At 59.1% G+C, this 57234-nt stretch carries 53 protein-coding genes and 1 tRNA gene (2 of these 54 running past the window's edge); 23 read left to right on the top strand and 31 right to left on the bottom strand.

The genetic code is table 11. The features are described from left to right. On the bottom strand, window positions 1-325 hold the 5' portion of the coding sequence (locus ASD50_RS21425) for a GFA family protein (protein WP_056246402.1). Its footprint begins 95 nt before the window's first position; 325 of the gene's 420 nt are visible here — the first part of the coding sequence; the start codon lies at window positions 323-325; its stop codon lies off the left edge, out of view. A 298-nt stretch (window positions 326-623) separates the two neighbouring features. On the opposite strand from ASD50_RS21425, the gene ASD50_RS21420 reads away from it, so the two are divergent. Beyond that, complete coding sequence (locus tag ASD50_RS21420; RefSeq protein ID WP_056246156.1) at window positions 624-1694, top strand: sensor domain-containing diguanylate cyclase; 1071 nt, start codon at window positions 624-626, stop codon at window positions 1692-1694. A 149-nt stretch (window positions 1695-1843) separates the two neighbouring features. Here the strand turns inward: ASD50_RS21420 and ASD50_RS21415 are convergent, their stop codons facing one another. Further along, window positions 1844-3217, bottom strand: a complete 1374-nt coding sequence (locus ASD50_RS21415) for a class II 3-deoxy-7-phosphoheptulonate synthase (protein ID WP_056246398.1) — start codon at window positions 3215-3217, stop codon at window positions 1844-1846. A gap of 1585 nt (window positions 3218-4802) precedes the next feature. On the opposite strand from ASD50_RS21415, the gene ASD50_RS21410 reads away from it, so the two are divergent. Continuing rightward, window positions 4803-6686, top strand: coding sequence for an ABC transporter ATP-binding protein/permease (locus ASD50_RS21410; RefSeq protein ID WP_056246394.1), 1884 nt, complete (start codon window positions 4803-4805; stop codon window positions 6684-6686). Window positions 6687-6718: 32 nt separating this feature from the next. Here ASD50_RS21410 and ASD50_RS21405 read toward each other — a convergent pair whose 3' ends face one another. The 4 genes from ASD50_RS21405 to rpiA form a co-directional block, all read right to left on the bottom strand. After that, complete coding sequence (locus tag ASD50_RS21405) at window positions 6719-7162, bottom strand: MarR family winged helix-turn-helix transcriptional regulator (RefSeq protein ID WP_056246153.1); 444 nt, start codon at window positions 7160-7162, stop codon at window positions 6719-6721. A 193-nt stretch (window positions 7163-7355) separates the two neighbouring features. Beyond that, a complete protein-coding gene (gor, locus tag ASD50_RS21400; protein ID WP_056246150.1) occupies window positions 7356-8747 on the bottom strand; it encodes a glutathione-disulfide reductase in 1392 nt (463 codons plus the stop codon). A gap of 112 nt (window positions 8748-8859) precedes the next feature. Continuing rightward, a complete protein-coding gene (locus tag ASD50_RS21395; protein ID WP_056246147.1) occupies window positions 8860-9432 on the bottom strand; it encodes a DUF2059 domain-containing protein in 573 nt (190 codons plus the stop codon). Window positions 9433-9452: 20 nt separating this feature from the next. After that, window positions 9453-10151, bottom strand: coding sequence for a ribose-5-phosphate isomerase RpiA (gene rpiA / locus ASD50_RS21390; RefSeq protein ID WP_056246143.1), 699 nt, complete (start codon window positions 10149-10151; stop codon window positions 9453-9455). Between the two features lie 152 nt (window positions 10152-10303). Between rpiA and ASD50_RS21385 the strand changes: the two genes are divergently transcribed. From ASD50_RS21385 to ASD50_RS21360, 6 genes are all read left to right on the top strand, one after another. Then, on the top strand, window positions 10304-10984 hold the full coding sequence (locus tag ASD50_RS21385; RefSeq protein WP_056246389.1) for a phosphoglycolate phosphatase: 681 nt from the start codon (window positions 10304-10306) through the stop codon (window positions 10982-10984). 109 nt (window positions 10985-11093) lie between these two features. Then, window positions 11094-11168: transfer RNA gene (locus ASD50_RS21380), tRNA-Val, on the top strand. 212 nt (window positions 11169-11380) lie between these two features. Next, window positions 11381-11764, top strand: coding sequence for a hypothetical protein (locus ASD50_RS21375; protein ID WP_056246140.1), 384 nt, complete (start codon window positions 11381-11383; stop codon window positions 11762-11764). A gap of 251 nt (window positions 11765-12015) precedes the next feature. After that, window positions 12016-13902, top strand: coding sequence for an acyltransferase family protein (locus ASD50_RS21370; RefSeq protein WP_056246137.1), 1887 nt, complete (start codon window positions 12016-12018; stop codon window positions 13900-13902). A 147-nt stretch (window positions 13903-14049) separates the two neighbouring features. Further along, window positions 14050-14340: a hypothetical protein gene (locus tag ASD50_RS21365; RefSeq protein ID WP_156465211.1), complete on the top strand. Its 291-nt coding sequence runs from the start codon at window positions 14050-14052 to the stop codon at window positions 14338-14340. A 371-nt stretch (window positions 14341-14711) separates the two neighbouring features. Continuing rightward, window positions 14712-14909, top strand: a complete 198-nt coding sequence (locus tag ASD50_RS21360; protein ID WP_056246129.1) for a hypothetical protein — start codon at window positions 14712-14714, stop codon at window positions 14907-14909. Window positions 14910-14951: 42 nt separating this feature from the next. Here ASD50_RS21360 and ASD50_RS21355 read toward each other — a convergent pair whose 3' ends face one another. Then, window positions 14952-16808, bottom strand: coding sequence for a L,D-transpeptidase family protein (locus ASD50_RS21355; protein WP_056246126.1), 1857 nt, complete (start codon window positions 16806-16808; stop codon window positions 14952-14954). 250 nt (window positions 16809-17058) lie between these two features. Here ASD50_RS21355 and ASD50_RS21350 point away from each other — a divergent pair, with 250 nt between their 5' ends. After that, entirely contained in the window at window positions 17059-17451 is a 393-nt protein-coding gene (locus ASD50_RS21350) for a rhodanese-like domain-containing protein (protein ID WP_056246124.1), read from the top strand. A gap of 12 nt (window positions 17452-17463) precedes the next feature. Here the strand turns inward: ASD50_RS21350 and ASD50_RS21345 are convergent, their stop codons facing one another. Beyond that, a complete protein-coding gene (locus tag ASD50_RS21345; RefSeq protein ID WP_056246121.1) occupies window positions 17464-18372 on the bottom strand; it encodes an alpha/beta fold hydrolase in 909 nt (302 codons plus the stop codon). A 48-nt stretch (window positions 18373-18420) separates the two neighbouring features. On the opposite strand from ASD50_RS21345, the gene ASD50_RS21340 reads away from it, so the two are divergent. After that, a complete protein-coding gene (locus tag ASD50_RS21340; protein WP_056246119.1) occupies window positions 18421-18873 on the top strand; it encodes a MarR family winged helix-turn-helix transcriptional regulator in 453 nt (150 codons plus the stop codon). A 70-nt stretch (window positions 18874-18943) separates the two neighbouring features. Here ASD50_RS21340 and ASD50_RS21335 read toward each other — a convergent pair whose 3' ends face one another. Further along, window positions 18944-19297, bottom strand: a complete 354-nt coding sequence (locus ASD50_RS21335) for a gamma-butyrobetaine hydroxylase-like domain-containing protein (protein ID WP_056246115.1) — start codon at window positions 19295-19297, stop codon at window positions 18944-18946. Window positions 19298-19508: 211 nt separating this feature from the next. Between ASD50_RS21335 and moaA the strand changes: the two genes are divergently transcribed. From moaA to ASD50_RS21295, 8 genes are all read left to right on the top strand, one after another. After that, entirely contained in the window at window positions 19509-20504 is a 996-nt protein-coding gene (gene moaA / locus ASD50_RS21330; protein ID WP_056246384.1) for a GTP 3',8-cyclase MoaA, read from the top strand. A gap of 58 nt (window positions 20505-20562) precedes the next feature. After that, window positions 20563-21033 (top strand): hypothetical protein, encoded by a 471-nt coding sequence (locus tag ASD50_RS21325; protein ID WP_156465210.1) that lies wholly within the window; start codon window positions 20563-20565, stop codon window positions 21031-21033. Between the two features lie 169 nt (window positions 21034-21202). Beyond that, window positions 21203-22123, top strand: coding sequence for a DMT family transporter (locus ASD50_RS21320; protein WP_056246112.1), 921 nt, complete (start codon window positions 21203-21205; stop codon window positions 22121-22123). 33 nt (window positions 22124-22156) lie between these two features. Then, complete coding sequence (mobB, locus tag ASD50_RS21315) at window positions 22157-22678, top strand: molybdopterin-guanine dinucleotide biosynthesis protein B (protein ID WP_056246109.1); 522 nt, start codon at window positions 22157-22159, stop codon at window positions 22676-22678. Between the two features lie 203 nt (window positions 22679-22881). Continuing rightward, the gene (locus ASD50_RS21310; protein WP_056246105.1) at window positions 22882-23664 is read left to right on the top strand and encodes an ABC transporter substrate-binding protein; all 783 of its coding nucleotides are present in this window, start codon (window positions 22882-22884) and stop codon (window positions 23662-23664) included. 130 nt (window positions 23665-23794) lie between these two features. Next, a complete protein-coding gene (locus tag ASD50_RS21305) occupies window positions 23795-24508 on the top strand; it encodes an ABC transporter permease (protein ID WP_056246102.1) in 714 nt (237 codons plus the stop codon). Beyond that, window positions 24505-25335 carry an ABC transporter permease gene (locus ASD50_RS21300; protein WP_056246099.1) on the top strand — a complete coding sequence of 277 codons (831 nt, stop codon included), beginning with the start codon at window positions 24505-24507 and terminating at the stop codon, window positions 25333-25335. The genes ASD50_RS21305 and ASD50_RS21300 overlap by 4 nt, the downstream gene beginning before the upstream one ends. A gap of 119 nt (window positions 25336-25454) precedes the next feature. Continuing rightward, entirely contained in the window at window positions 25455-26324 is an 870-nt protein-coding gene (locus ASD50_RS21295; RefSeq protein WP_056246096.1) for an NAD(P)-dependent oxidoreductase, read from the top strand. A gap of 54 nt (window positions 26325-26378) precedes the next feature. Here the strand turns inward: ASD50_RS21295 and dusA are convergent, their stop codons facing one another. Further along, complete coding sequence (gene dusA, locus ASD50_RS21290; protein ID WP_056246093.1) at window positions 26379-27410, bottom strand: tRNA dihydrouridine(20/20a) synthase DusA; 1032 nt, start codon at window positions 27408-27410, stop codon at window positions 26379-26381. Between the two features lie 162 nt (window positions 27411-27572). Between dusA and ASD50_RS21285 the strand changes: the two genes are divergently transcribed. Together ASD50_RS21285 and ASD50_RS21280 are read left to right on the top strand one after the other, a co-directional pair. Continuing rightward, window positions 27573-28331 carry a copper homeostasis protein CutC gene (locus tag ASD50_RS21285; protein WP_156465209.1) on the top strand — a complete coding sequence of 253 codons (759 nt, stop codon included), beginning with the start codon at window positions 27573-27575 and terminating at the stop codon, window positions 28329-28331. Beyond that, on the top strand, window positions 28328-28825 hold the full coding sequence (locus ASD50_RS21280; RefSeq protein WP_056246090.1) for a GNAT family N-acetyltransferase: 498 nt from the start codon (window positions 28328-28330) through the stop codon (window positions 28823-28825). Before ASD50_RS21285 ends, ASD50_RS21280 begins: the two co-directional genes overlap by 4 nt. A 376-nt stretch (window positions 28826-29201) precedes the next feature. Here the strand turns inward: ASD50_RS21280 and ASD50_RS21275 are convergent, their stop codons facing one another. The 16 genes from ASD50_RS21275 to ASD50_RS21205 all read right to left on the bottom strand — a co-directional run bounded on the left by ASD50_RS21275 (window position 29202) and on the right by ASD50_RS21205 (window position 47307). Beyond that, window positions 29202-29522, bottom strand: coding sequence for a DMT family transporter (locus tag ASD50_RS21275; RefSeq protein ID WP_056246087.1), 321 nt, complete (start codon window positions 29520-29522; stop codon window positions 29202-29204). A 158-nt stretch (window positions 29523-29680) separates the two neighbouring features. Further along, window positions 29681-30430 (bottom strand): F0F1 ATP synthase subunit A, encoded by a 750-nt coding sequence (locus ASD50_RS21270; RefSeq protein ID WP_056246084.1) that lies wholly within the window; start codon window positions 30428-30430, stop codon window positions 29681-29683. Window positions 30431-30631: 201 nt separating this feature from the next. Next, entirely contained in the window at window positions 30632-30754 is a 123-nt protein-coding gene (locus ASD50_RS24155) for an MFS transporter small subunit (protein WP_274533342.1), read from the bottom strand. A 19-nt stretch (window positions 30755-30773) separates the two neighbouring features. Beyond that, window positions 30774-32156, bottom strand: coding sequence for an OFA family MFS transporter (locus ASD50_RS21265; RefSeq protein ID WP_056246080.1), 1383 nt, complete (start codon window positions 32154-32156; stop codon window positions 30774-30776). Between the two features lie 227 nt (window positions 32157-32383). Beyond that, window positions 32384-33178, bottom strand: a complete 795-nt coding sequence (locus tag ASD50_RS21260) for an FAD binding domain-containing protein (protein WP_056246077.1) — start codon at window positions 33176-33178, stop codon at window positions 32384-32386. 12 nt (window positions 33179-33190) lie between these two features. Further along, on the bottom strand, window positions 33191-35539 hold the full coding sequence (locus ASD50_RS21255; protein WP_056246075.1) for a xanthine dehydrogenase family protein molybdopterin-binding subunit: 2349 nt from the start codon (window positions 35537-35539) through the stop codon (window positions 33191-33193). A 117-nt stretch (window positions 35540-35656) separates the two neighbouring features. Next, window positions 35657-36157 (bottom strand): (2Fe-2S)-binding protein, encoded by a 501-nt coding sequence (locus ASD50_RS21250; RefSeq protein ID WP_056246072.1) that lies wholly within the window; start codon window positions 36155-36157, stop codon window positions 35657-35659. A gap of 179 nt (window positions 36158-36336) precedes the next feature. Further along, window positions 36337-37185: a twin-arginine translocase subunit TatC gene (gene tatC, locus ASD50_RS21245; RefSeq protein ID WP_056246069.1), complete on the bottom strand. Its 849-nt coding sequence runs from the start codon at window positions 37183-37185 to the stop codon at window positions 36337-36339. Next, window positions 37182-37934, bottom strand: coding sequence for a Sec-independent protein translocase protein TatB (gene tatB, locus ASD50_RS21240; RefSeq protein ID WP_056246065.1), 753 nt, complete (start codon window positions 37932-37934; stop codon window positions 37182-37184). Before tatB ends, tatC begins: the two co-directional genes overlap by 4 nt. A 32-nt stretch (window positions 37935-37966) precedes the next feature. Beyond that, window positions 37967-38188, bottom strand: a complete 222-nt coding sequence (locus tag ASD50_RS21235) for a twin-arginine translocase TatA/TatE family subunit (RefSeq protein WP_056246062.1) — start codon at window positions 38186-38188, stop codon at window positions 37967-37969. A gap of 167 nt (window positions 38189-38355) precedes the next feature. Next, window positions 38356-39099, bottom strand: coding sequence for an SMC-Scp complex subunit ScpB (gene scpB / locus ASD50_RS21230; protein ID WP_056246059.1), 744 nt, complete (start codon window positions 39097-39099; stop codon window positions 38356-38358). After that, a complete protein-coding gene (locus ASD50_RS21225) occupies window positions 39099-39896 on the bottom strand; it encodes a segregation and condensation protein A (RefSeq protein ID WP_056246373.1) in 798 nt (265 codons plus the stop codon). The genes scpB and ASD50_RS21225 overlap by 1 nt, the downstream gene beginning before the upstream one ends. 69 nt (window positions 39897-39965) lie before the next feature. Then, window positions 39966-40985 (bottom strand): beta-N-acetylhexosaminidase, encoded by a 1020-nt coding sequence (gene nagZ / locus ASD50_RS21220; RefSeq protein WP_056246055.1) that lies wholly within the window; start codon window positions 40983-40985, stop codon window positions 39966-39968. Window positions 40986-41107: 122 nt separating this feature from the next. Then, window positions 41108-44155, bottom strand: a complete 3048-nt coding sequence (locus tag ASD50_RS21215; RefSeq protein ID WP_082549782.1) for an SPOR domain-containing protein — start codon at window positions 44153-44155, stop codon at window positions 41108-41110. A gap of 103 nt (window positions 44156-44258) precedes the next feature. Then, a complete protein-coding gene (argS, locus tag ASD50_RS21210; protein ID WP_056246049.1) occupies window positions 44259-46016 on the bottom strand; it encodes an arginine--tRNA ligase in 1758 nt (585 codons plus the stop codon). Window positions 46017-46077: 61 nt separating this feature from the next. Continuing rightward, window positions 46078-47307 (bottom strand): deoxyguanosinetriphosphate triphosphohydrolase, encoded by a 1230-nt coding sequence (locus ASD50_RS21205; RefSeq protein WP_056246370.1) that lies wholly within the window; start codon window positions 47305-47307, stop codon window positions 46078-46080. Window positions 47308-47402: 95 nt separating this feature from the next. On the opposite strand from ASD50_RS21205, the gene erpA reads away from it, so the two are divergent. Both erpA and ASD50_RS21195 read left to right on the top strand, forming a co-directional pair. Continuing rightward, entirely contained in the window at window positions 47403-47750 is a 348-nt protein-coding gene (gene erpA, locus ASD50_RS21200; RefSeq protein WP_056246045.1) for an iron-sulfur cluster insertion protein ErpA, read from the top strand. A gap of 2 nt (window positions 47751-47752) precedes the next feature. Next, window positions 47753-48136, top strand: coding sequence for a VOC family protein (locus ASD50_RS21195; protein WP_056246041.1), 384 nt, complete (start codon window positions 47753-47755; stop codon window positions 48134-48136). Window positions 48137-48182: 46 nt separating this feature from the next. Here ASD50_RS21195 and ASD50_RS21190 read toward each other — a convergent pair whose 3' ends face one another. After that, complete coding sequence (locus ASD50_RS21190) at window positions 48183-49667, bottom strand: nucleobase:cation symporter-2 family protein (protein WP_056246367.1); 1485 nt, start codon at window positions 49665-49667, stop codon at window positions 48183-48185. Window positions 49668-49792: 125 nt separating this feature from the next. Here ASD50_RS21190 and xth point away from each other — a divergent pair, with 125 nt between their 5' ends. Continuing rightward, a complete protein-coding gene (xth, locus tag ASD50_RS21185) occupies window positions 49793-50587 on the top strand; it encodes an exodeoxyribonuclease III (protein WP_056246038.1) in 795 nt (264 codons plus the stop codon). 71 nt (window positions 50588-50658) lie between these two features. Here the strand turns inward: xth and nirK are convergent, their stop codons facing one another. The 4 genes from nirK to ASD50_RS21165 form a co-directional block, all read right to left on the bottom strand. Continuing rightward, window positions 50659-52125, bottom strand: a complete 1467-nt coding sequence (gene nirK / locus ASD50_RS21180) for a copper-containing nitrite reductase (RefSeq protein ID WP_056246035.1) — start codon at window positions 52123-52125, stop codon at window positions 50659-50661. 325 nt (window positions 52126-52450) lie between these two features. After that, complete coding sequence (locus ASD50_RS21175) at window positions 52451-53227, bottom strand: tetratricopeptide repeat protein (protein WP_056246364.1); 777 nt, start codon at window positions 53225-53227, stop codon at window positions 52451-52453. A 426-nt stretch (window positions 53228-53653) separates the two neighbouring features. Next, the gene (locus tag ASD50_RS21170; RefSeq protein WP_056246032.1) at window positions 53654-54910 is read right to left on the bottom strand and encodes an OmpP1/FadL family transporter; all 1257 of its coding nucleotides are present in this window, start codon (window positions 54908-54910) and stop codon (window positions 53654-53656) included. A gap of 361 nt (window positions 54911-55271) precedes the next feature. After that, window positions 55272-57234 carry the 3' portion of a valine--tRNA ligase gene (locus tag ASD50_RS21165; RefSeq protein WP_056246030.1) on the bottom strand. Its footprint extends 944 nt past the window's final position, so the window shows 1963 of its 2907 coding nt (coding positions 945-2907); the start codon falls outside the window, past its right edge; its stop codon occupies window positions 55272-55274.

Genomic DNA, 57234 nt, shown 5'->3' with positions numbered 1-57234 from the left:
TGTGGCATTCCGCCTTCAGCCCCGTCGGCATGTCGAACGATCCGGCCATCACTGAAACCTCGTCGAGGTCGTTGTGCTTCCAGAACATCACCGACCCACACGAGCCGCAAAATCCGCGCCTGGCGAAGCGGGATGCCGCGTACCAGACAAGGGCATCCGAGCCCTCGATATCTATATCCGCGTCATTGACGTTGGTTGCCGCAAGGTAGTGCCCCGTCTGCCGGCGACATTGCGAGCAATGGCAATAGGCAACGCCCCGCAATGGACCGCGCGCTTTGAACCGCACCTTGCCGCACAAGCATGATCCGGTGTGTGTCGTTGCCATCATCTTGCCCCTGCCAATTGACATGCCGTTATCCGATACATCTGTTTATCAGCAAATACATTTATGGTTGTCCTGACTGCGACCAGTAACGATCTACATCTTCAGGTAGAAGAAAGACCCTTCACTTTCGCGGAATTAAGGAAACTTTAGCCAAGGCAAATTATAGGTATGGTTGTGAAGATCGATCTTTGGGGGCACGTATCTTCGCAATGTTTATTGAAATTTCGGGATGCGCTCCCCGACCGGTGATCATGCCATTGCAGAGGCCCACCGGCTCTGAGGGAGTGGGGGTCGTTTCATGCAGCCGGCAGCAGTTTCGCAAGACCGAAACTCCGACTTGGCCACCACGGTCGTGGCCACAATGCGCCAGCTTGGCGTGGTCGGTGCTCCTCGAAACTATGAAATCTTCTACGAGGCGCTCGCCGGCACCAATCCGGAACTCAGCCTCGCCGTCGTGGCGCTGAGCAGCCGCCCGACACAGGACGACCTCGACCGCATCGGTCGCCAGTTCTTCGCACAAAACCACGGGCAAGGCATTGTCGACCAGGCCCGCGACGTGCTGGCCAAGGAACTCGAAGACATCGCCTCCCTTCTGCGCAACGAACGCACGCAGGTCGAGAAATACGGCAAGATCCTGCACGAGACGTCCGGCGGCCTGGCCAACCGGGCCACGATCTCGCGCGACCTCCTGCAAAAGATCGTCAGCGCCGTTTCGGTGGCCACCGCCTCGACCATCGACCGCGGCAAGCAGGTGGCGAACACGCTGAACGACAAGACGGCGGAACTGGAGAGCGTCAAGTCCAAGCTTGAGGAATACAAGCGCCTTGCCGACACCGATCCGCTGACGCAGGTCTGGAACCGGCGCGCCTTCGACAAGGAAATCGCCCGCATCTACAACAGCAACAAGGGCATCCTGTTCAACGCCCTGGTCCTCGTCGACATCGACCGCTTCAAGGACATCAACGACAAGTTCGGCCACCCCGTCGGCGACAAGATCATCCGCACCGTTGCCGATATCCTGCAATCCAGCGTCAGGCGCGGCGTTTTCGTTGCCCGCACCGGCGGCGAGGAATTTGCCCTGATCGTCGAGGGTACCAGCGAAGACATCACCTGCGACATCGCCGAGCGCCTGCGCAAGCTGATCGAGCAGACGCAGTTCTCCAGCAGCCAGACCGCCACCAACTACGGCACCGTTACCGTCTCGATGGGCGTGTGCATGGCCTCCGAAGCGGAAAATCCGGAAGACCTTTACGTGAAGGCCGACCAGGCGCTCTACCGCTCCAAGGTCGGCGGCCGCAACAAGGTGACGCGGCACTCCTCGATGGTGGGGCAAGGCAGCAAGAACTGGATGCTCTACAAGAAGGACTAGGGTCAGGACGTTCGCCACCTGCCACCGCCGCAGTTCCAGTCTTTCCCATTGCCCCGGCCCCGGCCATAGCCGGCGTTGACAGGGCCGACATGAAAAAGGCGCCCGCTGTTGCGGACGCCTTTTTCGATACGGGTGCCTTATCCAGCCAATCAGCCGTTGACGGCGTGCTTGTGCTGGATCGGATTGTTCTTCTTCAAAAGGTCCGAGACCAGGAACGCAAGCTCGATGGCCTGATCGGCGTTGAGGCGCGGATCGCAATGGGTGTGATAGCGGTCCTGCAACTCCTCTGCCGTGATGGCGCGGGCGCCGCCGGTGCATTCGGTGACGTTCTTGCCGGTCATCTCGACGTGGATGCCGCCCGGATGCGTGCCCTCGGCCCGATGGACATCGAAGAAGGACTGCACTTCCTTCAGGATGCGGTCGAACGGACGGGTCTTGTAGCCGGCTGCCGTGATGGTGTTGCCGTGCATCGGATCGCAGGACCAGACCACCGAGCGGCCTTCCTTCTTCACCGCGCGCACCAGCTTGGGCAGGTGATCGCCGACCTTGTCGGCGCCGAAGCGCGCAATCAGGGTAAGGCGGCCGGGCTCGTTTTCCGGGTTCAACTGGTCGATCAGCTCCAGCAGGCCATCGGGCGTCAGCGACGGGCCGCACTTCAGGCCGAGCGGGTTCTTGATGCCCCGGCAATATTCGAGGTGGGCATGGTCGGGCTGGCGCGTACGGTCGCCGATCCAGATCATGTGGCCGGAGGTCGCGTACCAGTCGCCCGAGGTGGAATCGACGCGGGTCAACGCTTCCTCATAGCCGAGCAGCAGAGCCTCATGGCTGGTGTAGAAATCGGTCTCGCGCAGCGCATGGTTGGTTTCCGAGGTGATGCCGACGGCCTTCATGAAGTCCATCGTCTCGGTGATGCGGCGGGCAAGGGATTCGTACTTCTCACCCTGCGGGCTGTCGGACACGAAGCCCAGCATCCAGCGGTGAACGTTCTCGAGGCTGGCATAGCCGCCCTGCGCGAAGGCGCGCAGCAGGTTGAGCGTGGCCGCCGACTGGCGGTAGGCCATGACCTGGCGGCGCGGATCGGGAACGCGTGCCTTGGTATCGAACTCGATGCCGTTGATGATGTCGCCGCGATAGCTCGGCAGCGTGATCTCGCCCTTGGTCTCGTTGTCGGACGAACGCGGCTTTGCGAACTGGCCGGCAACGCGGCCAACCTTCACCACCGGCTGGGAGCCGGCGAAGGTCAGCACGACCGACATCTGCAGGAATACGCGGAAGAAGTCGCGAATGTTGTCCGCGCCATGCTCGGCGAAGCTCTCGGCGCAATCGCCGCCCTGCAAGAGAAACGCGTCGCCGGCCGCGACGGAGGCAAGTTGCTTCTTCAGCTTGCGTGCCTCGCCTGCAAAAACGAGCGGCGGAAAACTGGCAAGCTGGGCCTCGACGGCGTTCAATTCATTCATGTCCGGATAAGCCGGAACCTGTTGAATTGGCTTTGCTCTCCAGGAGTTCGGGGACCACTTCGTCATTGTCGTACCAACACTCGTTTCGGCAGGCACAATTGCCCGCAGTTCTCCCATATGGGAATTCCGGCTCAATACATGAAGGCTGTTTTCCATACTAGCCCGGAATTGCCACGCCCGCGAGCACATGTTGCATCGTTGCCACGCTGGGTATTGGTGCTTGGCATCCCGGAATTCGCTTTCGAGCGAAGCGTAGCTGCCTTCATCTGTCTCGGCTTCGCCTCGACCGTTGCGCAGCCCTTCGCTATGGCTCCGGGCGGTGGCCGAGCGAAGCGAGGTCGGATGAGGGGTGTCCAGCACCGACGTAAACGTCTCCTCTCCCCGCCTGCTGGGGTGAGCAGCCGGTTCGCGAAGCGAATTCATCGTGCCGGTGGCACGATGAAAGGCCAGCGAACGCCGGGTCGCTGCGTAAGCGGTGGGCACCCGGCCGGTAGGTAAGGGTGAGGGGCAGCATCAACTTCGGCAAATGTGGATGAGACGCGAGCCACGCTCCCGCCAACCCCTTGATCCCACTCACTTCCCACAAAATCTCTCGCTCCACTTATCCCCACCGCCTGCATCTCCCCCATAATCCTGCCATCGCCCTTGCGGGAGACCTGGTGCGCACCGGGTATCAGGGAAGGGCGTCGGTGCCGGATTGGTCGCATGACGGTGTGCGGTTGGGTGATGAACCCCTAAGTTCGGCCCTCGAACCGGGCGCAGTGTTGCCCGCGGTTGTCGGCCATTGAGGCTGGAGCTGCGGCATGGCCGGTGCACTGGTTGAGGGAAGCCACCGGACGGGCGGCCGCAAGGCCGCACTACTTACCTAAACGAGCGACCGAACGGCCGCCCGTCCTCCCGACCTCTCAACCGGGGTCAGTTCTTTGACAATGGTCAGACGCGAAAGCGGGCGTGGCAATGAATAAGTGTGCGGCGACCTGCCTTCTCCCCTTGTGGGAGAAGGTGGCCGAGCGCCAGCAAGGTCGGATGAGGGGTGTTGGACGGAGCGCTGAAACCCCTCATCCGCCTTCACTCCGTTCAGGCATCTTCTCCCACAAGGGGAGAAGGCAAGGCGCGCAGGCGAGGCGCAGGCCCAAACCCAAGCGAGGTGCCCCGGCACCGATCACGTCGCAAGACAGCTGGAGGCAATTTTGGCCGATGACGCGCCGGACGTGGCGTTAGACGGGGGCCGCGGGATGAGTTTCGCCGAATCATATATGTGCGCGATTCGAAAGAAAGCTGCTTTCGAAGTCGAAAAACGAAGCCTCATCCGAAAGATAGGCGAAAGCGGCCACCGCAACAGTTAACCTTACGTTAACCAGAATTTTTACCGATCCCCTCCTCCCAATTGATTGAATCCATTCGACGATCCGCCGCAGGGGTAGGCCCGGCCTACTCCAATCGGCCTGTTGCAGCACCGCAACGTAGGAACCTTTGCGCGCCTCGCGGCGTCAATAAAGTAATTGAAAATGATCAATTGGTGTTACCCTTCGTAACAATAGAAAAGAGGTTTGGGCGGAACGTGATTCGGGTCGGCAGACCACGGCACTCAATATCGGGGAAATCGCAAAGCGGCGCAGTGAGGCCGACTTACCCGACGCCGGTCTCGTCGATGCGGAACTTCTGGGGCCTGATGCGGGCCTACTGGTTCTCCGACAGGTGGACCGAAGCCTGGACCCTGACGCTGGTCGTGGCATTCTTCACCGCCCTGTCGAGCAAGGCCGGTGTCTGGTTCGCGGAAGCTTCGGGCGAGCTCATCAACTCCATCGCCTACTATCATGACGCCGCCAATGAATCGCCGCTTGAGACTTTGCTCACGAACGCAGCGATCCTTGTTGCGATCGTCATCTTCAAGGATGCCGGCATTACCGGCACCAAGAGCTTTGTCTCGGCCACCCTGCACCGGCGCTGGCGCGGCTGGCTGAACGGCCGGTTCAACGAGGCCCTGCTCGACGACAACCACACCCATTTCCATGCGCAACACGGCTCGGACAAGGTGCCCGACAATATCGACCAGCGCGTGCAGGAATCGATCAAGGGCATGACCGGAGGCGCAATCGGCCTTGCCATGGGCGTCATCGCGGTTGCCTCGTCGCTGTTCTTCGTCGGGCAGAAGCTGCTCGAAACCTCGACCGAGGTTTACGGGTTGGAATTCCTCGGCGCCTACGGCAGCGCCACTTTGGCCTTCGTGGCAGTCGTCGCCTACGTGCCGGTCAACACCTATATCGCGATCAAGCTGGGTGGGCTGCTGGAGCGGCTGTCGATCCGCATGCAGAAGGCCGAAGGCAGCTACCGCGGCGAACTGACGACCTTCCTGCGCCGCAGCTTCCACGTCGCGGCATCGCGTGGCGAAGGCGTTCAGAAAGCCATGCACGACCGGCTTTACGTCGATATCGACCGCACCTGGGGCAAGCTCAACTGGATAAATGCAAGCTACGATTCCTTCGAGCGCATCTACAATTTCGTCGGCGCAAGGGTCGTGGCCTACGGGCCGGGCCTGCTCCCCTTCATCCACAGCCGCATCGACCTCAAAGGCTACATCACCGGGGCCGAGCTGGTGAATTCACTGATCAGCCAGTGTTCGTGGTTCATCCACGTCATGCCGGCGATTGCCACGCTGCGCGCCAACAGCCGCCGCGTAATGGATCTGGCCGATGCCATCGAGAACGTGCAGAAGCCGGCGGAATTCTATCGCCAGACGGGCCTGTCGGAATTCCGCTACACGGTTCAGAACCCGGTATTCGGGCTGACCATACAAAACCTGCAACTCAACCATCAGGGCCACCAGGCCGAGCCGTTCCTGACCAGCGAAAGGTTGCGGTTCCGGCGCGGCGAATGGACCTTCCTCAAAGGCGAATCCGGTTGCGGCAAGACCTCGCTGATCAAGGCGCTCAACGGCCTGTGGCCCTATGGCGGCGGCACCATCGTCTTCCCCGAGGGGATCACGACATTCTACGCGGCTCAGGAGGTCAAGCTGCCGCAGGTAACGCTGAAGGAGCTCGTGTGCCTGCCGGAAGCAGCCGACCAGCATTCCGACGCCAGCGCAGCCGCGGCGCTTCACAAGGCCGGCCTTGGCGATTTCATCGAATTCATGGCCGACGAGACACGCACCGGCATGACATGGGATCAGCTCCTGTCAGGCGGGCAGAAGCAGAAGCTGGTTGTCGCCCGCATCATGCTCCACCAACCGGGCCTGCTGTTCCTTGACGAAGCGACCGGCGCGCTCGACCCGGAAGGCAAGATCGCCTTTCATCAGGCGATCAAGGACAATTGCCCCGGCGTGACCGTCATCTCCGTGATGCACGAAGCAATCCCCCCGCGCTCGGCAACCGGCGAGGAGTTCTATCACAGCGTGCTTACCATCGCGGACGGCACGACCTCGAAGAAGCCGCTGGCGCCGACGCTGCCGGCCGAACTCACCACCATCCTGGCGAATCCCGAACCGCTCAACGACGGCTGGCTGCGCCTGCCGCGCATCAGGCAACGGCAGAAGTAACGGCCGCCGCGTCCGGTGCACGGAATTGTGCGCTAGCGCTTGCCGCCTTCGCGCACGGGAATGCGCTTGAGCAGCGGACCGATGCGCGACAATTCATCGAGATGGGTGTGTGAGAGCTTGGCAAGATAGGCATCGGCCCTTGCGGTCAGGACAAGGAAGACGCGGCGCTGGTCTTCCGGATCCGGCTTCCTGACAACGAGGTCAGCCTCGCACAGGCGATCCACCAGTTCGACTGCGCTGTGGTGACGAATGCGAAGGCGCTCCGCCAGATCGCCGACGGTGACAGGCCGATCCTCCGGAAACCCCTTTATTGCAAGCATGGCCTGATGCTGGCGGGGTTGCAGGCCGACGCCGCGAGCTGCCTGCTGGCTGAATTCGAGGAAACGCCGCAACAGGTAGCGGAACTCGGAAAGCGCGCGGTAATCTTCCCGCGAGATTGTCGAGCATGGCAAGTTGGGTGGTATTTCTTCGCCCATCTATCCCCCCGCTTCCTGTCGATGGTCCAGCAGTTCCGGAAGGTCTGGCACTGTTCCAACGAACGCAAAGCGTCCTGTCCACTCCGCACCATAGTCCAAGCACCCAGTTTTTCGAAGGGCGAACTTTTCGAATGCGACACTACGCGCAGGTAGCCGAATCCCGGCGGGCGGAAGGCCGTGGAACGTGCGAATTTCAGTCGATGCGCTTGCCGTTCTCGACCCGGTAACTCGGCTTGTACATCGTCACCAATTCCTCTGCCGCAGTCGGGTGCACGGCCATGGTGCGGTCGAAATCGTCCTTGGTGCAGCCGGCCTTGAGCGGGATGCCAAGTAACTGAGCCATCTCGCCAGCGTCGGGGCCGAGAATGTGCGTACCGAGCACCTTGCGGGTCACGCCATCAACCACGAGCTTCATCAACATCTTCTCGTCGCGGCCTGACAAAGTGTGGCGCATCGGCCGGAAGGCTGCGCGGTAGATTTCAAGATTGGGGAAGCGCTTCGCTGCCTCATCTTCCGACAAGCCTACGGTTCCGATCTCCGGCTGGGAGAAAACGGCGGTAGCAATGATGTCGTGATCCGGTGCAGTCGAGTTCCCTTTGAAGGCGGTCTCGATGAAGCACATCGCCTCGTGGATTGCGACCGGGGTCAGTTGCACGCGGTTGGTGACGTCTCCGATCGCCCAGATGTTGTCGATATTGGTGCGTGAATATTCATCTACATTTATGGCGCCGTTGCGGGCCATTTCCACGCCAGCAAGTTCAAGACCCAGGCTTTCGGTATTCGGCACGCGACCGATCGCGAGCATAAGCTGATCGGCAGTCAGCACTTCGCCGCCACTGACGCGGATGTCGAGCCGTCCGTCCGCGCGACGGGTGACATTTTCGGACACCGCGTGGCAAAGAATGCGGATGCCCTTCTTCTCCATGGTTTCGTGCAGCATCTTGCGCAGGTCCATATCGAACCGGCTGAGGATTTCGGCACCCCTGTAGACGAGCGTCGTCTCCACGCCGAGACCGTGAAAGATGTTGGCGAATTCCACTGCGATATAGCCGCCCCCTTCGATGACGATTGCCTTGGGCAGTTCAGCGAGGTGGAAGGCTTCATTGGAAGTAATGCAGTGCTCGCTGCCGGGAAGTGCCGGATGCAGCGCCGGACGACCGCCGGTGGCTATCAGAATCTGGTCGGCGGTCACAGTGCGGTTTTCGGCCTCAAGGCGGATGGTGTGGCGGTCCACCAACACGGCGCGAGACTGGAATGTTTCGCCGCCGGCATTGGCGACGTTCCTCTGATAGATGGCTTCCAGCCGCGCAATCTCGCGATCCTTGTTGGCGATCAGGGTTGACCAATCGAAGGTCGCCTTCGGGACCTTCCAGCCATAACCAGCCGCGTCCTCGAAATGCTCGGGGAACTGAGAAGCGTAGACAAACAGCTTTTTGGGAACACAGCCGCGAATGACGCAGGTGCCGCCAAAACGATATTCCTCGGCGATACCGACGCGCTTGCCGAGGCTCGCCGCAACGCGGGCAGCTCGCACGCCTCCCGATCCGCCGCCGATGACGAAAAGATCGTAGTCGTATGCGGTCATGACGAAGGGTCCCTGATGCGGAGCGTTGCAGCCGGACAGGTAGGACGGCGGAGCCTAAAAGAAAAGCCCGGACGAACCGGGCTTTTGCCAAATCATGTAAGGGTGAGTTCTATCAGTTGCCGCTAGGCGCCGTTCCGTCTGTCGCAGGTGCCGCACCATCGGTTGCGGGCGCCGGAGCTTTTGCACCGGCTGCAGCCTGCATCGCCTCTCCAACCTGCTGGCCGAGATCGCGCGCAATGCCGTTTTGCCAGATTTCAGCAGCCTTCATCAACTCACGCGTTACGATGGGACCGCTTCCGAGCAATTTCTTGCCAGCCTCGGAATTGTAGAAAGTGGCGATGTCGTTCAACTCCTGCTCGGAGAACACCTTGGCGTAGGCAGTTGCGGCCTCCTTCTCCAGATCGGCGCGACGCGGCGCCAATGCGAGGGCCTTGGCTGCGACGGTCGTTGTGATCAGCTCCTGCAAATCTGGATTCTTCTGGATCAGGGACGATTCCAGTGCGGCAGCGGCCTGCGGCAGGATGTTGTCGAAGGGATCCGTTGCGTGAATGGCGGTAACCGCCGCCTTGGCTGCCTTGAGGTGCGATTCGGCAATATCCTGCGCAAACGAGGGCATGGCAAAGGCAACGACAGCTGAAGTCGCCACAGCTGCGGCAAAGCGACGGATACGGATATTCGACATCATGATTGGCAGGACTCCCTGATTTACCGGGCGGCGTGGATTGTCTCGATGCCGTCGCTGCCAGCGACGATCGCCGCAGACGCCAGCCCGATGAAGAAACCATGCTCGACCACGCCGGGAATGGCGTGAAGAGCAGCAGACAGCGCTCTTGTATCCGGAATGCGGCCAAAAGATGCATCCAGGATCAAATGGCCACCGTCTGTAACAAATGGCTGGCCGTCCGTCATCCGCAATGTGAACGGACCGGAAAGCCCGAGCTTTCGGGCGGCAGAGCCAATGGCAAGTTCCGTGGCGCGCAACCCGAACTTGTTCACCTCGATCGGCAGGGGAAAGCGGCCAAGCGTTTCGACGAGCTTCGAACTGTCGGCGATCACGATCATGCGCGCAGAGGCAGCCGCCACAATTTTCTCACGCAAAAGCGCGCCGCCGCCGCCCTTGACCAGCGTGAGTTCAGCATCGATTTCGTCTGCGCCATCGATGGTAAGGTCGAGCTCAGGCGTTTCGTCCAAGGTCGAAAGCCGCACGCCGAGTTCCCTGCAGAGTGCCGCGGTGCGCTCCGACGTCGGCACGCCAACGACATTGAGCCCAGTCGCAACCTTGGCGGCGAGCAAGCGCACAAACTCCTCGGCGGTGGAGCCTGTGCCGATGCCAAGCCGCATGCCTCCCGCCACATGAGCAAGCGCTGCCCGTGCCGCCTCGATCTTCAACTGCCGTGCGTCCATGACGGTCAATCTTTTCCCGTACCCATTCTTGAATTCCGCCTCTAACACTTTTGATCGTTGGGTCAAAGGCGCAGACCCAGCCCTTCGCGCGGCTTGCACAGCCGTTTTCAGCGGGCTATCGCCTTGGCCACACTAACGGAAGAAGAATCGCCATGACACGCCCGATCATCGTTTTCGATCTAGACGGCACGTTGATCGATACAGCGCCAGACCTGATGGACAGTCTCAACTACTCTTTGAGCGCAGCCGCCCTGCCCCATGTCGATGCTCCCGCCTTCCGCCGTTTTGTCGGCAATGGAGGCCGCGTGATGATCGAACGCGCCTTTGCCGCGCAAAACAAGCCATTGCCCATCGAAGAACATGAGCGGCTGCTCGATCTGTTCCTCGATTCCTACACCCAAGGCATTCCCGGAAAATCGCGGCCCTACCCCGGTGTGCTGGACGCGATCGCAAGATTCGAGAACGCCGGATATCTGTTGGCCATCTGCACCAACAAGTACGAAGCGAATTCGCTCGCACTGATCGAGGCGCTCGGGCTGTCCAGGCATTTTGCAGCCAATTGCGGGCAGGACACGTTTCCGTTCCGCAAACCAGACCCGCGGCATCTGCTCGAAACTATCAAGCGCGCCGGAGGCGACCCTGCAGAGGCGCTGATGGTCGGAGATTCGCAAACAGACATCGACACGGCAAAGGCTGCGGGGATTCCGGTCGCCGCCGTGGATTTCGGCTATACCGACCGACACGTGCGGGAATTCGATCCGTCGGCGGTCATCTCGCACTTCGACCAATTGACGCTCGACCTCGCCCACCGGCTGATTTCCGCCGCGAAGTAGCGCTATGGCTCGCCTTCTGGGATTTGGCCGGCAAGCGGTGTCTCAGGCGGTTGACTTCGATAGCGGCCCTACCTTATATCGCGGCGCGCTTGGCCTTTTGGCAAAGAGCGGGCGATTAGCTCAGCGGGAGAGCACACCCTTCACACGGGTGGGGTCGTAGGTTCAATCCCTACATCGCCCACCATTCCGTTCGTCTTGACGACGGGCTAGTGGCAGGTTCCTTTGAACCGAATTGAACGACTGCCATTCCAGCGACCTGACGCAAGAAGCAAACTACAACCTCCGAACTAGACAGATGCAGCGGACGGCCCATCGGGCATCGCCTAAATGGGCGATTGCCGGGTCTCTGGCCTGTGATAGCGTCCAGCTTTGGCAATCGCGTCAAGGAGGCGTGGCATGGCCAAAGTTCTTCTTAGCGCGCGCTGGATTGTGCCAGCGCTTATTGCCCTGATGTTCCCTGCGGCTGCAAGCGCGCAAAACGGGCCGTGTGAACTGGACGCATCCGGCGAGCTTTCTTGCTACAGCAACAACAATCCCAATATGCTGGAAGCTTCCTGCCTGACATATGCAGACCCGAAATATTGCCTTCCATACCACCAGCGCGCCTGTCAGGTTAACGGGTTTGCGCTGGCATGCCGGATGGCGAACCTGGGGCAGAATTGCGCTGGAGGAGATCCGGCCGGATGCAACTACTACATGCAAATCCTGCAGGCCAATCGTGCCTGTAACCTCGAGGGCAACCAGCAGGCATGCAGTTGGATTATCCAGCAAGGGCTATGAGCTGTTCCCGATAGCCGGGCAGATTTGACGCATACAGCATGCGCGGAAATTGACCGGCACCGGCAAATGCCGCCCCTATGTGTTCCAACAGTCACGAACAGGCGGACAAGGCCGAACACATACTTGGCCGTTGAGCGCAAAAAAGCTTTGTTGCTTTGATGTTCGTCGCGATATCTGATCTATAGCGGTTGGGTGGATAGTTGCGTTGCCGATTAGGCACTCGGTGGAATGGGATTGCATTAGGCCTCGGCATGAATCGACTGACGCATGTGGACGGACTACGCGCCATTGCGGTCCTAGCCGTCCTGTTTTACCATCTTGGTAGCACGAATTTTTCCGGCGGATTCGTCGGCGTCGATGTGTTTTTCGTCATATCCGGCTTCGTCATCTCCAGAATGATCCTGAGAGAACTCGACGAAGACAAGTTTTCATTCACCGCCTTTTACTGGAACCGCTTCAAGCGCCTGTATCCAGCGCTCATGTTCACGATACTGGCATGCCTCGCAGCAGGCGTGCTGATCTTGCCACCCAGTCTCCTGATAGATCTCGCGCGCTCATCATTCGCATCAGTAACGGCTTGGTCGAACATCTATTTTTGGACAGCAGCGGGATACTTTGACAAGGCAGCGGAACTGAAACCGCTGCTTCACACTTGGACACTGTCGTTGGAGTGGCAGTTCTACGTGATCTGGCCACTCATCCTGTGGGCTACGCCACGCAGGTTCCTACCCATCTCGATCACGGCGCTGTCGATAGCGTCCGCCGTTCTCTGTGCCCTGTGGTGGCTCGACCCGACCTCGCCCTTTTTCTGGATGCCTTTTCGTATTTTTGAATTTGGAATGGGAGCGATAGTTCTTTGGCTGCCAAGGGCAAACAGGTGGACCGCCGAGGTCTCGACTATCGCTGGTCTCGCGATGGTGGCGGCAAGCGTGTTTCTTTTCACCGAACAGACGCCCTTCCCATCTTACTACGCACTTCTTCCGGCTTTGGGTGCCACTCTCGTCATATGGGGTGGTGCGGGTGGCATTGGCGCTATCTTGCGCATTTCTCCAATTACATTCCTCGGCAGGTGCAGCTACTCCGTCTATCTCGTACATTGGCCGCTGATTGCGTTTGTCGTTAGCTACACGGCGCAGCCACTTTCTGCAAATGCGGCGGCTGCCATCGGTCTGACATCGTTGCTGGGTGGCGCAGCGCTCTACCGATGGATCGAGGAACCGTTCTGGCACGGGCGACTCGCAAAACGGGCGTGGTCAATTGCTCCCCAGTGGGCAGCTGCTACCGTTGTTCTTTGCGGATTTGCGACAACGGGCCTTTGGTGGCGGGTTCCCGTGGAGAGGCGGATAGAGGCCGTCAATTCGACGCAATATCACATCACGCATTTCGGTGGCGCCGGCTACAAAGCCAATCGACTAGTCCATTTGGGAGCGAATGGCGCGCCTGTCTCGTTTCATATCATGGGCGACAGTTACGCGCACCAATTACTCAGCGGATTGGATCGGGAACTGAAAATCCGAAAGATGGCTGCCGATGCTTTTGTCGACAATGGCTGCCCGATGCTGATTGGTACCAATCGGATTCTCAATGGCGGGCGAGATAAAACCTGTTCCAACTCGATATCGTCGGCGATCTCTTCGTTTCGACGCGATGAGAAGCCAATATTGTTCGCTCTAAGCTGGATGAGATATGAATATGTGCTCGGCAACGGCAGTGATTCCGAGATCACATTTAGGAGCACAGACAATTATCTATCGTATCTGGTGGCCCACCTGCTCGAAACCAAAGCAGCAATAGGCAATAAAAAGCTGATTGTTTTTGGCGGAGCCCCTAGCCTCGCAGGCACAAAGCTAGCACCTTACGAATGCATAACTTCTCCCAGCTTTTTTGGTCATCCCTGTGCTGCTTTGATGAAGGTGCGGTTTGCACCGCCAATTATAACGGAAACCCTTCGCGAGGGTACAATAGCCGACCATGGAATAGTCATTGTCGATCCGACTAAGTATCTTTGCGATAGCAAGTTCTGCCCTGCCATGGTCGACGGGAATCTCATCTATAGTGATGGGGCGCATTTATCGTTGTTCGGATCCAAACTGATCGCATCACGCCTCTTGTCGGATATCTTGACTGTTATTCGGTAGTCAGCAAAAATCCTCAGTTACGGCATTTGAACACGGGCAAATGCGCCGCCCGCCCTTGATTGCACGCCCGTTAACGACAAAATCACACGAGGCGAGCGAGAAACCGCGCTTGGTGTATCATGCGCATGGGGGCGATAGGAGCCAGCCATGAGCGTTTGTCCTATCTGCTGCGGAACCAGAATAGTCCTTCTTCCCGTTCGCGGCGACGACATGACCACGCCTGTCGAAAGCCACCGAGAATATGCATGCCCCGAGTGCGGTGAACCTCACGTCGATGCGGAAGAAGTCGCGGTCGCCGCTGCCTTGAAGATCAACTTCGATGACTCGTACGAGCCGGACGGCGAAGACAACATATCGAAGGGGCAGGCGATAGAAGCCGTCATGGATGCTCTTAGGCTGGTCATCGAGCAGCATCGGCCCCCGCGAAAAGCGGCTTAGCTCGATCGGCCGAATAGTCTGACAAAACACACAAATGGCAACGAAGAAGCAAAGTGATTCTGGCTGGCAGCGGATGCGCTAAAATCGATATTTTGCCAACGCCCATCCAAGCTTACGTTGGGGTATCGAATTTTCCCACTACCGACGAGCCCCAGACCGCAAATCCCAATTTGATACAGGCCGACCCTAAGAATAAAAATACATATATTTATCAATTAGTAAGCAGATTCTTGAGGGTTGATTTCTCGCATTGACAACCAGCTATCAACAGGTGTTTTCGGGAACTCCAAAAGTCCAATTGCGAAGCTAAAAATTTTGCTCTATCTCCCGTTATATCGGCATCTACTGATGTAACGGTGGAGACGCCCAGAATGAGCATACCAGTAGCGGTGACGCTTACCATTTCGACCGCTGTCGATACGGAATACTCTGCCGACGATCATATCCATGACATCGTGTTGAGTGCGCAAAGCATGTTTTGCGCATGCGATGTGAAGGTCGTGGAATATCACGTCGGCGAAGCAGGTGAAGCGCACCAGATCACCATAGACGGCAACCGAGCTCCCTGATTTCAGGGGGGCTTGGCCGACCGCCAGGGGTTTCGACCTCTATCAGCTTGCAGGGACGCGAACGGCTTCGGTTGCGTCCAGCGCCTGCCTCAGGCGGGCATCGCGATCATAGACGTCGCCGAAATATTCGACCTTGCCCGACAAGTCCGGCCAGGCCGTGAAATAAGCCACGTAGACCGGAATCTTGCGGGTGACTTTCTCAGACGAGTGCCCCTGCTTCAGCTTTTGCGCGACATAGTCTACCGATGTGCCAAGCACCGCCGCAGCCATTCCGCGCGGGTCCTGCAAGCGCACGCAACCATGGCTTAGCGCTCGATTGTCGCGCTGGAAGAACGCCTTTTGCGGCGTATCGTGCATGTAGATGGCATGCTTGTTCGGGAAAAGGATTTTCAACTCGCCAAGTGCGTTGGCTTCGCTGGGGGCCTGGCGCACACTGAACGGAACCTTGCCGCCATACTGGCTCCAGTCGATTGACGAGGACGGTATTCGGCGCCCCTTGGCGTCGGTGACTTCGTACCCTGAACGGTCGAGATAATCCGGATCGCTGCGCAGGCGAGGCAGCATTTCGTTGACGATGATGGACTGCGGCACACCCCAATAAGGGTTGTAATCGACCTGTTCGATCTCATCGTAGAAGAAGCTGGTCTGATTTGAGGTCTTGCCGATCACAACGCGGGTCTTCAGCTTCTCCTCGCCGCCGTCAATGTAGCTGGCGCTATAGGCCGGCTGGTTGATGAATACACGCGGACTGCCGAGATCGGATGGCAGCCAGCGCAACTGCTCCAGCGCGACCTTCACTTTTTCCAGCCGATCGGCTTTCGAGTTGCCGGCAAGCGTTGCTACAGTGCGCGGGCCGATGACGCCGTCAGGCTTCAGTCCAGATTTTTTCTGCACGGCCTCGAAGACCGGCACGAGTTCGGGCACGTAGGTTTCGCTGGTTCCAAGCCGCGCCAGAGTCTCTCCGAAATCCGCCCCCATCTGGTCATCAAGGTTGCGCGCGATGAGGGTCAGCAACTTCGGCAATTCGGCGCTGGTCTGACCCGGTTTCAAGAGAAGCTTCGGATTAACGACGATCTCGTTTTCGGCACTCGCTTCCAGACTTTCCAATTCGATGCGAAGCGCCTGGTACTCTGGATTTTGCGGGTGACGTGATTCCAGATAAGCCCTCGCCTCCTGCGTATGCGCCAGCGTCTTGAGGATAGCCGGCATGTCGAGAGGCTTCGCCGGAAAATCGTAATAGCCGGATATGCGATTGGGTTCGATGCGACCTTGCTGGGCGTCATGGACATAGCGCAGCACACGCGCCGACAGTGCCATCTCGAAACGGATGAGATCCTTCAGGCGGCCAGCGGTGTCGTCCGAAGAATAGCCAGCGGCCGGTATCGACACGGCGTAATCGGCTGGCTCGAGCCCGTGACTCGCCGCTTCACCCAGAACACGCACAGCCTCTTGACCACGCGCATTAACGGAAGTGCCCGACACCCAAATGAAGTTGGGATTTTCCGAGTAGTAGGCAACCAACGCCTTGGCGACGGACGATTCGGCTGTCAGTTCGAACGCGTCCAGTCCCGCCAACGCTTCACGGAATGTATTCCCAGTCAGAGTTGGCGCAAAAGTCGCATTCTGCGGCGTCGAAGAAAGCGCCGAAAAATCGACCCGGACCAGGCGGTCGGGCCTGTAGGTGTTATAGGTAGGGCTCGAAATCCTGGCTACCGGGACAGGCTTCTTCTGGGTGGGCGGCGGCGGAAACTCACCCTGCAACCGCGTCCCGTGCCGAGGTTGGCCACCGAACAGCATGTCGAACAGGCCTTGCGCGCTTGATGGCTGCGTGCCGGTCGCCAAGCCTGCAACGAGTGCGGCCAACGGCAACAAGGCGGATCCTTTTCGAAATGATTGCATGTATCACCCGCTCCGGAGATCGTCCGGACCCCGATTGTTGCCCGTCGAGACCTTCGGCCCTGCGGGTGGCGCATGTAAGGCGTAGATATACTGATTCACCCCGATTTGGTTAAGCTTTCATGAATTTCGCACCAATGTTGCACATTGGCTGCACCAATATCCGACCTTAGCCTGTCTCCTTCGTCCAATGGCGGGATGAATGGCAATGTGCAAATTTGCGCAAGGCCAGCGAGGTGAAAGGGCGTCGGAAATGAGAAAAGGTTTTCGCGAAATGCTTGATGAGGCGAATGCCGAAATAGAGGCGGTTTCGCCTGACGAAGCGGCTGCGCTGCTTGACGACGATGATACTATCTTCGTCGACTTGCGCGACCCACGCGAAATCGAGCGCGAAGGCAATATTCCGGGCGCCAAGCATTGCACGCGCGGCATGCTTGAGTTCTGGATCGATCCAGACAGCCCGTACCACAAGCCGTTCTTCGCATCGGGCAAGTCGTTCGTATTCTTCTGCGCGGGCGGCTGGCGCTCGGCGCTCGCAACAAAGACCGCACAGGATATGGGGCTAGAGCCGGTCAAGCACATACTGGGTGGCTTCACTGCCTGGAAACAAGCCGGCCTGCCGATCGAACCGGCCAAGAAGAAGTAGCGGGTTCAGGACTCAGTGTAGCGCCACTTTTGCAACTGGCTCGACGAAGGAGACGGCACGCTCAACTACCGCCGGGTCGGAGAGAATGCGGCGGTGGCCGAGACCGTCAGCCCAATACAATTCGACATGCGGACCGGCGTCGGCATAGAGCTTGGCCTGCTCGGCAGACACTTCCCGGTCGTCAGGCGCGTGGATCACCAGTGTCGGCACTTGCGTTGCGGCAAGCTGGCGGTCGCCAACGAAATCGGATAGCGGACGGCCGGCAATGCGCTTGACGCGCCCGGCCATTACCGTACGGGATCGCGGGCCGACATTGAGCATCTGGCTGAAGCCGTCGAACACCAACGGCAGTGAACTCGGCGCGGCCACAAGCACAAGGCGTTTCGCAACCAGCTTCTGCAACCCATCTATGGAACCCACAGCTGCGTTGACGGCAACCGCACCACCAAACGAATGCCCGATAACGGCCTCGAACGGGCCAAACCATTGTGCCGCTTGGCTGGCGGCCTCAACTGCGCTGACCATGGTGAGACGGCGGCCCGTTGACTGGCCGTGACCGGGAAGGTCAATCGAAACGACCTTGTAATCGGCGTCGCGAAAACCTTCGATCAGGGCTCGCATGTATTCCGTGCGTGAGCGCCAGCCGTGAATGACCAGAACAGTCCCGGCGCGCGCCCTGCCCGGCTCCGGGCGAAATTCGTGTACGGCTACACAGCCAGATCCGGTCTTGAGCCGGTGATGGCGCGCTTCGGCCATGAAATCCACTGCATTCGAGACCGCGCGCCTCTCGCCAGCGGTGAGACGCTTGACGTTTGGCGTGCGGCAGAACAATTCAAAGGCAGCGCGGCCTGTAAGCGCCGGTGCAACCCGCTCGCCAACGCTGAACATGGTGCGGATGACCTTCAATCGAAATGGTGCCATAGTGCTGGTCCATCAAATTCGTTCAGCAATGAACATGTTAGTTCAAACATGAACAATAAACAAGACTTACCTTGGGACAATCCGCGCTTTCGCAACTGGGTGGCGGTGGCGCGCGCCTGCCACGCTCTGGAGCGCTCGCTGGCGGCCAAGCTCGCGCCACTGGACTTGAAGCCGGCACAGCTCGACGTGCTAATGAACCTCTACCGGCATCCGGGCATGTCGCAGCATGATCTCGCGCGCAAGTTGCTGGTCGGGCGGTCGAACATCACGATGCTGCTGCCGCAACTGGAAAAACGCGGGCTGGTGCTGCGCGAGAGCGATTGTAAGGACAAGCGTATCCTTCGGCTCGCGCTAACCGAAGACGGTACGGCACTTTTGATGGAAGCGCTGAAAATTCACTCGGCCCTTATCGAAGTGGCGATGAGCCAGTCGACGCCCGATCAATGCGACCTGATCGGCGAGCAGATGCGTAAGGTGGCCGAGGCACTGAACGGAAGCTAGCGCCGCTTGTGTTCGGAAATTGAGTCAAGTCCGGGCTTCAAGGGCTTGTCCAATCGCAATAATCCGGTCGTCAGCGGTCGCGGGAAAGACCTTTTTCCTGAAGCTCGGCGAGATAGTCCTGCCAGCGCTGGTTTTTCTCATGGCCGAGCGTGTGGAGATAGTCCCAGGTGAAGATACCGGTGTCGTGGAAGTCGTCGAAGGTGATGCGCACGGCATAATTGCCGATCGGATCGATCTTGCGGATGGTGACGTTGCGCTTGCCCGGCACGGTAACGCGCTGCTCCGGTGAATGGCCCTGCACTTCCGCCGACGGCGACAGGACGCGCAGCATTTCCGCCGGCAATTCCATTGGTGCATGCGCCGGGAAGGTCACCGTGAGCAGCTTGCGGTCTTTGGAGACCCTTAATTCCGATGGTGCGGTCATTGCATAAGCCTCGAATTTTTCTGAGTGCTACGCCGCTTTGCCAGCAAGGGGAAGACTATCGCAAGACGTTACCTCGTCGGCTCACGAGCAATATGTCGCGATCACCAGGAAACTATCTTGAACGGCATGGCGGTTCGTATCACATATGGGTATATAACGCTTGAGCGCGTTTGCGCCTGTCGGCGCTGCGCGGAGACTGGGAATGCCGGGAATGGACATGATCGACCCTTTCGGTCGCACAATCAGCTACCTGAGGGTATCGGTTACAGACCGGTGTGACTTCCGCTGTGTCTATTGCATGTCGGAAGACATGGCATTCCTGCCCAAGAAGGATCTGCTCTCGCTTGAAGAACTGGACCGGCTCTGCACCGTGTTCATTGAGAAGGGCGTGCGCAAGCTTCGCCTGACCGGCGGCGAACCGCTTGTACGCAAGAACATCATGCATCTCGTCCGCGAACTGTCCCGGCACCTCAAGAGCGGCGCACTGGAAGAGCTGACGCTGACCACCAACGGCTCGCAGCTGGCACGATATGCCGGTGAATTGGCCGATGCCGGCGTGAAGCGCATCAACGTATCGCTTGATACGCTGGATGCCGACAAATTCCATGCGATCACCCGCTGGGGCCATCTGGACAAGGTGATGACCGGTATTGACGCCGCACAAGCCGCCGGACTGCAAGTGAAACTTAACGCGGTCGCACTCAAGGGCTTCAACGACGTCGAGTTGCCCGAAATGCTGCGCTGGGCACATGGACGCGACATGGACCTGACCGTGATCGAAACCATGCCGATGGGTGAGATCGAGGCAGACCGCACCGACCAATACCTGCCACTGTCGATCTTGAGGGCTGACCTCGAAAAGCAGTTCACACTCAAGGACATACCCTACAAGACCGGGGGGCCTGCCCGCTATGTCGAGGTGGCAGAAACCGGCGGACGGCTCGGTTTCATCACCCCCATGACGCATAATTTCTGCGAAAGCTGCAACCGCGTGCGGCTGACCTGCACCGGAACGCTCTACATGTGCCTCGGCCAGGAAGATGCTGCCGACCTGCGTGCACCTCTGCGGGCCTCGGAGGGCAATGACCTTGTTGCGGCGGCAATAGACGAGGCAATCGGACGCAAACCGAAAGGCCATGATTTCGTCATCGATCGACGCACGAACCGTCCCTCGGTGTCACGCCATATGAGCGTGACCGGCGGCTGATTTTCTCTCCTCGCCGTCCGTGCAAGGATGCTCCTCGCAACGAGGCTGGGAGATCGTGGTGAAGCCTATCCGGGTACTTTTTATTGCCTTGGCGTTCCTGTCCCTTACTCAGGCGGCCACGGCAGAGCCGCTGACCTATACCAATGAGCGGTTCGGCACCTCGGCCACCTTCCCGGCCGACATCTTCACCCAACAACAAGAGCCGCCAGAGAACGGTGACGGCCTGACTTGGCAATCGGCCGACGGCGCAAGCCTTGCGATCTTCGGCTCCTACAATGCCCTCGACGAGACACCCCGAAGCCGGCAAGCCACAGCCAAAGCGGCAGGCGAGCGCGAATTGACCTACAGCAAGGCTGGCAAGAATTGGCTGGTTCTGTCGGGTTTCGAAGGCAACGTTGTATTTTACGAACGTTATCTTTTTGGCGCCAGCGGCACAGTCCACGGCCTGGTGCTCAAATATCCCAGATCGCATAAAGCAAAATACGACCCGTTGACCGGCAAGATCGCGACCAGCCTCAAGGGACCCTGAACTCTGCCTCTACGGTGAACGAAGTACGATCCGTAATGCAGCCCATGTGGCCGCCCCTGCGCTTTTTCGCCTATCTGCCAATTTGAGCTTTTGGCCCACCCTTTTGGCATTGCTGTTTTGCGCACTGCTGTTACAGGCACTTATTGGCCTGTGAGAATGAGGACATCTCTTGCCCTTATCCCCGAACCTGCGCGGCTCCGTGTTCATGGTCATATCCATGGTTACCTTCACGAGCAATGACGCGATCACCAAGTTCTCGTCGGAATCGATGAACATGGCGCAGGTCATGGTCGTGCGCGGCATTTTCGCTTCGTTGCTTATCTGCTTCCTGGCCTGGCGCAGCGGCGCTTTCGCCAATCCGCGCCTTATCGTGCAGCCAATCGTTGCGGTGCGTGCCGCTTGCGAGGCTTCGGCAACGGTTTCCTTTCTTATCGCCCTGGCGCACCTGCCCATCGCCAATGTTTCGGCGGTACTGCAGGCTTTGCCTCTTGCCGTCACAATGGGGGCAGCGATGTTCTTCGGCGAAGGGGTAGGCTGGCGGCGCTGGCTAGCGATCATGGCAGGCTTCATCGGCGTGCTGATCATCGTACGACCTGGTTTCGAAGGTTTCAGCGTCTACTCGCTGATGGCGCTCCTGTGCGTCGGCTTCTGCACCATCCGTGACCTGATCACGTCCAAGCTGCCGCCCAATATTCCAACGCTGCTGGTTTCGTGCGCCACATCTATCGCGGTCACGCTTACCGGGGCAGCGCTGATCGTTCCGATGGGCGGTTGGACACCGATGAGCCTGAACAGCACGTTGCTCCTGTTGCTTGCCGCTATCTTCGTGCTGTTCGGATACCACTTCATCATTCTGGCAACCCGCACCGGCGAAATGTCGTTCATTGCGCCATTCCGCTACACCTCACTGCTGTGGTCCATCGTGCTCGGCATCATAATCTTCCATGAGATTCCGGACCTGCCGATGATCGTGGGGGCAACCTTCATCGTGGCATCCGGACTCTACACGCTCTATCGCGAACGAGTTGTGGGCAAGCACCGGACCGCAGCCGAAAGCACCGGGCCCAGCATGGCGCCTGACGGGCTTTAGGACGGCGAACAGATAAGTGGAAAACCGCATTTCATGACCCAACGCGTTTTCGGCATCACCGGCTGGAAGAACTCCGGCAAGACGACACTGACGGAGAGACTGGTAAGCGAACTGGTCGAGCGGGGCTGGAAGGTCGCCACAGTCAAGCACGCCCACCACGACTTCGACATCGACAAGGAAGGCACCGACAGTTTCCGACACCGCAAAGCAGGCGCTTCGGAAGTAGCGATCGTTTCCGGTCAACGCTGGGCGCTGATGCATGAATTGAGATCAGAAAGCGAACCAACGCTGGAGACGATACTGACGCGGCTGGCGCCGAGCGACATCGTGCTGATCGAAGGCTACAAGCGCGAAGCCCATCTCAAGATAGAGGCGCGGCGTACCGATACAAAGGACAGGTCGCCGCTCGCGTCCAATGATCCCCATATCGTGGCGGTTGCCGCCGATCATCCGCAGCCCAATGAGACACTGCCGGTGTTCCGCCTCGATGACATCAAGTCGATAGCCGATTTCATAGAACGGACGACCGGCCTGAAAGGCGGGCGAAGCGCCTGAGCCTTCCCCAACGGCACCATATCAAACCCAGCGGATCCGCCTTTGGCGCGCCTAGACAAGCGGTTCAAGGTGGCCTCTGAGCGTGGTTTTGCAGTTGCTTTTCTGCTGAAAACAGTGGGAGTATCCGGCCAGAGGGTGATCGGGAGCATCGCCCCAAAGGGGAGTCGGTTCACGACATCCTTAATTCTAAAGAGAGGACCATTATGCGTATAGCAATGCGTATCGCACTCGCGGCATCAGCCGCGCTGTTAGCGCTGGGCACGGCCCAGGCACAGGAAAAAGTGCTAAAGATCGGCACCGAAGGCGCCTACCCTCCATTCAACAACCTGACCGCCGACGGCAAGCTCGAAGGCTTCGACGTCGACATCGCACAGGCGCTGTGCGACGAAATGAAGGTCAAGTGCGAGTTCATCGCGCAGGACTGGGACGGCATCATTCCCGCTCTCCAGGCTGGCAAGTTCGATGCCATCATCGCTTCGATGTCGATCACGCCGGAGCGCATGGAAAAGGTCGATTTCACCAACAAGTACTACAATACCCCGCCGGCAATCGCGGCGCCCAAGGATAGCGACATTAAAGGCGTGACCAAGGAAGACCTCGCCGGCAAGACCATCGGCGTTCAGGCTTCGACCACCCACTTCAACTATTCGACGGCGACCTATACCGACAGCACGGTAAAGCCATATCCGACGGCGCAGGAATACCAACTCGACCTCGCCAATGGCCGCCTCGATGCCGTCAATGACGATATCGTCGTGCTTTCGCAGTGGCTGGATTCACCCGACGGCGCATGCTGCAAGCTGATCGGCGCGATCAAGCCAGTTGTGGAAATCCACGGCCCGGGCGCCGGCATTGCAATCCGGAAGGGCGAGACCGCGCTTCGGGACCAGTTCAATGCAGCGATCGATGCCATTCGCGCAAACGGAAAGTACAAAGAAATCAACGACAAGTACTTCAAGTTTGACGTATATGGCGGCGATTCCTGATCATCGGAATAAAAAGAGCAAACGGCGGGGAACTCCCGCCGTTTGCATATCGAACTTTGAACAACAACAATAACCGCGCGCGCTTGGCGGCGTAGCGTGGAACGAGGGTCCATAGGGGAGACGGTCGGCCATGCAGAGCGTTTGGACGCTGCTGAGCTGGGGATCGGAAGGGTGGCTGGACGATATCGCCTATGGCGCGCTCGTCACTGTTTGCCTGGCGCTCGCGACCTTGCCAGTCGGCCTTCTCATCGGGTTTCTGATCGCGTTGGCCAAGCAGTCGAGCGAGCGTTCGCTAAGACTGGCCGGCGATATCTATACGACGATCTTCCGTGGCCTGCCGGAACTGCTAACGCTGTTCCTCGTGTTCTTCGGCGCCCAGATTGGAATCCAGCAGGCGGTGCGCCTGTTCAATCCGGAAGCCACCGTCGAGGTGAACAGCTTCGTATCCGGCATGATTGCACTTGGTGTTGTGTTTTCATCCTACGCCAGCGAGGTGTTTCTTTCGGCCTTCCGGGCTATTCCGCAGGGACAGTACGAAGGTGGCTTTGCCGTTGGCCTTTCCAAGGCACAGACGATGCGGCTTGTGGTTCTTCCGCAACTAATCCGCATCGCACTGCCCGGCCTCGCCAATCTGTGGCTGATCCTGCTCAAGGACACATCGCTGGTTTCGGCAATCGGGCTGACCGACATATTGCGGCAGGCCGGCGTTGCCGCGCGCGTGACCAAGCATGCATTCCTGTTTTTCGGCGTCGCCGCGCTAATCTATCTGGCTCTAGCAATAGTTTCATCCATCGGCATCAGCGCCATTGAGCGATGGGTCGGCAAGCAGGAGGCGCACCGATGAGCGCCTCGATGCAAACTGCCGACAGCGTCGAGCGGCCGCCCCTGCCGCCTCACGGCTGGTCGCGCCAGCGTATCCTCGGGTACGGCCTGGTGGTGCTCTGGGCGTTCATGGGGATCGGGCTCGTCGCCTACCTCATCTCCGCATGGAACACCGAACTGTTCCAGAAATATGCTCCCGGTTACGTGTCCGGCATCGGCATCACGCTTTCGCTGGTCGGCATATCCATCGTGGTCGGGGCAATTTTGTCGGTTCCGATCGCCTATGGGCGCATGTCGCGCAACCCGGTCATCGCTGGGCTGGCCTACGCCTATGTCTATTTCTTTCGGGGTACGCCGCTTCTGGCGCAGGCCTTCCTTGTCTACTACGGTTTCGGCTCGTTCAGGCCGGAGCTTGATGCGGTCGGACTGTGGTGGTTCTTCCGCGAGGCGTTCAATTGCGCGATTTTCGCCTTCTCGCTCAACACGGCTGCCTATCAGGCCGAAATCCTGCGCGGTGCGATCCAGTCCGTACCGAAGGGCCAGTGGGAGGGTGCCGCCTCGCTCGGCCTGCACAAATTGCAGACGCTGCGCAAGATCATACTACCGCAGGCGCTGATTGTGGCTTTGAGGCCATATGGCAATGAAGTGATCCTTATGATCAAAGGCTCGGCCATCGTTGCCATCATCACGGTCTACGACCTGATGGGGATCACGAGGTTGACTTACTCGCGCACCTTCGATTTCCAGTCCTATCTTTGGGCAGCCATCATCTACCTCTTGATCGTGGAGACACTGCGCCACGCCATCGATTGGATCGAACGGCGCATCACACGCCACCTGAAGCGCTGACCCGGCTTCGGTCGTCCCTTATGCTCCGAGGGCTGGGCTAACGAACGTGGTCTTGACGAATTTTCGCTAACGCCTAGACCTGCGTCGAGAAACTCGGCGTGCGAAAAGGCAATATCAAAATGGCAGCAGTGGCTTTCCTCGGTCTCGGTGTGATGGGTTACCCGATGGCCGCACACCTGAAAAACAAGGGTGGCCACGATGTCACCGTCTACAACCGCACCACGGCGAAGGCCGAGCAATGGGTGGCGCAACATGGCGGCAAGCTGGCAAAGACACCCGCGGCCGCAGCCGAGGGCAAGGACTTCGTATTCTCCTGCGTCGGCAACGACGACGACCTGCGCTCGGTGACCATCGGAACCGATGGCGCTTTCAGTTCGATGAAAACGGGCGCGATCTTCATCGATAACACCACGGCTTCGGCCGAGGTCGCACGTGAACTCTCAACCAAGGCTGAAGCGGCAGGCTTTGCCTTTCTCGACGCGCCGGTTTCCGGCGGCCAGGCGGGAGCGGAGAACGGCGTATTGACCGTCATGGTCGGGGGCCGGCAGGGCGCATTCGACACGGCAAGACCGGTCATTGACGCCTATGCGCGCATGATCGGCCTGATGGGACCAGCAGGTTCGGGCCAGTTGACCAAGATGATCAACCAGATCTGCATCGCCGGATTGGTGCAGGGCCTCTCCGAAGGTATTCATTTCGGCAAGAAGGCGGGGCTGGACATCGAAAAGGTGGTAGAAGTCATCTCCAAGGGTGCAGCCGGTTCATGGCAGATGGAAAACCGCCACAAGACCATGAATGTCGGCAAGTATGACCACGGTTTCGCAATCGACTGGATGCGAAAGGATCTCGGCATCTGCTTGGCGGAAGCCAACCGCAACGGTGCCTCCCTGCCGGTGACGGCGCTTGTCGATCAGTTCTACAAGGACGTGCAGGCGATGGGTGGTAGTCGTTGGGATACGTCGGCGCTGCTGGCCCGACTGGAACGGTAGCCACGCTTCCATTTGGGAAGACGGAAACAAGGCAGCGTTCCGGCGTTGCCTTGTTCAGGCCGCTTCGTCGTCGCGGGTGAAATCGACTTCCGCAAAGGCCCTATACAGGATATCCGGCCCTGCCCCCGGCCGGGTGGCGTCGGTGGAAAGGATTTGCCGCCAGCGCCGAGCGCCGGGAAGACCGTGGAACAACCCGACCATATGACGCGTGATATGGCCGAGCCGCCCACCCTTCGCGATGTGGGCCGAGGCGTAGTCGGCCATCGCACCGATCAGCACTTCGAAATCGAAGCTGCCGGCGGCATCGTGAGCCAGCAACGCATCGATACCAACCAAAACCCCCGGCGTGTGATATGCGGCCCGCCCGAGCATGACACCGTCCACCCGGGCGAGATGGTTGGCGGACTCATCCAGAGTCTGAATCCCCCCATTTATACCGATGAAACGGCTAGGGTTTTTTGCCTTGAGCCGATAGACGCGCTCATAGTCCAGCGGCGGGATTTCGCGATTTTCCTTGGGGCTCAACCCCTCCAGCCACGCCTTGCGTGCATGGACCCACAAAGCATCGGCACCCGCTGCAAAGACCGCATCGGCAAGCGTATTGAGGGCCGGTTCGGGATCCTGCTCGTCGACGCCGATGCGGCACTTGACGGTGACCGGCACCTTGACCGTCGCCTTCATGGCGACCACACAATCCGCCACCAATTCAGGCGTCTTCATCAGGCAAGCGCCGAAAGTGCCGGACTGAACACGGTCGGACGGGCAGCCAACGTTGAGGTTGATCTCGTCGTAGCCGAAGTCCGCACCTATGCGCGCTGCCTCCGCCAGCTTCAACGGGTCGGAGCCGCCAAGCTGCAATGCAACGGGATGCTCGGCGGGGTGGAAGCCGAGCAGGCGCTCACGCGCACCTTGGATGGCAGCATCGGCCACCACCATTTCCGTGTAGAGCAGCGCCCTGCCCGTCAACTGGCGGTGAAGGAAGCGACAGTGGCGGTCGGTCCAATCCATCATAGGCGCCACGGCGACAATGGGCGCACCAGCGATGGTGTCATAACTCGGCCGATGCTGTTGCGGCTTGTCCGTCATTATTCCCGTGCTTCCGAGGATCGCCCGATCAGGCGCTCCATACAGGTGCTGCATAGCCTGTTGCAGAGGCAGGCCGCAAGCTTGGCCTAACAAAGGCCGCTTTTGCCTTCGGAGCAGCGATGCTACGGTTTCGGCTTGCGCAATCATTGATGGACTTCTGCCTTGAGCGACCATGCCCGCCTGCCGCTGATCGAAATCTGCGTCGAAGGAATAGATGGACTGATTGCCGCGCAGAACGCGGGAGCCGACCGTGTGGAGTTATGCGCTAGCCTGCTTGAGGGTGGGATCACGCCAAGTTTCGGCACAGTGCGTGCGGCCCTGGAGTTGGCAAGAATCCCGTTCCACGTCATCGTACGGCCGCGTGGCGGCGACTTTCTCTACAGCCCGGCCGAGCATCGCTCTATGGTGGCGGACGTGCTTGCATTGCGCGACCTCGGCGTTGCCGGCGTAATCGTAGGATGCCTCAATGCCGACGGCACCATCGATGAGAGGCGCATGAGCGATCTCGTCACTGCGGCCGGGCCTCTCAACGTGACCTGCCATCGTGCCTTCGACATGACGCGCGACCCTTCAGAGGCGCTGGAGGCGCTTATCCGCTGCAAGGTCGGGCGCGTGCTGACGAGCGGCCAGCGCGACACAGCAGCGGAGGGTTCGGAACTTCTGGCTGAGCTTGTGAAACAGGCGGCAGGCCGCATCATCATCCTCGGCTGTGGCGCGCTCGACCCCGACAATATCGCTGCTGTCCGCCGCAAAACCCGCCTCACGGAAATGCATTTCGCCTCACTCAAGGATGTGCCGAGCGCCATGAGCTACCGCAACCCGCATGTGGGAATGGGCGGCACAGACCTGGATCGGGAATATCGCAACACAGTGACCGACGAGGCACTGGTTGCGGCAACGATAGCAGCGGCACGCGCATGACAAGCGAGACGAAACTGCTTCCAATAGACGCTGTCGCGCCTTCCGACGAAGCCGCTATCCTTTCGCTCAACAATCGCCATGCGGAAGAATTGTCCTGGCTCGAAGAAGAACGGCTAAGCCTGCTGCTCGGCCAAGCCTTCTATGCTCGCCGGATCGGCACAGTCGAAGCCTTCATCATGACATTCGACCAGGACGCAAGCTATGACAGCCCCAACTTCCTGTGGCTCAAACAGCGCTATCCCCGTTTCGTCTATGTAGACCGCGTGGTAGTCGATGAAGCAGCGCGCGGGCGGGGCCACGCGCGGCGCTTTTACGAAGACCTTTTCGAGCAAGCCAAGCGCGCAGGTCACGGTGTGGTAACGTGCGAGGTTAACGCCGACCCGCCGAACCCGGCGTCCGATGCCTTTCACACCCGGCTCGGATTTCACGAAATCGGCACCGCTGCGATCCACGGCGGCAAAAAGACCGTACGCTATTTCGCACGGGAAATCTGAAGCTAAAGCTTGGCGTTGCGCCCTGTCCCGGGCAGACGAGCAGCCGAGAAAAAAGTTAACGCCAAATGTGAAACTCCTCACAGTTGGCGACCGTAGTTCATGGAATTATCGAGGCACACTCTCGAAAAGGAGACGGCGGACCAGTTTAGTTAATGCACAGGCCGGCGCACGATCCCGACTATTGCACACTCACCGCGCCGGCCGTGCAACTTCCAACGGTCCTGCCATATCGGTTTATGCGGCCAGTCCCCTCCCAAGCGCCGCTGGCCGGCGCGTGTTGGCCTCCAGCGCGCCGGCCTTTTTATTTACGTCCTGGAGCGGTTCTCATGGCCGTTGCGGCCAGACTGCTTCTTGCCGAAGCTCCAGGGTCCTGACCCTAGTGCGAGCTCGACAGTTTCATCATGACAAGACCGGAGACGATCAGAGCTGCGGCCAACACACGCATGGGCGTGATCGGCTCGCTCAGCACGGCAATGCCGACCACGAAAGCGCCGACGGCACCGATGCCGGTCCAGATCGTATAAGCGGTACCGAGAGGCAATGACCTCATGGAAATCGACAGCAAGCCAAAGCTGGCGATCATAGTAATCAAGGTGATGATGGAGGGCGTAAGAAGCGAAAAGCCCTCCGACTTCTTCATGTAGAAGGCCCAGACGACTTCAAGAAGCCCGGCAACGACGAGATAGACCCAAGCCATGGAGCGGCTCTCCTTTTTCAAGGCCGGGCCGTCCCGGACATTTTTCCCGATATGGGGAGGTCGTTCCTCCTGCCCGCAAGTTTATGCCTTTCGGGCGATCTCGCAAGACGCAGCGATGCATAGCAGCCATGCCTTACGTATGTGCAGCAACACAAACGCTAGTGAGATGAAACGATGGCGTCATTCAGATACATGCAGGCCAGCATGGTGAATATGTACGCCTGGATTACCGACATCAGAAACTCCAATGCGGTGATGGCGACTGTCATCAGCAAAGGCAAGATGGCGGCAACGAGGCCAACTGACCCAATCCCGGCAAGGCTGACGACAAAGCCGGCGAAAACCTTCAGCGTGATGTGGCCGGCAAGCATGACCGCGAACAGGCGCACCGAGTGGCTGACGGGCCGTGAAAAATAAGAAACAATCTCAATCGGCACTATAAGCGGGGCCAGCGCAAGCGGCACGCCCGAAGGCAGGAAAAGACGCAGGAAGCCGAATCCATTGAGGACGACGCCGTAAATCGTCACCACGAGGAACACCAGCATGGCCAATGCAAAGGTTACCACGATGTGGCTGGTGACCGTGAAGGCATAGGGGAACATGCCGATCAGGTTGGCCGTCAGCACGAACATGAACAATGAAAAGACGAGTGGGAAAAAGCGCATGCCATGTTCACCGGCATTTTCGCGCAGCATTTTTGCAACGAACTCGTAGAGCATCTCGGCGGAAGCTTGCCAACGACCGGGAACCAAGGCGCGGCGTATCGTCGAGAGGAACAGGAAACCGCCGGCGGCAACAACCGTCAGTGCCATATATGCTGCGGAATTGGTAAAGGCGATCTCGTAGCCGCCGACCTCTCCGAGGCTGACCAACGGCTTGATCTTGAACTGGTCGATGGGTCCGGCCATACCGACCCTCCTTGCTGGGGGCCGGGTCGTCCCGGAATGTTCTTCTGAGGCGCGGGCCGTCCCGCACACGCGCTTCCTAGACGCTGGACTGCGTCAGTTCAAGGTTGAAAACTGCGACACCTGCGCACCCAGTGCGGAGACAAAGAAAAGACGGCCGGAACTCCCGGCCGCCGATCACCAAGATCAACCTTTGCGCCCGTTCTATTTGAACAGTTGCAAGGCGTTGAGCAGCGTCTGCGAAATACCCCACAGCAGGGGAATACCGACAAAGCCCCAAGCCATGACAAGCTGCGCTTTTGTGGTCTGGCTATCATTTGATTGCATGATCAAATCTCCCGATCCGTTATGCGGTTGCCGCGGACATGGCCCGGTCATCGACCTTCATGTGGTAGCGTTCATTGACCGCCTTGACGAAGAAGTTGCAGATCAAGCCGATCACGAACAATCCTGCCATGATATACATGGTGGTGTTGTAGGCATCCGCCTTCGGCACATTGTGGGTGACGTTGTATTCCCGGATATAGTTCACCAACACCGGCCCGAAGATGCCCGCTGCCGACCATGCGGTAAGCAGCAGGCCGTGGATGGCGCCGACATAGCGGACACCAAACATATCACGCAGATAAGCTGGCACCGTCGCGAAGCCGCCGCCATACATCGAGATGATGATGCAGAAGCAGAGCGCAAAACCGGCGACGCTGCCGATCGAGCCCATGTAAGGCACCAGACAGTAAAGGATGAAACCCAGCACCATGAACACGAAGTACGTGTTGCGGCGTCCGAGATAGTCGGACGTCGTCGCCCAGGCAAAACGCCCGCCCATGTTGAATAGGCTCATCAGGCCGACGAGGCCTGCGGCTGCGATGGGCGTGATCTGGCCGGGGAACATTTCCTGGCTCATTGCCGAAGCCTGGCCAAGCACGCCTATACCAGCCGTGGTGTTGACGCACAGGACCACCCAGATCAGCCAGAACTGGGGGGTTTTAAGCGCATCATAAACATAGACGTTGTTGCTGGAGATCAGCTTGTTGGCCTTGGGTGCGACATAGCCTTCCGGCTTCCAGTCATCCGGCGGTACGCGAACGATAATCGAGCCGACGACCATGAAGACGAAATAGACGACGCCCAGCACGATAAAGGTTTCCATCACGCCGATATGCGTTTCGGTGGTGAATTGCTTCATCAACCACACCGATAGTGGGGACGCGATGAACGCACCACCACCGAAGCCCATGATGGCCATGCCCGTTGCCATGCCGGGACGGTCAGGGAACCATTTGATAAGCGTCGAGACCGGCGAGATGTAGCCGATGCCAAGTGCGATGCCGCCCAGAAAGCCGTAGCCCAGATAGATCAGCCACAAATTGTGGGTGGCCACGCCAGCAGCGGAAATAAGGAACCCGCCAGCCCAGCAGCACGCAGCGGTGAACATGGCCTTGCGCGGGCCGCCCTCCTCGACCCAACGGCCGAAAACCGCCGAGGCAACGCCAAGGAAGAAAATGGCGATGGAAAATATCCAGCCCAGTTCCGTCAGCTTCCAGTCATCCGGAGCCGAATCGGTAATGCCGATGAGCTTTGTCATCGGCAGGTTGAACACGCTGTAAGCGTAGGCCTGACCAATACACAAATGAACACAAAGTGCGGCTGGCGGCACCATCCACCGGCTGTAGCCCGGCCGCGCCACGGTGCGCGACCGGCTAAACCAGTTCTCGGTCTGCGTTGCCATGAATCCCTCCAAACGATTTTTGTTTTTTGTTGGACACGACGCTCGGCCTGATCATGATCGCGCGGCGTAATCGCTCGTGTCGCGATATGGTCGCGCCACGATACGATCGTGCAACGATATAATTGTGCCATTCCACCGCAATACGACGATGGTCGAATTTTTGATGTGGCATAAATAACAAAGGCCGGTGCTTGGCACCGGCCTTTTTCAGTCGAATCGAGGCGAAATCAGGCGTTGGCTGCCGCCACCGCGCGCCGCGCCATTACCACGATCAAATGAGCGCGATAGTCCGCCGAAGCGTGCATGTCGGTCATCAAGGCTCTTGCCGGAACCTTTGCCGAGGTAAGTGCTGCCGCATCAAACTGCTTGGCAAGAGCCGTCTCCAATTCCCTGGAGCGGAAGACGCCATCATCGCCCGCACCGGTAACCGCAACGCGAACACCGTCGGCGCCCTTGGCCACGAAGACGCCGACGATGGCGTAACGCGAAGCCGGATTGCGGAACTTTTCATAGGCTGCCTTTGCCGGCGCGGTGAAAGTTACGGCCGTGACGATTTCGCCATCCTTCAACGCCGTCTCGAACAAACCCTTGAAGAACTTCTCCGCCGCGATCTGGCGCTTGTTGGTGACGATAGTTGCCCCGAGCGCCAGCATGGCGGCCGGGTAGTCTGCCGCCGGGTCGTTGTTGGCAATGGAACCGCCGATCGTGCCCCTGTGGCGCACGGCCGGATCGCCGATCATCGAGGCAAGATGCGAAAGCGCCGGACACGCCTTGGCGAGCTTGTCGCTGGTGGCGACCTCATAGTGCGTGGTGGCGGCACCAATGGTGACGGTTTTGCCCGACACCTTGATGCCCTTCAGCGCATCGATACGGGAAATATCGACCAGATCGGAAGGCGCGGCGAGCCGCGTCTTCATCGCCGGTATCAGCGTCATTCCGCCAGACACGAGCTTTGCGTCACCCTTGGCGAGCTTTGCCGCGTCGGCAACGGAGGCAGCGCGGTGATAATTGACCGAATACATGATCGTGCCTCCTTAATGTTTCGCCGACCGGATTGCCGCCCACACCTTTTGCGGTGTGGCCGGCATGGTCAGGTTTTCCGTGCCGATGGCATCGGTGATGGCGTTGATGACGGCCGGCGGGGCGCCAATCGCTCCCGCCTCGCCGCAGCCCTTGATGCCAAGGGGGTTGGACGGAGACGGGGTGTTGGACGTCGACAGCTTGTAGGACGGAACATCACCGGCACGCGGCATGGTGTAGTCCATGTAGCTCGCCGTCAGAAGCTGGCCGCTGGCATCGTAGTTCGCGCCTTCCAGGATGGCCTGTCCGATACCCTGCGTGACGCCGCCATGAACCTGGCCCTCGACAATCATCGGGTTGATGATGTTGCCGAAATCGTCGGCCGCCACAAACTGGACGATGTCGGTCTGGCCGGTATCCGGGTCGATCTCCACCTCGCAGATGTAGCAACCCGCGGGGAAGGTGAAATTCGCCGGATCGTAGAAAGCGGTTTCCTTCAGGCCCGGCTCCATTCCACCGGGCAGGTTATGTGCCGTGTAGGCAGCGAGAGCCATCTGGAACCAGGGCACGTTCTTGTCCGTGCCGGCCACCTTCAAGGCGCCGTTCTCGATGACGATGTCGGCCTCGTCGGCCTCCATGAGGTGGGCTGCGATCTTCTTTGCCTTGGCCTCGACCTTGTCGAGAGCCTTGACGATGGCGCTCATGCCAACGGCACCGGAACGGGAGCCGTAGGTGCCCATGCCCATCTGAACTTTGTCGGTGTCGCCGTGAACGATGGAGATGGAGTCCAGCGGCACCGACAGGCGTTGAGCAACCAGTTGGGCGAAGGTCGTCTCATGACCCTGGCCGTGGCTGTGCGATCCGGTGAGCACCTCGATGGTGCCAACGGCATTAACTCGCACCTCGGCCGATTCCCAAAGCCCTACACCTGCGCCGAGCGAGCCGACGGCGGCGGACGGTGCGATACCGCAGGCTTCGATGTAGCAGGAGAAGCCCATGCCGCGCAGCTTGCCGGCCTTCTTCGCCTTTTCGCGGCGCTTCTCGAAGCCTGCGTAGTCCGCGCCCTTCATCGCAGTGTCCAGCGAGGTGGCGAAGTCGCCGGCGTCGTAGCACATGATGACCGGCGTCTGGTGCGGGAACGACTTGATGAAGTTCTTGCGGCGCAGCTCGGCTGGAGAGACGCCGAACTGACGTGCCGATACCTCCATCATGCGTTCAATGAGGTATGCCGCTTCGGGCCGCCCTGCCCCGCGATAGGCATCGACCGGCGCGGTATTGGTATAGATGGCCTTCACATTGGCGTGGATGGCCGGGATATCATACTGGCCGGAAAGCAGCGTCGCATAGAGGTAGGTCGGTGTTGCTGAGGAAAACAGCGACATATAGGCGCCGAGATTGGCCTTGGTCTCTACCTTGAAGCCGAGAATCTTGTGATCCTTGTCGAACGCCATTTCGGCATGGGTGTGATGGTCGCGGCCATGTGCGTCTGTGAGGAAGCTTTCGGTACGGTCGGCGACCCATTTCACCGGCACGCCCGTCTTCTTCGAGGCCCACAAGCAGACGATCTCTTCCGGGTAGATGTAGATTTTCGAACCAAAGCCGCCGCCGACATCGGGCGCGATGACACGCAGCTTGTTTTCAGGGGCGACATTATAGAACGCACTCATGACAAGACGAGCAACATGCGGGTTCTGCGAGGTCGTCCAGCAGGTGTAGTGATCCTCGGCCTTGTCATAGTGGCCGAGAGCTGCACGCGGCTCCATGGCATTGGGGACGAGACGGTTGTTGATGACATCCATCTTGACGACATGGGCTGCCTTCTTGAAGGCGGCTGCAGTCTCGTCGGCATTGCCGAGATCCCAGTCGAAGATCAGGTTGTTCTCGGCTTCCGGATGGATTTGAGGCGCACCCTTGTCCATTGCCTTTGAAGCGTCTGTGACAGCCTTCAATTCCTTGTAGGTGATCTCGACGGCCTCTGCGGCGTCACGCGCCTGAGCCTTGGTGTCGGCGACGACGACTACGACCGCATCGCCGACGTAACGAACCTTGTCGACGGCGAGTGGCGACCATGCGCCCATCTTCATCGGCGAGCCGTCCTTGGAATGGATCATCCAGCCGCAGATAAGGTTGCCGATGCCATCAGCCTTGAGTTCCTTGCCGGTCAGCACGCCGATGACGCCCGGCATCGCCTGCGCAGCCTTGACGTCGATCTTCTTGATCTGCGCATGCGCGTGCGGGCTGCGCACGAACATTGCATGCTTCATGCCCGGCACCACCATGTCGTCGACATAGCGACCTGCTCCGGTGATGAACCTTTTGTCTTCCTTGCGCGAAACCCGCGCGCCAACGCCTTCGATACCCATCAGAGTTCTCCTCCAGAACTTTCGGTAAGGGAGTATGGGAGTAGGGCAATAAGGCAGTAGGGAAATCGAACCGATCGTCCCCTATTGCCTTATTCCCATACTGCCCTATTCCCTTCTTTAAGCTGCTTTTTTTGCCTTGCCCTTCGAGGCCTTGGACATCGTCTTCGATGCGGCGAGCACCGCCTTGACGATGTTGTGATAGCCGGTGCAGCGGCAGATATTGCCCTCAAGCTCGGCCCGAACCGTCGCCTCGTCCAACCCTTCGGGGTGGCGCGCGATCATGTCGACGGTAGTCATGATCATGCCGGGCGTGCAAAAGCCGCACTGCAGGCCGTGATGTTCCTTGAAAGCTGCCTGTACGGGATGCAGATCACCGCCGTTGGCGAGACCCTCAATAGTCATCACATCAGAACCGGATGCCTGCGCGGCGAGCATCGAGCAGGATTTTACCGCCTTGCCGTCGACATGGACAACACAGGCTCCGCACTGCGATGTGTCGCATCCTACGTGGGTGCCGGTAAGACCCACATGCTCCCGCAGGAAGTGCACCAGAAGCGTTCGATCTTCGACGGATGCGCTGACCCGCCTCCCGTTTACCGTCAACGATACTTCCGACATGGAGCCTCCCCTGGGTGTTAACCTTGGTACGCGGCGTCCGACTGAAACGCCGGTGAAGCGTTATTCTTATACCCAATAACGGTAACGACAATAGCCATCGTTCACGCGCACACGTAAACTTGAGCTACTTCAAGGCCTGATACTGGAAGTTGCAGGAAGTTCTGGTCGAAGCGCCGGCGCTAAGCGGATGTTTCCGGCGATGATTGGTCGGAATTAGCAGCCTCTTCTTCGCGTTCTGCTTCTGCCTTCGCACGCGTGCGCTCAATCATCCGCGCTGTAATGATCGATATTTCGTAGAGAATGATCGTAGGCAGCGCGAGGCCAATCTGACTCAGCGGATCAGGAGGCGTCAGGACAGCCGCAACGACAAAGGCTATGACGATTGCCCACTTGCGTTTTTCGGCGAGTGCCTTGGAGGTCAAAAGCCCAACACGCGCCATAAGACTGGTTACCACGGGCAACTGGAACACAAGGCCGAAGGAAAAGATCAGCGTCATGATGAGGCTGAGGTATTCCGACACCTTTGGCAGCAGTGAAATCTGGACCTGATCTGCCCCACCGGTCTGCTGCATGGCGAGGAAGAACCACATCACCATCGGCGTGAAGAAAAAATAGACCAGTGACGCGCCCAGCAGGAATAGCAGCGGCGAAGCAACAAGGAACGGCAAAAAGGCGGCGCGCTCGTTCTTGTAGAGACCGGGTGCAATGAATTTGTAGATCTGTGTCGCGATCAGCGGAAAGGCGATCACCATGCCGCCGAACATCGCAAGCTTGATCTGCGTGAAGAAGAATTCCTGCGGGGCCGTGTAGATCAACTCAACCTTTTGCGGATCAAGGCCGGCCCATTGGGTCGCCCACTTGAACGGCACTACCAACAGGTTGAACAGTTGCTTGGCGAAAAAGAAGCAGACCAGGAACGCAGCAAAGAAACCGCCGACCGACCAGATCAGTCGCTTGCGCAGCTCAATCAGGTGCTCGATCAGCGGCGCCGATGACTTCTCGATTTCGTCCTTCTCGGTCGAACTCATTTCGGCGCCCTCGCAGGTTTCGTTGCGGGCTTGGCCGATTTTGTAGCGACCTTGGCTGGTGTCTTGCTGGCGGTGGCAACTTTGGCAGTGGCGGACTTTGCCGCCTTGGCTACTGCTGGCTTAGGCGAACTGCTCCCCTTTGTGGGTTCAGGGCCATTCACCTTTGCAGTCGTTGCCCTAGCTGTTGCCGACTTGGCAGGCGAAGGTTTGGCGGGAGTCGCTTTCGCGGTCGCCGGCTTGGCTGCCTTACGTGCTTGCTTTGCCGCCTCGCCAGAGGGCGACACAGGCGCAGTCGCCGACGCATCCGTCATTGGCGGAAATGTCGGGGGGGTCGGCATGGCGTCAGGTCCGCCGGGAACACCAACGCCGTTAGTAAGAGGCTCGGCGGGCTGCGCCTCAGCGACTGCCGATGCGGGCGTCTCCGTTGGCGTTTCAGCCAACTTGGACTTCATCGCGTTGTCGAGACCCGCACGCACATCGGCGGCGGCTTGTTCGAACGGGTTCAACTGCTTGCGGATTTCAGCAGCCGGATTGAGGCTGCGCAGCGACTCCACCGACTTCTTGACGTCGTCAAGTTCGGCCTCTTTCAGCGCCTCGTTGAACTGCTTCTGGAAATCATTGGCCAAGCCGCGCATCTTGGCCATCATGCGGCCAAAGGTGCGCAACATCTGGGGCAAATCCTTCGGCCCGACGACCACGATCATGACGACCGCGATCACCAGCATTTCGGACCAGCCGACATCAAGCATGGCTATTCAACCTGACTAGCGCCGAAACGGAATCAGCTCTTGCTGGCTTTTTCCTTGGAAGGCGAAACCGTCTCGTCAGCTCGGTGCTCGACGGTGCGCTTGTCTTCCGCAACTTCGTCGTCAGCCATGCCCTTCTTAAAGCTCTTGATGCCCTTGGCCATGTCGCCCATCAGCTCAGGAATCTTGCCGCGGCCGAAAACCAGCAACACGATCACCAGCACGATCAACCAGTGCCAAATCGAAAACGAACCCATTGCACTCTCTCTCGAATGTTTTCCCAGATGCTGATCTATGCGTTTTCGTGTCTGGTTTCAAACACAACTACAGCAATCTTCACGAATGGTTGCCCGATGTCACGCAGTTTCGAAACCGGACGATGCTTTAAATCGCCGCACGGCGATGGCCATGCCGGGAAGTAAGCTCAATCCTCCGTCACGCGCGGCGTGAGCAGGCCCAGCTCTTCAAGGTCGATATCGGTCAACGCATCCTCGTCCTCCGTCAGCACATCGGCATCGGCTGGCGGCAGCGGAATAGAGAAGTTTGCCGGCATACGCGTCGAAAGCAGGCCGGCCCCCTTCAATTCATCGATACCTGGCAAATCACGCAACTCCTCAAGGGAGAAGTGATCGAGAAACTCGTCGGTAGTGCCGTAGGTGACGGGGCGTCCAGGCGTGCGACGGCGACCGCGCATGCGCACCCATTCGGTTTCCATAAGTGTGTCGAGCGTGCCTTTTGAGGTTTCGACACCTCGAATATCCTCGATCTCGGCGCGTGTGACGGGCTGATGGTAGGCGATGATGGCTAAAACCTCGAGGGCGGCGCGCGACAGCTTTCGTTGCTGGACGGTGTCCCGGCTCATCAGGAACGCCAGGTCCCCTGCTGTGCGGAACGCCCATGCGTCGGCTACGCGAACCAGATTGACGCCTCGGCGCGAATAGATTTGCTGCAGTTCGCGCATCGTCGCTTCAACGTCCGTTCCTTCTGGCAGACGCGAAGCGATCTGCTTTTCGCTGACCGGTTCTGCACTGGCAAAGACGATGGCTTCCGCCATACGCACCACTTCGGCCATGTGCAGGCGCGCAGCAGGATTCTGCATCGGTGCGGCTTCGCCCAGATCGTCGCCGATCTTAAAAGGGATGACCGATGCGTTGGCACTGTCGTTCATCATGCCACCTCGACTGCCTTGGCGTTCTGGCTGCGACCACGAAGATAGATCGGTGCGAAGGCTTCCTGCTGGCGCACTTCCAGCTTGCCCTCGCGGACAAGTTCCAGAGAGGCGGCGAAGGCGCTGGCAACCGCTGTGCGCCTTTCCTCAGGTGCCGCCAGATACTCGACGAGGAAGCTGTCCAGTACCGTCCAGTCCTGCAGTGAGCCGACAAGGCGGGTGAGGATTTCACGCGCCTGCTTGAGCGACCACACCCCACGCTTGGCGATCTGGACATTGGTGATGGCTTGCCGTTGGCGCTGGGAGGCATAAGCGGTCAAAAGATCGTAGAGCGTTGCCGAATACTGGTTGCGCTTTTCCACAATCACCAGTTCGGGCAGGCCACGGGCAAGCACATCACGGCCGAGGCGGTTGCGGTTGACCAACCGGGCGGCAGCGTCACGCATCGCCTCAAGGCGACGCAGTCGGAACTGTAGGACGGCGGCGAGTTCTTCACCGCTTTCACCCTCTTCTCCCGGTTGTTTGGGGATCAGGAGTTTCGACTTAAGGAAGGCGAGCCACGCAGCCATGACCAGATAGTCTGCGGCCAATTCAAGCCGCACTGCACGAGCTTTGTCGATGAAGGCAAGGTATTGCTCGACAAGTGCAAGGATGGAGATGCGCGTGAGATCGACTTTCTGGTTGCGGGCCAGATGCAGCAACAGATCAAGAGGGCCTTCGAAACCATTGACATCGACCACCAACTCGGGGTCGCCAGTCAAGCGAGACTCGTCGCTTTCCGCCCACAGCCGGTCCATGGGCGCAGCTTTCTCAGCCTTCTGGTCTGCCGTCTGCGCCAATGTCCTCTTGCTCCCCGAGCAGCAGCCCTATGCCACCGCCTTGAAATATTCCCCGAATTCAGCGCGCAGGCCTGCCTCGTCCGCATTGTCCTGCCCATCGAGAGAGGCGATTGCGCGCTCTGCCCGCTTCAGCGCTTCACCTTCCAAGGGCTTGGCTCGCGAGGCTATCGCCCGCATCTCGTCCATATCTCCGTTGCAGTGAAGAACGAGATCGACGCCGGCTGCAAGGATCGACGCCGCCTTTGTCTGGAAATCCCCAGAAAGTGCCTTCATGGAAGTGTCGTCGCTCACCAGCAAGCCGTTGAAGCCGATCTCGCCCCGAATGATTTCTTCAACCACCTTTCCAGACGTCGTCGCCGGAGCATTCGGATCGATGGCGCTGAAAATAACATGCGCGGTCATGGCGATCGGCAGGTCGTTCAACGCCTTGAAGGGGGCGAAATCGTGTCTGCGAAGATCATCCAGCCGAGTGTGGACTGTCGGCAACTCGAAATGGGTGTCGGCTGCTGCGCGACCGTGGCCGGGAATATGCTTCATGACCGGCAATACCCCGCCGGACATCAGACCTTCAGCAACGGCACGGCCAAGGGCTATGACGCTTGACGGCTCCTTGCCATAGGCGCGCGCGCCAATGACCTCGCTGGCGCCTTCTACCGGCACATCAAGCACCGGCAGGCAATCCGCATTGATACCGTAACGCATCAGGTCGAAGGCATGCAGCCGGGCCAACAACCAAGCTGCGCGAAGGCCAGCTTCGCTGTCGTCGCGGTAAAGCGCGCCAAGGGCCGCTCCGGCAGGGTAGTTGGGCGCCAGCGGCGGGCGCAGGCGCTGCACCCTGCCCCCTTCCTGATCGATGAATACCGGGGCGTCAGGACGATCGATGCTGTCGCGCATCGACGCGACGAGATCGCGGATTTGTTCAGGTTCGCTGATATTGCGCGCAAACAGGATGAAACCCCAGGGACGCTCCCCCCGATAAAACGAGATTTCGTCGCGTGTCAGCGACCTTCCAAGGCATCCGAGGATAAGTGTCTGTGATTCGCTCATGAAGAGATTCTAGAAGTTTCCGGTCTGAAAGGGAATCGCCCGCATTCCACTTGAGAAATGGCTTGCCAAAACGAAGAAGCCGGCGCGGGGCGCCGGCTTCGGTTCGTCGAGAAAAGCCGTGCCTACTTCGAAACGAAGCAGTTGCCGCCGGCTGCCTTGTAGTTCTCACACAGGCTGATGGCTTCATTGCGAGAGTTTGCCGCGACGCGGACCCGGTAGAACGTGCCCTTGCCCGCCACTTCAGCCTTGACGATGTTGACGCTGCGGCCCTCAAGCACCGAGGAATAGCGCCGCGCCAGATCCTGATAGGTCGACTGCGCGCTTTCCACGCTTGGCTGGGATGCGATCTGCATCGACCAGGAACCGGGCGCTGCTGCTCCTCCCGCCGGATCGACGGCTGCGACCTGATCGGGCTTCACCTCGCCGACGATGTCGACGGGCTGCTCGGCCGGGCGCTGGGGAGCGACGGGAGCAAGCGCAGGCGTAACCGCCGACTGCGCAGCGGGCTGTGGAGCCTGGGGCTGCGTCGCCGCCACTGCGGGAGCCGGCTCCGATGCCGCCGGTGCCTGACCTGCCTGCGTTTCAGTTGAGGGTGACACGGCCCCGGTCTGGTCGTCGGTGGTCGGATTGACGACGAGTTGCGGCGCCGGATCGACCGGTTCAGTAGCTGCGACCTGTGCCGCGGCTGGCTGCGGCTCCTCGCGCGGCACCAGCGAGCCATCCGGCTTCACAATCATCGTGCGCACCTTACGGGGCGTAACCAGGGCAACCTCGGATTGGTCTGTCGTATCAGCTTGCACCGCAGCCGGTGCTATGCGGTCTTCCGACTTGCCGGAAGGCTGCGCTGCCGCGACGTCGTCGACAGCCGCAGCAGGCTCCACAATGCGGGCTTCTGGAGCCTTTGCCGTGACATCAACCGGCTCCTCGGCATCGGTGACCAACTTGTCCTGCTGGGGTGCCGCCGGCTTGCTGCCTTTGGCAACCATGTCATAAACCTTATTGTCCTGGTTCGGAACAACGGTGCCACCGGGATTCTCTGGCTTGACCTTGATCGGATTGTCATCAGCCTTGACCAAAACCGGCGCGCTTGATCCACCATCGCCGCCAAAGGACAGCGCAAAGGCGCCGATGCCACCGATAAGCGCCACTGCACCAACCAGTGCGGCAATCATAACGGCCCGCCTGCGAGGCTGAGGGGCAGCCGCGGTTTCCGCAGGGTCGGGAAGCGACATATCGTCATCAAAATCAGGATCGAAGGCGAGGTCGTCATCGCCCAACGCGTTTTGCCCTTCGAGCGGCTTGCTGCCCGGCAGATCGTCGATGTCGAAGCCGGCAAGCGTCGGATCGTCGTAGTCGTTGCCGACGGGCGCTGCCTGAGCCTGCTGGGGCTTGGCGTATGCCGATGCACCTGTCTCGGCCTGCTTGTAGTCAGGCTTGTATGCTTCACTTGCATAGACCGCAGGCTGCGTCGCAACGCTGGCAGTCTCATGGGCGTTCATCTCGGTAAGCAGGCTAGTAAACTCGGCCTCGAGATCATCATAGATCGGCTTGTCGGCGTTTTCGCTTTCAAACGGAACGTCTGGAATGTCGAGATCGTCAGCCAGCGCCACGACACGTTCCGGCACGTCTACGGTTTCGACATCCGGCACTTCATCATAGGCGGGTGCAGCGGGCGCTACTTCGATAGCTTCAGCAGCTTCGTATGCCTCGGCCTCGGCGACAGCGTCGGTTGCCTCGGACAAATCCGCACTATCAAAGGAAACGTCATACGCCGCCGGAATCTCGTACTCTGGCTGGCTGCTGGAAAAAGCTTGCGACTCAACCGGCTCGGCGCTTGCAATCGGCTGTGCGGGGGCGGTTTCCGGCTGGAGATAAGGCGTGCCCCGGCTCCAGATGCGGCCCGACGCAGCCGCGCCCGCGACAGGTGCAGCGGCGGCCAGCCATTTCAGCGCTTCGATGGGATCTTCGGCGGCAGGAGCTGGCTGCTCAGCCGCCAAGTCTTGCGCTTCGGCTTGCTCAACTTCGTCCTCGCCCGCCATGGCGGCTTCAACATCAGAATGATCGAATTCGATCTCTGCAGCTCCGTCTGCTTCGTGCTCTGCGGCGGCAACGAACTCTGCCGCGTCGCTTGCGTCGACAGCAACGACATCCTGCGCCTCGAGTTCTTCCAGAAGATCGGCGTCCTGGTCATCTGACACTGAATATTCAACCGATTCCGGTTCTACAGCCACTTCAACGGCAACTGGTTCTTCAGCTGGAGACCAGTCCGTATCGGCGGCCGCGCTATGCTCTACCGGGGCGACATCTTCATGGTGCTGGACAGGCAAAGGCCGCGCCGACATCTGGTTAAGCAGCGCGTTCAACTCGTCTTCAAGGCTTTCGCCCCGAGCAGCAGCCGGCTCGCCAGCCGGTTCGCCGGAAGGAGATGCCTCTTCCTGAGTCACGGCATCGAAGGGGATTTCTTCCTCGGCTTCCGCAATGGGCGCCGACGGTTCATCAGCGACGGCTTCTTCCTCGAATTCGGAAGACTCGAATTCCTGACCGGACACTACGCCGGCTTCAGCCGGACGTTCGTCGAAATCCATATCGACGTCGGCCATCGCCATGTCGAAATCGGCCTCAAAATCATCGGCAGACGCGCCGCTGGAGGGAACCTCGCCGGCTTCCGTCAGTTCAAAATCCACGCGATCAAAATCGCCGGATACCTCGTCGGCCTCATCATCGTATACGCGGTTGTCAGACTGCAGTTCGAAACTGCCTGCATCTTCGTCATCCACTGTCGCACGAACTTGCTCGGAGGCCGGTACAGCCTCGCCAGATAGTTCTGCGTCGTCCAGGACGAGGTCGTCGTCGAACTCGAAATCCTGATCGAGCACGGCAGCGGCATCGTCATCGGCTGCCGCCTCTGCACCACCATCCGTGCCGTAGCGAGGATCGGCTGAATCGATATGAGCGGAGGCTACAGCCTCGTCCGCCTCACCGAATTCGCCCATCAACTCCTTTTCGAGATCGATTGCGAAATCATCGGCGCCATCAGCCTGTGCTGATGCATTCTGCTGATTGACCGGCACACGCGGGTCAAAGCCCATGATTCTGGTCAGTTCCGCGAACGGATCATCTTCGGAGATCTCGTCGCGGCCCGTTGTCCTCAACTGGGTTCTCTCTGCCATCGTCGTTCCCGAACTCACACTCTATCGGACGCCATCAACGTCGCGCAAGGTTGGCCCCTACCAGCGCAATGTGGGCAAAAGGTGACAGGTCTATTAGCGAAATCTAACGCATTTCCGTCGGCGCGTCGGCGCCAATGAGCGTTAGACCAGACATCAAAATGTCCGATACAGCCTGCACCAGCCCTAGTCTGGCATACGTCAATTGTGGGTCGTTAACCTTAACAAACCGTAAGTCGGGGTTATCAGTACCTCTATTCCAGTGCGAGTGGAACGTACTTGCCAAGTCATACATGTAGAATGCCAGCCTGTGCGGCTCAAGTACAAGGGCCGATTGCTCGATCAGTCGCGGATACTCTGCCAGCTTCCTGATGAGGCCGATTTCTCCCTCGTCCTTCAGGTTGGAAACGGCGGCGGCAAGCTTTGTCCGGTCGAAATCGGAAGTGCCCAACTGTTCGCGAGCCTGACGGAATACGGAATGGCACCGTGCGGATGCATACTGCACATAAAAGACTGGATTGTCCTTCGACTGCTCCGTTACCTTGGCAAAGTCGAAGTCGAGCGGTTCGCTGTTCTTGCGATAGAGCATCATGAAGCGGATCGGATCGCGGCCAACCTCGTCGACCACGTCGCGCAGCGTGACGAACTCCCCGGCCCGCTTCGACATACGCACGGGCTCACCATCGCGGAACAGCTTGACGAGATTGCAGAGCAGGATCGTTACTTCAAGCTTGTCGCCAGCGATCGCCTTGCCTAACGCTTCCATGCGCTTGACGTAACCACCGTGGTCGGCGCCGAGAATGAAGATCACCTGCTCGAAGCCGCGCGCATACTTGTCTTTCATGTAGGCGACATCCGCAGCGAAATAGGTATAGGCGCCATCTGACTTGATCAGCGGACGATCCATGTCGTCCCCAACCTCGGTCGAGCGGAACAAGGTCTGCTCCCGGTCTTCCCAGTCATCGCTCTTTTCGCCCTTGGGAGGCGGCAGCTTACCCTTGTATACATGCCCCTTGAGAGTAAGGTCGTTGATGGCCGAGCGAATGGCCTTCGCGTTTTCAGAGTGAAGGGAACGCTCAGAGAAGAAGACTTCATGCCTGACGTTCAGGGCGGCAAGATCCTCGCGGATCATCGCCATCATGGCATCGATGGTGCGATCCTTGACGATGGCAAGCGCCTCTTCCTCGGGTTTCTGATTGAGATCGCGGCCGAACTCCTTCGCCAACGCCTGCCCGACCGGCACCAGATAGTCGCCCGGATAAAGGCCCGGCGGGATTTCGCCGACCTTCTCGCCGAGCGCTTCGCGGTAGCGCAGCATGACCGAACGCGCCAACACGTCGATCTGCGCACCGGCGTCGTTGATGTAGTATTCCTTGGTGACGTCATAGCCGGCGAAAGCCATGATGTTGGCGAGTGCATCGCCCACAACCGCGCCGCGGCAATGGCCGACATGCATCGGTCCCGTCGGATTGGCCGAGACGTATTCGACATTGACCTTGCGGCCCCGCCCTATCTGTGACCGGCCGTAGTTCGTGCCTTCGGAGAGCAAACCAACCAGGTGCGCCTGCCAAAAGGCCTCGGTGAGACGCAAGTTGACAAAGCCCGGCCCGGCAACTTCAGCACTGGCTACATCCGTGTCAGCGCGCAAGACTTCCACAATCCTCTCGGCCAAGGCGCGTGGATTTTGCCCCGTCGGCTTGGCCAGGACCATTGCCGCATTGGTCGCGAGGTCACCGTGGCTGGCATCGCGGGGCGGCTCGACGGCAATTCGGGACAGATCGGGCCCTGCGCCTTCTTTGTCTTTCAAATCAAGAGCTTCTACGGCTTTTATAATTCGCGCGTTGAAATCGGCGAAGATGTTCATGGGAAAAGCTCTGATGGAGTGTAACGAAACCGGCCAATTCGCCAGCAAAATCGCGTTCGGCCTAACTCAAATCGGGCGTGTGGTCAAACAGACGCCGGTGCTCCTTCAAGGCATAGGTGTCGGTCATTCCGGCAAGGAAATCGGCGACATGGCGTGCCTTGATGCGATCTTCGGCCCGATCAAGGCCTTCGCGCCAGCCATCTGGCATGGCGCGCGGATCGTTGAAATAGGCATCGAAAAGGTCCCGGACGATCCTTTCCGCATCGACCCGCACCCGCATGACTTCCGGATGCCGATAGAGATGGGCATATAGAAATGCCTTCAACTCCTTTTCCTGCGCAGTCATCGCGGAGGTGAAGGTAACAATCGCTTCGCCCGCGGCCCGTACCGCATCGGCGCTCTCTGGCTGCAGGCGGGCAAGATTTGCGCTTGCGGCCGCAATCACGTCTTCAACCATCAATGTTATCTGGCGGCGCATCAGTTCATGACCGGTGCGCACAGGATCGAGCGCCGGATATCGCTTCCGAACTTCCCGCAGGATCGAGCCCGACAACGCAACTTCTTCCAGCATTTCGAGAGTAAGCAGCCCTGCTCTCAGGCCGTCATCGATGTCATGCGTATTGTAGGCGATGTCATCGGCAATGGCGGCACATTGAGCCTCTATGCCGGCGAAACGGTCGAGTTCCAGGTCGTGCAGTTCGTTATAGGCCCCGATTGTCGGCGGAACCGGTCCATGCAGGCCGTTACCGCGACGATCGACCAACGGACCGTTGTGCTTGACCAGACCTTCAAGTGCTTCCCAAGTCAGGTTCAGCCCGTCAAAATCGGCATAGCGATGCTCGAGCCGGGTCACGATGCGCAATGACTGGGCATTGTGGTCAAAGCCGCCCCAGGAGGCCATCTTGTCGTTCAGCGCGTCCTCACCGGTATGACCGAACGGCGTATGCCCAAAATCATGGACAAGCGCCACCGCCTCGGCGAGATCCTCATCACCGCGCAAGGCGCGCGCCAAGGCACGCGCAATCTGCGCGACCTCTATCGAATGTGTGAGTCTTGTCCTGTAGTGGTCGCCTTCGTGAGCGATAAAAACCTGCGTCTTGTGCTTCAGGCGACGAAAGGCGGTGGAGTGGATGATGCGGTCACGATCGCGCTGGAACGGTGTGCGGGTCGGGCTTTCGCTCTCATCGAACAATCGGCCGCGGGAGCGGGATGGATCGGTGGCATAAGGCGCACGCGGCCGGTAACCGAAACCGATATTGCCAAGCCCTTGCTCGCCTCGCCGCTCGTTCATGTCTTCACCATCGCGTCGCCCGGTCTTGCCAACTTGTTGACTTGGCGACAAGAGCTTCATACCTATCAGTAAGATTGAAACGCAAGGTGACGCCCATGGGCGCTGACGCAAAGACTGCCATGAAGGTTGATGTAACCGACGCCGCCTTCAAACGCATCGCCAAGATCATGGCCAACGAACCCGGCAAGATCGCTTTGCGGGTCTCCGTCGAGGGCGGCGGCTGCTCCGGCTTTTCCTACAAGTTCGACCTTGTCGAGAACCGAAACGATGACGACGTCGCCATAGAGCAGGACGGCGCCACCGTTCTGATCGATGACTTGTCCTTGGTGTACATGGGCGGATCGGTAATCGATTTCGTCGACGACCTTATGGGCCAGTCTTTCCAGATCAAGAATCCCAACGCCGTCGCTTCGTGCGGCTGCGGCACCAGTTTCTCCGTCTAGACATGCCGGCGGTTGGCGCGGTCCGTCAGGTCGCGCTGTCATCGGGACGCGATCTCGATGCGACGCTGGATTTCTGGCGCGATGTTCTCGGCCTTTCCGTCCATGCACGCTACGATCCACCCGGCATCGCATTCATAGTGGCCCATGGCGTGCGGCTGTTCTTTACCGATGGCGTGCCGCCGGGAACCGTTTATCTCGATATGAGCGAGCTTGCGGCTTTCCACGCGGCAGCAAACGCTGCGGGCGTGCCTTTCACCGCCCCACCCGCGCTTGTCCACCACGACAAGGAAGGCCAGTTCGGACCGGCTGGAGAGTTCGAGTGGATGGCGTTTCTCAAGGACCCTGCCGGCAACACGATCGGCCTGGTCGAGCGCCGGCAGAATTGAAAAGGCCGCCTCTCGGCGGCCTTTTCAATCAGAGTATCGTCAAATCCTAGGCTTCAGCGGACATTGCCGCTTCGCGCAATCCCTCTGCGTCACCGGTTGCGCCATTGAAGACAAGGTTGAGCGCAACCGATGCGATCGAGGCCAGCAAGATACCTGAATCGACCAGCGGGCCGATGGTCTTGGGCAGCCACATATGGAAATCCGGCGCAACTACTGGAATCATGCCGAAACCAAGCGAAATGGCGACAATGAAGAGATTGTTGCGGTTGCGCTTGAAGTCCACGGCCGAGAGAATACGGATACCGGTCGCGGCAACCATGCCGAACATGACAATACCGGCACCGCCAAGCACCACCGTCGGCAACGCCTCCACCAGCGCCCCCATCTTCGGGATGAGGCCGAGCACCACCATGATGACGCCGCCGGCAACGCAGACGAAGCGGCTACGGATGCCGGTGACCCCGACGAGGCCGACATTCTGCGAGAAGCTGGTGTAGGGGAAGGTGTTGAAGATGCCGCCCAGCATGGTGCCAAGACCATCCATCCTGAGGCCGGCCGACAACATGGGTCGGGTTATCTGCTTGTCGGTCATTTCGCCCAACGCCAGGAACATGCCGGTCGATTCGATCATCACCACGACCATCACCAGCACCATGGTCACGATAAGGATCGGATCGAAGATCGGAGTGCCGAAGTGGAATGGCATGATCGGCGCGAACCACGCGGCGTTCGCCACCTTTTCGAAATGCATCATGCCGAGAGAAGCGGCGATCAGACCGCCGACGACGATGCCAACCAGAACCGCGACATTCGACAAGAAGCCCTTGGCATAGCGGGCAACGCCGATGATGACGGCCAGAACTACGAGTGACAGGACGATATTGGAAACCGGCGCATAGGCCGCATTCGGCACCGTAGGCGCCAGTGCCAGACCGGCAGGCACCGCCGGAACCGTCGAACCAGTGGCAGTCGCTGCTCCGGTTATCGATTGCAGCCATGCAGCATGCTCGGGGTTGACGATCTTAGGCGCTGTCGGGCCGACTGGCAGGCCGAAAATCCAGTTGATGCCGATCTTCATCAACGACACGCCGATGACCAGAATGATGGTTCCCGTCACCACTGGCGGAAACAGCTTCAGCATACGGCTGACGAACGGCGCGATAAGAATGGTGATGATGCCAGCGCCAATGATGGCGCCAAATATCATGCGAGCGCCTTCAACACCGGGGTTTGCTATGGCCATAGAGACCATAGGGCCGACCGCGGCGAAGGTAACGCCCATCATGACCGGAAGCTTGATGCCAAACCATTGCGTGGCGCCAAGCGATTGCAGGATCGAGGCGATGCCGCACACAAACAGATCCGCCGAAATCAGGAATGCGACGTCAGCCGGCTCAAGCTGCAGCGCCCTGCCCACGATAAGCGGCACGGCAATAGCGCCAGCATACATGACAAGAACATGCTGCAGACCGAGCGTAAACAATCTCGGTGCAGGCAAGACCTCGTCGACGGGATGCAACGTTTGCGACATGGTTTCCTCCTCCCCAGTCGGGCCGTGGTTGGAAACCGGTTCCATCAATCACGGCGATAGTGCAGGATCGACTCGTTTCGAGTTTTGTACCATCAAGAACTGTTTGAAATAGTCGCGAGATTTTCATGAAGATCGCTACCTGGAATATCAACGGCGTGCGTGCCCGTATCGGCAACCTGACGCATTGGCTGGGCGAAAGCGCGCCAGACATCGTTTGCCTGCAGGAGATCAAGTCGGTCGACGATCAGTTCCCGCGCGCTGAGATCGAAGCGCTCGGCTACAATGTGCAAACGCATGGCCAGAAGGGGTTCAATGGCGTCGCCATCCTGTCCAAGCTTCGCTTCGATGAGGTCAATCGAGGGCTGCCTGGGGATGAAGCCGATGAACAGGCGCGTTTCATCGAAGGCGTGTTCTCGACGGATCAAGGCGCGTTGCGCGTCGTCTCGCTTTATCTGCCCAATGGCAATCCGATCGATGACCCGGTCAAGTTTCCCTACAAGCTGGCGTGGATGGACAGACTCGAGCGCTGGGCAAAGCAGCGTCTTGCGCTGGAAGAAGCACTGGTGCTTGCCGGCGACTACAACGTTATTCCCGAGCCGATCGACGCGAAACACCCTGAGAACTGGCTGGGTGACGCGCTTTTCCAACCACAGACGCGGCAGGCCTTCCGCCGATTGAAGAACCTGGGCTTTACCGAAGCAATACGTGCAACGACGGACGCGCCGGACGTCTACACGTTCTGGGATTATCAAGCTGGCGCATGGCAGAAAAACAACGGCATCCGCATCGACCACCTATTGCTGTCTCCGGAAGCGGCAAACCGATTCGGATCGGCCTCAGTGGAAAAGCATGTCCGGGCTTGGGAAAAGCCGTCGGACCATGTGCCGGTCGCAATCGACCTCAATCTGAAAGCAGCCTGATTCCAGGATAAAACGGATACGGCCCGGAACATAAGTCCCGGGCCGTTTCGTTTGTTCAGGACTGTCAAAGCTTACTGCTTCGGCGGCCCCTTGTGCATGATGGCGTCTTCTTCCGGACCATCCACGATCAGGTAGCCGGCGAGTCCGCGCTCGGCACGAGACAGGGCGTGGTCGACCAGAACATAGTGGCCCCCGCGATCGATCTTGAAGTCGACGACGGTGGCTCCGCCGGGCGGAACGGTGACGGTTTGGACTCCTGTCAGCGGCGGCGAAGTGATTGAGCCCAGCGTATAGACATGGTCGAAAATCTCACCGATGACGTGGAACGACGAAGTGAAGTTCGGGCCGCCGACACCGAAGAAGATGCGCACCGTTTCTCCTGCGTTGGCATAGAGCGGGTGTGACTTGGTGAGGGCGCCGACGGAGCCGTTGAACAGGAAATATTCTGGCCGCTCGGAAATGAGCTTGTCGTAGTCCATTTCCATCTCACCCTGTGTGCCGAATGGATCGACCGTGTAGAGCTCGCCCTGCATCACATAGAATTCGCGGTCTACCTGCGGCATCCCGCCCTCCGGCTCGACGAGGATCAGTCCGTACATGCCGCTGGTAATGTGGTGGGCAACACTCGGCGTCGCGCAGTGGTAGACATAAATGCCAGGCTTCAACGCCTGGAAGGTGACGACTGTCTCCTCGCCCGGCGCGGTCTGGGTGAATTCGGCTCCGCCACCTGGTCCTGTTGCCGCATGGAAATCGACCGAGTGCATCATGACGCTGTCGGAAGCATTCTTGAGGTGAACCTCAACAGTATCGCCGACGCGAACACGCACAAACGGCCCCGGAACCTTGCCGTTGAAGGTCCAGTAAACGTAGGACGTGCCGTCATCGAGCTTGCCCTTGAGTTCGACTGTTTCAAAGTCGACACGTACGACTTGCGAGGAACGTTGACCGATCGGTCCCGGCAGGTCGGCGGGATCGCGCACGATGTCGGCCGCATCGGTGTCCGTGCTCTCGCGCTCACCCGGCAAGACCCTGACAAGTCCCTCCATGCCAGCGGCACGGTGACCTGCAATGGAGCAGAAGTAGGCAAACTCACCTACCTTGTTGGCGACAAAGGAGAATGTCGAAGACGCATTTTTGCCAACGACAATTGCAGAGCGCGCGGCATACTGGTCGAGCACGATATCATGCTCGGCGCCCTCGCCGTTGATCAGGTTTATCTGAACCAACTCACCTTCGTGAACTACCAAGGTGGGATTGACCTGACCGTCAATGTTGCCGCCAACGCCTATGTAGACCATGCGCCCGCTGGCGATGCCGGTTCTAAGCGTGAAGGTGGTGGGCGAATGGTAGCTGACGACGGGCGCTGCCGTGGATTGCGACTGCGCGGGTGCCGCCGGTTCCGCGGCAGTATCTGCCTGCGCCTGCACTGTTTCGACCGGCGCGGCATGCTGATGGGTCTGCCCCTGCGAAACAGCCGTAAAGGCGAAAAAGGCCAGGACAAACATTGCCATGCCGGCAATGTTTCTCACCCCCGGCATTATCCGGCTCCATTGTCGTTGAAACATGATCGAATCCCTCACTCGTTGGATTGAAGTGCCCGCCAAACTTCGTTCAGGAAGATTACATCCAGAACGCACCAATTCGAAATGATGACTGAACAACACAGTCAGGTTCAGGTCTGCTGACGATGCAGCCACATGCCGAAAAATACAAATGGGCATGCGCCTACGGCAGCATCCTTAGCCGAGGGTGCGGGGAGCAACGTTGTCTTGGCGCAAATCGTGAGGAAATGGCAGGCGCTAAAAACCGCGCCTGCGAGCTCGTGGCTCGCGAGACCGGCAAAACACCGTGGAAACGGGATAACTACTGATTGATGCCCTTGGTCAACATGTCGTCGGCAAGGGCAATCGCCGTGCGACGGTCGGCTTCAGGAGCCAGTGCGAAGGCTTCTTCCTGCATTCCGCGAATCCAGGGTTGGTCGACAGGAGCCGCCCGCTCCAATGCCGCCGTCATCATGGCCAGTCCACGCACCACCTTGCCACTGTGGAATAGAAGATTGCCAAGCGTCGCCTGAGCGCCGGCATGGCCCTTTTCCGCCGCAAGCTGCAGCCAACGGCCAGCCTGCTTGGCGCTGGCCTTCACCCCGCCTTCGCCGTTGAGGAACATCTTGCCCATTTCGTATTGGGCGTTCGGATTGCGGTAGGTCGCGGCGGCGCGCATGAAATATTCCTGCGCCGCAACAGGATCGGCACTCACAGGACTACCAGGAATGCCACTCTTCAGATAATCGCCCAATGCAACCAGAGCGTCGGAAACATAACTTTCCTCAGGCGAACCAAGTTCTACGTCCTGGTCGACAATTTCGCTGAAGAATTTGTAGGCTTCGTAGTCGTTCTGGGTGACGCCATCACCTTCGGCATACATACGAGCAAGTTTCCAGGTCGCACCGATCTGGCCCTTCTCGGCGGCATATTTGTAGGCCTCGACAGCCTGATCCTTGTGGCCACTCTTGTAGGCAGAGAAACCGAACTGAAACACCGCCCACGGGCTCGACTGCGGTTTCACGCCGGTTTTGTCGTCGAACACCTTCTCATCGAATCCAAGTGCCTGCTCGACTGCGGCGAAGCTCGCGCAGGCCATGACAGCTGACAACACGCAAGAGCGGATGAGGCCCGGTATGCGCGAAAAGGCGCGGTAGAATGCAGGACGCGGCAGACGGCGCACGGCGACAGGACCTTCGTTGGCCCGAAGTATCGCCATTTCCGTGCGAGAACCCACCGTGACTTCCATGCTGTTCCTTGAGGTCCTATCCAGGCCCGCCTTCACTTTAGCTGGGTAGAAATTACCAAGCCCTATCGAAGTGCTCCGGGTTTATGGCGGGAAGTGGGCGATTTCCATGGCGCACGCGAGCGGCACATGGGATGGGGGACGCCTGTTGCAAAATCGTCACATGCATTGCTGGTTGGCCGCGATGTTTCCGCGTCGCCGCTCAAGTTCCAGAAACGTCGCGCAAAAAAGCCGGGCACTAAGCCCGGCCTTTTCGAAAAACAGCGGAAACTGAACTGTTTACCACTTCACCTTCAGCGAAGCCGAAAGAGCGGTGACCACGTCGTTGCCGAAGCTGTACGAGATGCCATTGTCAATGGTCGCCCCCTGATAGCTGAGCACCTTTGTTTCGCCACTGGTCAACACACCAACAGCACCACCGAACCGCAGTTCGACATTCTGCGTCGGGGTGTATGACGCTCCGGCCGCCAAAGTCCATGTATCCGTCTGCGAGCTCAAGCCGGTCGTAGTGCCTCGATCCCACGTCAGGGTCGCAGCTCCACTCCATTGGTCGTTGAACTTGTGACCGATGCCGCCAGACACAGTCCAGCCGTCACGATAGAGCAGGTCGAGCGATGTCGTGAAGCCTGCTCCTTGGTAGGTACAAGCGAGACCAAGAGCCTTGATAGCCGGCGAACAGAAGCTAACGATACCGACTTCGCTCCAATCGACCCACTTGATTGAGCCAAACGCCAGCCATCCGGGCGCAATACCGGACTGAACCTTAAACTCGACTGATTGCGGCATCGACTGATTGCCGAACACCGGAATCGGTGTCGCCGGTCTACCGGGGACCTGCGAAAGATCCAGCGTGCCGGAAATGTCGCCGAGGTCTACTTCGCTGTTGTAAACCAGGCTTGCTCTAAGAGCGATGTCGGGAATTTCATACGCTGCACCCGCGCGCCAACCAACACCATCACCTTCGAGCTCCAACCGACCCATGCCGTTGAGAGGCCCTGGCGGCAGTATCTGCACCAGGCGCTCCTTAAAGCCGCTGACCTCTTGATAGAACAAACCACCAATGAACCGGAACTGGCCCTTGCCGGCATCCATCTTGTACGAGCAGGTTGCGGCGTAGTTGTTGCTTTCGATCTTGGTTTCGACGTTGTTGTTTGCGCCCGCCCAATTCAAACCCGGGTTGGAATGGACACCCCAAGGCTGTGAATAGTCAGCCATGCAATCGATGCCTTGGCCTATGCTGGCTTTGAAACCAATGCGAGGAACAAAATAGGCTTCCGATTCTTCGACAGAATTGGGCAAGAAATTGAGGTTGCCACCGCCGGGCGAACCGTTCGCAGTTGACGTATCTACCACGTTCTTGAGCTTGCGTTGCGGCATGACATATGTGCCCGAAACTTCCCCGGTCACGGGGGCAGGATCGAACAGGAGATCGATGTTGTAGCCGCCACGTTCCAAACCGCCTGCTTGGGCCATGCCTATTGCGGCAAGCGACAGTGCGGTTGCGCCAAGGAGCGTTTTGACACGCATCTTATTCATGATTTTGTCTCCCCGAAATCACTCGGGGGCTAGCTAGAACCAATTCAAGTTAACGGCGCAATAACGTTTTTCGGCCTGTACAAGTACGGTCTAGATACGTGCAACCTGCAGTGTGCGGCGGGTCACGAAGCGCATCGAAAAAATGGCCGATTTCGGGCCCGCCTTGATCCCCTTTCGAGCAAAACGATCTCAAATCGGTGAAAAAATCACCGATTCCGAGGGGTTGAGGCGCCAAATGTCACATTAAGGCAACAATGGGGCGTAAACTTCCGTTTACGTCAATTTTGACGTTGCGGCATGCCTTTGGGGAAGGTCGAAAGATGGCCGCAATTGCAGTCTGGCGGAGCGAATCTCTCCCCCGTCAAGCTGCATCGCGAACCCGTTCCAACGCCACCGACAACCGCTGCTGCGTTTCCCCATATTCGGACAGTTTCTCGCGCTCCGCAGCGACAACCTCTTCAGGAGCGTTGGCGACAAATTTCTCGTTCGAAAGCTTCTTGGCCAGACGAGCAATTTCCTCGGTCACCTTGGCAAGTTCCTTCTGCAGGCGGGCTGCTTCGGCCTTGAGGTCGATGAGGCTGCCGAGAGGCAGGCAGACCGTCGCCTCGCCCAGCACCATCTGCGCCGCTCCTTTCGGAGCGCTCGCCTCTACCGAAACCTCACCAATGCGCGCCAAGCGCTTGATGGCGGTGTCGTGACGCACCAACCGCTCGCGGGTCACGGTGTTAGCGCCGACCACCACCAGCGGCGCAATTGCTGACGGCGGCACATTCATTTCCGAGCGCACTGAGCGGATGCCGGAAACAAGATCGACCAGCCAGTTAATGTCGGCGGCCGCCTCTACATCTTCGAAGTCTGGCGTCGGCCAAGCCGCGTGGCACAACAGCGACGAGCGCTCGCGCCCCTCGCCCACCGTCTCGGCCCACAGCTCCTCAGTCATGAACGGCATCATTGGGTGAAGCAGCTTGTAGATCTCGTCCAGCACAAAGGCGAAGCAGGCGCGGCTTTCGGCCTTGGCGGCTTCGTCGTCGCCCATGAACACAGGCTTCAGCAGTTCGACATACCAGTCGCAGACGAGATTCCAGACAAAGCGGTAGGCAGCGCTCGCCGCATCGTTGAAACGGTATGAGGTGATGCCGTTGGTGATTTCGCGCGAAACGCGCGTCAGTTCGGTCAAAATCCAGCGATTGACCGCCAGTTTTGCATCGCCGAGCCAGAAGTCATCGTTGCGCGCGACGCCGTTCATCTCCGCAAAGCGCGTCGCATTCCAGAGCTTGGTGCCGAAGTTGCGGTAGCCGGCAATGCGCGCCGGGTCGAGCTTCACGTCGCGGCCCTGCGCTGCCATGACGGCGAGCGTGAAGCGGAGTGCATCTGCACCGTATTCGTCGATCAGTTCGAGCGGGTCGATGACGTTGCCCTTAGACTTCGACATCTTCTGTCCGTTCTTGTCGCGCACCAGCGCATGGACATAGACCGTGTGGAACGGCTCTTCTTCCATAAAGTGCAGACCCATCATCATCATGCGGGCGACCCAGAAGAAAATGATGTCGAAGCCAGTGACCAGGACGTCGGTCTGGTAGTACGTCTTCAGTTCCGGCGTTTTGTCCGGCCAGCCGAGCGTCGAGAACGGCCACAGCGCCGACGAGAACCAGGTGTCGAGCACGTCCTCGTCACGGGTGAGTATCTCGCCCGGCTTGAAATTCTCCAGCTTTTCCTCGACCCAAGCCTTCCACGGCCCTTCATGGGCGAGGTAGTGCTGGATAGCTGCCTCCAATGCTTCTTCTTCGGACTTTTCGACGAAGATGTGCCCATCCGGGCCGTACCAAGCCGGAATCTGGTGGCCCCACCAGAGTTGCCGGGAGATCGTCCACGGCTGGATGTTTTCCATCCATTCGAAATAGGTCTTCTCCCAGTTCTTGGGCACGAAATTGGTACGTCCCTCGCGGACGGAAGCAATCGCCGGCTGGGCCAGCGTCGCAGCATCGGCGAACCACTGGTCGGTCAGCATCGGCTCGATGACGACGCCGGAGCGATCGCCAAAAGGCTGCATGATCTTCTTGTTCTCGACGTGAGGTATATCGTTGCCCTCGGCGTCCTTGACCGTCACGGCCAAGCCTTCGGCGTTGATGGCTGCAACGATGCGCTTGCGGGCTTCATAGCGGTCGAGTCCGCGATATTCCTCCGGGATGAGATTGATCTCATCGACGTCCGTCTCGCTCGGCAACTCACGGGTACGGGCGATTTCGACAGCGCGCGCGGCGCAGGCAGCATAGGGCTCGCCGTCGCTGCGCATCGTCGCGGTCGTGTCCATGAGACGATAGAGC

It is taken from the genome of Mesorhizobium sp. Root552 (assembly GCF_001427285.1).
GTDB lineage: Bacteria > Pseudomonadota > Alphaproteobacteria > Rhizobiales > Rhizobiaceae > Mesorhizobium.
Note: the sequence above shows the minus strand (reverse complement) of the source record. Positions and strands in the feature narration are given on the sequence as shown.

Bases quoted from the DNA above. Each gene is read 5' to 3' on its own strand.
- ASD50_RS21420 (WP_056246156.1), top strand. From the start codon at position 624: ATGCAGCCGGCAGCAGTTTCGCAAGACCGAAACTCCGACTTGGCCACC.
- ASD50_RS21415 (WP_056246398.1), bottom strand. From the start codon at position 3,217: ATGACGAAGTGGTCCCCGAACTCCTGGAGAGCAAAGCCAATTCAACAG.
- ASD50_RS21410 (WP_056246394.1), top strand. From the start codon at position 4,803: ATGCGGAACTTCTGGGGCCTGATGCGGGCCTACTGGTTCTCCGACAGG.
- ASD50_RS21405 (WP_056246153.1), bottom strand. From the start codon at position 7,162: ATGGGCGAAGAAATACCACCCAACTTGCCATGCTCGACAATCTCGCGG.
- gor (WP_056246150.1), bottom strand. From the start codon at position 8,747: ATGACCGCATACGACTACGATCTTTTCGTCATCGGCGGCGGATCGGGA.
- ASD50_RS21395 (WP_056246147.1), bottom strand. From the start codon at position 9,432: ATGATGTCGAATATCCGTATCCGTCGCTTTGCCGCAGCTGTGGCGACT.
- rpiA (WP_056246143.1), bottom strand. From the start codon at position 10,151: ATGGACGCACGGCAGTTGAAGATCGAGGCGGCACGGGCAGCGCTTGCT.
- ASD50_RS21385 (WP_056246389.1), top strand. From the start codon at position 10,304: ATGACACGCCCGATCATCGTTTTCGATCTAGACGGCACGTTGATCGAT.
- ASD50_RS21375 (WP_056246140.1), top strand. From the start codon at position 11,381: ATGGCCAAAGTTCTTCTTAGCGCGCGCTGGATTGTGCCAGCGCTTATT.
- ASD50_RS21370 (WP_056246137.1), top strand. From the start codon at position 12,016: ATGAATCGACTGACGCATGTGGACGGACTACGCGCCATTGCGGTCCTA.
- ASD50_RS21365 (WP_156465211.1), top strand. From the start codon at position 14,050: ATGAGCGTTTGTCCTATCTGCTGCGGAACCAGAATAGTCCTTCTTCCC.
- ASD50_RS21360 (WP_056246129.1), top strand. From the start codon at position 14,712: ATGAGCATACCAGTAGCGGTGACGCTTACCATTTCGACCGCTGTCGAT.
- ASD50_RS21355 (WP_056246126.1), bottom strand. From the start codon at position 16,808: ATGCAATCATTTCGAAAAGGATCCGCCTTGTTGCCGTTGGCCGCACTC.
- ASD50_RS21350 (WP_056246124.1), top strand. From the start codon at position 17,059: ATGAGAAAAGGTTTTCGCGAAATGCTTGATGAGGCGAATGCCGAAATA.
- ASD50_RS21345 (WP_056246121.1), bottom strand. From the start codon at position 18,372: ATGGCACCATTTCGATTGAAGGTCATCCGCACCATGTTCAGCGTTGGC.
- ASD50_RS21340 (WP_056246119.1), top strand. From the start codon at position 18,421: ATGAACAATAAACAAGACTTACCTTGGGACAATCCGCGCTTTCGCAAC.
- ASD50_RS21335 (WP_056246115.1), bottom strand. From the start codon at position 19,297: ATGACCGCACCATCGGAATTAAGGGTCTCCAAAGACCGCAAGCTGCTC.
- moaA (WP_056246384.1), top strand. From the start codon at position 19,509: ATGGACATGATCGACCCTTTCGGTCGCACAATCAGCTACCTGAGGGTA.
- mobB (WP_056246109.1), top strand. From the start codon at position 22,157: ATGACCCAACGCGTTTTCGGCATCACCGGCTGGAAGAACTCCGGCAAG.
- ASD50_RS21310 (WP_056246105.1), top strand. From the start codon at position 22,882: ATGCGTATAGCAATGCGTATCGCACTCGCGGCATCAGCCGCGCTGTTA.
- ASD50_RS21305 (WP_056246102.1), top strand. From the start codon at position 23,795: ATGCAGAGCGTTTGGACGCTGCTGAGCTGGGGATCGGAAGGGTGGCTG.
- ASD50_RS21300 (WP_056246099.1), top strand. From the start codon at position 24,505: ATGAGCGCCTCGATGCAAACTGCCGACAGCGTCGAGCGGCCGCCCCTG.
- ASD50_RS21295 (WP_056246096.1), top strand. From the start codon at position 25,455: ATGGCAGCAGTGGCTTTCCTCGGTCTCGGTGTGATGGGTTACCCGATG.
- dusA (WP_056246093.1), bottom strand. From the start codon at position 27,410: ATGACGGACAAGCCGCAACAGCATCGGCCGAGTTATGACACCATCGCT.
- ASD50_RS21280 (WP_056246090.1), top strand. From the start codon at position 28,328: ATGACAAGCGAGACGAAACTGCTTCCAATAGACGCTGTCGCGCCTTCC.
- ASD50_RS21275 (WP_056246087.1), bottom strand. From the start codon at position 29,522: ATGGCTTGGGTCTATCTCGTCGTTGCCGGGCTTCTTGAAGTCGTCTGG.
- ASD50_RS21270 (WP_056246084.1), bottom strand. From the start codon at position 30,430: ATGGCCGGACCCATCGACCAGTTCAAGATCAAGCCGTTGGTCAGCCTC.
- ASD50_RS24155 (WP_274533342.1), bottom strand. From the start codon at position 30,754: ATGCAATCAAATGATAGCCAGACCACAAAAGCGCAGCTTGTCATGGCT.
- ASD50_RS21265 (WP_056246080.1), bottom strand. From the start codon at position 32,156: ATGGCAACGCAGACCGAGAACTGGTTTAGCCGGTCGCGCACCGTGGCG.
- ASD50_RS21260 (WP_056246077.1), bottom strand. From the start codon at position 33,178: ATGTATTCGGTCAATTATCACCGCGCTGCCTCCGTTGCCGACGCGGCA.
- ASD50_RS21255 (WP_056246075.1), bottom strand. From the start codon at position 35,539: ATGGGTATCGAAGGCGTTGGCGCGCGGGTTTCGCGCAAGGAAGACAAA.
- ASD50_RS21250 (WP_056246072.1), bottom strand. From the start codon at position 36,157: ATGTCGGAAGTATCGTTGACGGTAAACGGGAGGCGGGTCAGCGCATCC.
- tatC (WP_056246069.1), bottom strand. From the start codon at position 37,185: ATGAGTTCGACCGAGAAGGACGAAATCGAGAAGTCATCGGCGCCGCTG.
- tatB (WP_056246065.1), bottom strand. From the start codon at position 37,934: ATGCTTGATGTCGGCTGGTCCGAAATGCTGGTGATCGCGGTCGTCATG.
- ASD50_RS21235 (WP_056246062.1), bottom strand. From the start codon at position 38,188: ATGGGTTCGTTTTCGATTTGGCACTGGTTGATCGTGCTGGTGATCGTG.
- scpB (WP_056246059.1), bottom strand. From the start codon at position 39,099: ATGAACGACAGTGCCAACGCATCGGTCATCCCTTTTAAGATCGGCGAC.
- ASD50_RS21225 (WP_056246373.1), bottom strand. From the start codon at position 39,896: ATGGACCGGCTGTGGGCGGAAAGCGACGAGTCTCGCTTGACTGGCGAC.
- nagZ (WP_056246055.1), bottom strand. From the start codon at position 40,985: ATGAGCGAATCACAGACACTTATCCTCGGATGCCTTGGAAGGTCGCTG.
- ASD50_RS21215 (WP_082549782.1), bottom strand. From the start codon at position 44,155: ATGGCAGAGAGAACCCAGTTGAGGACAACGGGCCGCGACGAGATCTCC.
- argS (WP_056246049.1), bottom strand. From the start codon at position 46,016: ATGAACATCTTCGCCGATTTCAACGCGCGAATTATAAAAGCCGTAGAA.
- ASD50_RS21205 (WP_056246370.1), bottom strand. From the start codon at position 47,307: ATGAACGAGCGGCGAGGCGAGCAAGGGCTTGGCAATATCGGTTTCGGT.
- erpA (WP_056246045.1), top strand. From the start codon at position 47,403: ATGGGCGCTGACGCAAAGACTGCCATGAAGGTTGATGTAACCGACGCC.
- ASD50_RS21195 (WP_056246041.1), top strand. From the start codon at position 47,753: ATGCCGGCGGTTGGCGCGGTCCGTCAGGTCGCGCTGTCATCGGGACGC.
- ASD50_RS21190 (WP_056246367.1), bottom strand. From the start codon at position 49,667: ATGTCGCAAACGTTGCATCCCGTCGACGAGGTCTTGCCTGCACCGAGA.
- xth (WP_056246038.1), top strand. From the start codon at position 49,793: ATGAAGATCGCTACCTGGAATATCAACGGCGTGCGTGCCCGTATCGGC.
- nirK (WP_056246035.1), bottom strand. From the start codon at position 52,125: ATGCCGGGGGTGAGAAACATTGCCGGCATGGCAATGTTTGTCCTGGCC.
- ASD50_RS21175 (WP_056246364.1), bottom strand. From the start codon at position 53,227: ATGGCCTGCGCGAGCTTCGCCGCAGTCGAGCAGGCACTTGGATTCGAT.
- ASD50_RS21170 (WP_056246032.1), bottom strand. From the start codon at position 54,910: ATGAATAAGATGCGTGTCAAAACGCTCCTTGGCGCAACCGCACTGTCG.